The 57180-nt window shown below is 68.5% G+C and carries 50 protein-coding genes, 1 tRNA gene and 1 other RNA gene (1 of these 52 only partly in view); 21 read left to right on the top strand and 31 right to left on the bottom strand.

The genetic code is table 11. The features are described 5' to 3' along the window. The 10 genes from murF to sppA form a co-directional block, all read right to left on the bottom strand. Window positions 1-294 carry the 5' end (the start) of a UDP-N-acetylmuramoyl-tripeptide--D-alanyl-D-alanine ligase gene (gene murF / locus ACK4SE_RS01015; protein ID WP_409687436.1) on the bottom strand. It extends 1140 nt beyond the left edge of the window, so only the first 294 of its 1434 coding nucleotides appear in the window; its start codon is at window positions 292-294; its stop codon lies beyond the left edge, outside the window. Further along, entirely contained in the window at window positions 294-1745 is a 1452-nt protein-coding gene (locus ACK4SE_RS01010; protein ID WP_409687433.1) for a UDP-N-acetylmuramoyl-L-alanyl-D-glutamate--2,6-diaminopimelate ligase, read from the bottom strand. Before ACK4SE_RS01010 ends, murF begins: the two co-directional genes overlap by 1 nt. Beyond that, window positions 1742-3478, bottom strand: a complete 1737-nt coding sequence (locus ACK4SE_RS01005) for a peptidoglycan D,D-transpeptidase FtsI family protein (protein ID WP_409687431.1) — start codon at window positions 3476-3478, stop codon at window positions 1742-1744. Before ACK4SE_RS01005 ends, ACK4SE_RS01010 begins: the two co-directional genes overlap by 4 nt. After that, the gene (locus tag ACK4SE_RS01000; protein WP_409687428.1) at window positions 3475-3843 is read right to left on the bottom strand and encodes a cell division protein; all 369 of its coding nucleotides are present in this window, start codon (window positions 3841-3843) and stop codon (window positions 3475-3477) included. Before ACK4SE_RS01000 ends, ACK4SE_RS01005 begins: the two co-directional genes overlap by 4 nt. Further along, window positions 3840-4796 (bottom strand): 16S rRNA (cytosine(1402)-N(4))-methyltransferase RsmH, encoded by a 957-nt coding sequence (gene rsmH, locus ACK4SE_RS00995; RefSeq protein WP_409687870.1) that lies wholly within the window; start codon window positions 4794-4796, stop codon window positions 3840-3842. The genes ACK4SE_RS01000 and rsmH overlap by 4 nt, the downstream gene beginning before the upstream one ends. Further along, window positions 4793-5269, bottom strand: coding sequence for a division/cell wall cluster transcriptional repressor MraZ (locus ACK4SE_RS00990; protein ID WP_409687425.1), 477 nt, complete (start codon window positions 5267-5269; stop codon window positions 4793-4795). The genes rsmH and ACK4SE_RS00990 overlap by 4 nt, the downstream gene beginning before the upstream one ends. Before the next feature lie 267 nt (window positions 5270-5536). Further along, an RNA gene (rnpB, locus tag ACK4SE_RS00985) (RNase P RNA component class A) lies at window positions 5537-5921 on the bottom strand. Window positions 5922-5968: 47 nt separating this feature from the next. After that, window positions 5969-6733 (bottom strand): N-acetylmuramoyl-L-alanine amidase, encoded by a 765-nt coding sequence (locus tag ACK4SE_RS00980; RefSeq protein ID WP_409687422.1) that lies wholly within the window; start codon window positions 6731-6733, stop codon window positions 5969-5971. A gap of 42 nt (window positions 6734-6775) precedes the next feature. Then, window positions 6776-7108 (bottom strand): hypothetical protein, encoded by a 333-nt coding sequence (locus tag ACK4SE_RS00975; protein ID WP_409687419.1) that lies wholly within the window; start codon window positions 7106-7108, stop codon window positions 6776-6778. A 126-nt stretch (window positions 7109-7234) separates the two neighbouring features. Beyond that, the gene (sppA, locus tag ACK4SE_RS00970) at window positions 7235-9010 is read right to left on the bottom strand and encodes a signal peptide peptidase SppA (RefSeq protein WP_409687416.1); all 1776 of its coding nucleotides are present in this window, start codon (window positions 9008-9010) and stop codon (window positions 7235-7237) included. A 207-nt stretch (window positions 9011-9217) separates the two neighbouring features. Between sppA and panD the strand changes: the two genes are divergently transcribed. Continuing rightward, a complete protein-coding gene (gene panD, locus ACK4SE_RS00965; protein ID WP_196838295.1) occupies window positions 9218-9574 on the top strand; it encodes an aspartate 1-decarboxylase in 357 nt (118 codons plus the stop codon). Window positions 9575-9796: 222 nt separating this feature from the next. Here panD and ACK4SE_RS00960 read toward each other — a convergent pair whose 3' ends face one another. After that, entirely contained in the window at window positions 9797-10591 is a 795-nt protein-coding gene (locus tag ACK4SE_RS00960) for an SIMPL domain-containing protein (RefSeq protein ID WP_409687413.1), read from the bottom strand. A 195-nt stretch (window positions 10592-10786) separates the two neighbouring features. On the opposite strand from ACK4SE_RS00960, the gene ACK4SE_RS00955 reads away from it, so the two are divergent. Beyond that, window positions 10787-10859 (top strand) — tRNA-Ile (locus tag ACK4SE_RS00955). Between the two features lie 255 nt (window positions 10860-11114). Here ACK4SE_RS00955 and ACK4SE_RS00950 read toward each other — a convergent pair. From ACK4SE_RS00950 to ACK4SE_RS00935, 4 genes are all read right to left on the bottom strand, one after another. Beyond that, complete coding sequence (locus ACK4SE_RS00950; protein ID WP_409687410.1) at window positions 11115-11822, bottom strand: hypothetical protein; 708 nt, start codon at window positions 11820-11822, stop codon at window positions 11115-11117. A gap of 35 nt (window positions 11823-11857) precedes the next feature. Continuing rightward, complete coding sequence (locus ACK4SE_RS00945) at window positions 11858-12211, bottom strand: BA14K family protein (RefSeq protein ID WP_409687407.1); 354 nt, start codon at window positions 12209-12211, stop codon at window positions 11858-11860. Window positions 12212-12313: 102 nt separating this feature from the next. After that, complete coding sequence (locus ACK4SE_RS00940; protein ID WP_409687404.1) at window positions 12314-13660, bottom strand: ATP-binding protein; 1347 nt, start codon at window positions 13658-13660, stop codon at window positions 12314-12316. 47 nt (window positions 13661-13707) lie between these two features. Continuing rightward, window positions 13708-14421 (bottom strand): response regulator transcription factor, encoded by a 714-nt coding sequence (locus ACK4SE_RS00935; RefSeq protein ID WP_409687402.1) that lies wholly within the window; start codon window positions 14419-14421, stop codon window positions 13708-13710. A 253-nt stretch (window positions 14422-14674) separates the two neighbouring features. Here ACK4SE_RS00935 and ACK4SE_RS00930 point away from each other — a divergent pair, with 253 nt between their 5' ends. The 7 genes from ACK4SE_RS00930 (at window position 14675) to arsH (ending at window position 21978) form a co-directional block, all read left to right on the top strand. Then, window positions 14675-15925, top strand: a complete 1251-nt coding sequence (locus ACK4SE_RS00930; protein ID WP_409687399.1) for an efflux RND transporter periplasmic adaptor subunit — start codon at window positions 14675-14677, stop codon at window positions 15923-15925. A 10-nt stretch (window positions 15926-15935) separates the two neighbouring features. Then, window positions 15936-17885 carry a MacB family efflux pump subunit gene (locus ACK4SE_RS00925; protein WP_409687396.1) on the top strand — a complete coding sequence of 650 codons (1950 nt, stop codon included), beginning with the start codon at window positions 15936-15938 and terminating at the stop codon, window positions 17883-17885. 2 nt (window positions 17886-17887) lie between these two features. Then, entirely contained in the window at window positions 17888-19240 is a 1353-nt protein-coding gene (locus tag ACK4SE_RS00920) for an efflux transporter outer membrane subunit (protein ID WP_409687393.1), read from the top strand. Window positions 19241-19317: 77 nt separating this feature from the next. After that, on the top strand, window positions 19318-19656 hold the full coding sequence (locus tag ACK4SE_RS00915) for an ArsR/SmtB family transcription factor (RefSeq protein WP_409687390.1): 339 nt from the start codon (window positions 19318-19320) through the stop codon (window positions 19654-19656). 71 nt (window positions 19657-19727) lie between these two features. Beyond that, on the top strand, window positions 19728-20150 hold the full coding sequence (gene arsC / locus ACK4SE_RS00910) for an arsenate reductase (glutaredoxin) (protein ID WP_409687387.1): 423 nt from the start codon (window positions 19728-19730) through the stop codon (window positions 20148-20150). After that, window positions 20150-21238: an ACR3 family arsenite efflux transporter gene (gene arsB, locus ACK4SE_RS00905; protein WP_409687384.1), complete on the top strand. Its 1089-nt coding sequence runs from the start codon at window positions 20150-20152 to the stop codon at window positions 21236-21238. The genes arsC and arsB overlap by 1 nt, the downstream gene beginning before the upstream one ends. Then, the gene (gene arsH / locus ACK4SE_RS00900) at window positions 21238-21978 is read left to right on the top strand and encodes an arsenical resistance protein ArsH (protein ID WP_409687381.1); all 741 of its coding nucleotides are present in this window, start codon (window positions 21238-21240) and stop codon (window positions 21976-21978) included. Before arsB ends, arsH begins: the two co-directional genes overlap by 1 nt. Window positions 21979-21981: 3 nt before the next feature. Here the strand turns inward: arsH and ACK4SE_RS00895 are convergent, their stop codons facing one another. Next, entirely contained in the window at window positions 21982-23484 is a 1503-nt protein-coding gene (locus tag ACK4SE_RS00895) for a hypothetical protein (protein ID WP_409687378.1), read from the bottom strand. Between the two features lie 11 nt (window positions 23485-23495). Continuing rightward, window positions 23496-24992, bottom strand: coding sequence for a tetratricopeptide repeat protein (locus ACK4SE_RS00890; RefSeq protein WP_409687375.1), 1497 nt, complete (start codon window positions 24990-24992; stop codon window positions 23496-23498). A gap of 253 nt (window positions 24993-25245) precedes the next feature. Here ACK4SE_RS00890 and ACK4SE_RS00885 point away from each other — a divergent pair, with 253 nt between their 5' ends. Continuing rightward, window positions 25246-25737 carry a GAF domain-containing protein gene (locus tag ACK4SE_RS00885; RefSeq protein WP_409687372.1) on the top strand — a complete coding sequence of 164 codons (492 nt, stop codon included), beginning with the start codon at window positions 25246-25248 and terminating at the stop codon, window positions 25735-25737. Here ACK4SE_RS00885 and ACK4SE_RS00880 read toward each other — a convergent pair. The 3 genes from ACK4SE_RS00880 to ACK4SE_RS00870 form a co-directional block, all read right to left on the bottom strand. Further along, window positions 25734-26015, bottom strand: coding sequence for a SemiSWEET family sugar transporter (locus tag ACK4SE_RS00880; RefSeq protein WP_409687369.1), 282 nt, complete (start codon window positions 26013-26015; stop codon window positions 25734-25736). The genes ACK4SE_RS00885 and ACK4SE_RS00880 overlap by 4 nt on opposite strands. After that, the gene (locus tag ACK4SE_RS00875; RefSeq protein ID WP_409687366.1) at window positions 26012-26413 is read right to left on the bottom strand and encodes a low affinity iron permease family protein; all 402 of its coding nucleotides are present in this window, start codon (window positions 26411-26413) and stop codon (window positions 26012-26014) included. Before ACK4SE_RS00875 ends, ACK4SE_RS00880 begins: the two co-directional genes overlap by 4 nt. A 151-nt stretch (window positions 26414-26564) precedes the next feature. After that, window positions 26565-28826 (bottom strand): S9 family peptidase, encoded by a 2262-nt coding sequence (locus tag ACK4SE_RS00870; RefSeq protein WP_409687364.1) that lies wholly within the window; start codon window positions 28824-28826, stop codon window positions 26565-26567. 163 nt (window positions 28827-28989) lie between these two features. Between ACK4SE_RS00870 and ACK4SE_RS00865 the strand changes: the two genes are divergently transcribed. Both ACK4SE_RS00865 and ACK4SE_RS00860 read left to right on the top strand, forming a co-directional pair. After that, window positions 28990-29805: a ferredoxin--NADP reductase gene (locus tag ACK4SE_RS00865; RefSeq protein ID WP_409687361.1), complete on the top strand. Its 816-nt coding sequence runs from the start codon at window positions 28990-28992 to the stop codon at window positions 29803-29805. 42 nt (window positions 29806-29847) lie between these two features. Beyond that, window positions 29848-30174 (top strand): chorismate mutase, encoded by a 327-nt coding sequence (locus ACK4SE_RS00860; RefSeq protein WP_409687359.1) that lies wholly within the window; start codon window positions 29848-29850, stop codon window positions 30172-30174. On the opposite strand, the gene ACK4SE_RS00855 is transcribed toward ACK4SE_RS00860, so the two are convergent. Genes ACK4SE_RS00855 through ACK4SE_RS00840 form a run of 4 tightly spaced genes read right to left on the bottom strand, consistent with a single transcriptional unit; the run spans window position 30171 to window position 34469 of the window. Beyond that, complete coding sequence (locus ACK4SE_RS00855) at window positions 30171-31775, bottom strand: cisplatin damage response ATP-dependent DNA ligase (RefSeq protein WP_409687355.1); 1605 nt, start codon at window positions 31773-31775, stop codon at window positions 30171-30173. The two genes, ACK4SE_RS00860 and ACK4SE_RS00855, sit on opposite strands and share 4 nt — an antisense overlap. Next, complete coding sequence (locus ACK4SE_RS00850) at window positions 31775-32833, bottom strand: ligase-associated DNA damage response exonuclease (protein ID WP_409687352.1); 1059 nt, start codon at window positions 32831-32833, stop codon at window positions 31775-31777. The genes ACK4SE_RS00855 and ACK4SE_RS00850 overlap by 1 nt, the downstream gene beginning before the upstream one ends. A gap of 40 nt (window positions 32834-32873) precedes the next feature. Beyond that, the gene (locus tag ACK4SE_RS00845; RefSeq protein ID WP_409687349.1) at window positions 32874-33821 is read right to left on the bottom strand and encodes an aspartyl protease family protein; all 948 of its coding nucleotides are present in this window, start codon (window positions 33819-33821) and stop codon (window positions 32874-32876) included. A 60-nt stretch (window positions 33822-33881) separates the two neighbouring features. Beyond that, complete coding sequence (locus tag ACK4SE_RS00840) at window positions 33882-34469, bottom strand: GGDEF domain-containing protein (RefSeq protein ID WP_409687346.1); 588 nt, start codon at window positions 34467-34469, stop codon at window positions 33882-33884. Window positions 34470-34589: 120 nt separating this feature from the next. Between ACK4SE_RS00840 and purE the strand changes: the two genes are divergently transcribed. Further along, window positions 34590-35081, top strand: coding sequence for a 5-(carboxyamino)imidazole ribonucleotide mutase (purE, locus tag ACK4SE_RS00835; RefSeq protein WP_409687344.1), 492 nt, complete (start codon window positions 34590-34592; stop codon window positions 35079-35081). Further along, window positions 35081-36160, top strand: coding sequence for a 5-(carboxyamino)imidazole ribonucleotide synthase (locus ACK4SE_RS00830; protein ID WP_409687341.1), 1080 nt, complete (start codon window positions 35081-35083; stop codon window positions 36158-36160). Before purE ends, ACK4SE_RS00830 begins: the two co-directional genes overlap by 1 nt. 411 nt (window positions 36161-36571) lie before the next feature. Here the strand turns inward: ACK4SE_RS00830 and ACK4SE_RS00825 are convergent, their stop codons facing one another. Further along, window positions 36572-37210 (bottom strand): COQ9 family protein, encoded by a 639-nt coding sequence (locus ACK4SE_RS00825; RefSeq protein ID WP_409687338.1) that lies wholly within the window; start codon window positions 37208-37210, stop codon window positions 36572-36574. Window positions 37211-37412: 202 nt separating this feature from the next. Between ACK4SE_RS00825 and rpsU the strand changes: the two genes are divergently transcribed. Then, window positions 37413-37643, top strand: coding sequence for a 30S ribosomal protein S21 (gene rpsU, locus ACK4SE_RS00820; RefSeq protein ID WP_148291571.1), 231 nt, complete (start codon window positions 37413-37415; stop codon window positions 37641-37643). A 66-nt stretch (window positions 37644-37709) separates the two neighbouring features. On the opposite strand, the gene ACK4SE_RS00815 is transcribed toward rpsU, so the two are convergent. Continuing rightward, window positions 37710-38294, bottom strand: a complete 585-nt coding sequence (locus ACK4SE_RS00815; RefSeq protein ID WP_409687335.1) for a TetR family transcriptional regulator — start codon at window positions 38292-38294, stop codon at window positions 37710-37712. Between the two features lie 150 nt (window positions 38295-38444). Here ACK4SE_RS00815 and ACK4SE_RS00810 point away from each other — a divergent pair, with 150 nt between their 5' ends. From ACK4SE_RS00810 to ACK4SE_RS00800, 3 genes are read left to right on the top strand one after another with little or no spacing between them, the layout of a single operon-like run. Continuing rightward, window positions 38445-39629, top strand: coding sequence for an efflux RND transporter periplasmic adaptor subunit (locus tag ACK4SE_RS00810; protein WP_409687332.1), 1185 nt, complete (start codon window positions 38445-38447; stop codon window positions 39627-39629). 19 nt (window positions 39630-39648) lie between these two features. Beyond that, complete coding sequence (locus tag ACK4SE_RS00805; protein ID WP_409687329.1) at window positions 39649-42915, top strand: efflux RND transporter permease subunit; 3267 nt, start codon at window positions 39649-39651, stop codon at window positions 42913-42915. Then, window positions 42915-44354 carry an efflux transporter outer membrane subunit gene (locus tag ACK4SE_RS00800; RefSeq protein WP_409687326.1) on the top strand — a complete coding sequence of 480 codons (1440 nt, stop codon included), beginning with the start codon at window positions 42915-42917 and terminating at the stop codon, window positions 44352-44354. The genes ACK4SE_RS00805 and ACK4SE_RS00800 overlap by 1 nt, the downstream gene beginning before the upstream one ends. A 3-nt stretch (window positions 44355-44357) precedes the next feature. On the opposite strand, the gene ACK4SE_RS00795 is transcribed toward ACK4SE_RS00800, so the two are convergent. From ACK4SE_RS00795 to ACK4SE_RS00785, 3 genes are all read right to left on the bottom strand, one after another. Further along, on the bottom strand, window positions 44358-44753 hold the full coding sequence (locus tag ACK4SE_RS00795; protein WP_409687323.1) for a MerC domain-containing protein: 396 nt from the start codon (window positions 44751-44753) through the stop codon (window positions 44358-44360). A 121-nt stretch (window positions 44754-44874) separates the two neighbouring features. Further along, the gene (locus ACK4SE_RS00790; protein WP_409687320.1) at window positions 44875-45549 is read right to left on the bottom strand and encodes a TorF family putative porin; all 675 of its coding nucleotides are present in this window, start codon (window positions 45547-45549) and stop codon (window positions 44875-44877) included. 131 nt (window positions 45550-45680) lie between these two features. Next, window positions 45681-47126, bottom strand: coding sequence for an ammonium transporter (locus tag ACK4SE_RS00785; protein ID WP_409687318.1), 1446 nt, complete (start codon window positions 47124-47126; stop codon window positions 45681-45683). 249 nt (window positions 47127-47375) lie between these two features. Here ACK4SE_RS00785 and ACK4SE_RS00780 point away from each other — a divergent pair, with 249 nt between their 5' ends. The 3 genes from ACK4SE_RS00780 (at window position 47376) to ACK4SE_RS00770 (ending at window position 53910) form a co-directional block, all read left to right on the top strand. Then, on the top strand, window positions 47376-48809 hold the full coding sequence (locus tag ACK4SE_RS00780; protein WP_409687316.1) for an NAD(P)-dependent oxidoreductase: 1434 nt from the start codon (window positions 47376-47378) through the stop codon (window positions 48807-48809). Then, window positions 48806-53293: a glutamate synthase large subunit gene (gltB, locus tag ACK4SE_RS00775; RefSeq protein WP_409687313.1), complete on the top strand. Its 4488-nt coding sequence runs from the start codon at window positions 48806-48808 to the stop codon at window positions 53291-53293. Before ACK4SE_RS00780 ends, gltB begins: the two co-directional genes overlap by 4 nt. A 203-nt stretch (window positions 53294-53496) precedes the next feature. Next, window positions 53497-53910 (top strand): CBS domain-containing protein, encoded by a 414-nt coding sequence (locus ACK4SE_RS00770; protein WP_409687310.1) that lies wholly within the window; start codon window positions 53497-53499, stop codon window positions 53908-53910. 6 nt (window positions 53911-53916) lie between these two features. Here the strand turns inward: ACK4SE_RS00770 and ACK4SE_RS00765 are convergent, their stop codons facing one another. Together ACK4SE_RS00765 and ACK4SE_RS00760 are read right to left on the bottom strand one after the other, a co-directional pair. After that, a complete protein-coding gene (locus tag ACK4SE_RS00765; protein ID WP_409687308.1) occupies window positions 53917-54903 on the bottom strand; it encodes a DUF6607 family protein in 987 nt (328 codons plus the stop codon). A gap of 36 nt (window positions 54904-54939) precedes the next feature. Continuing rightward, a complete protein-coding gene (locus ACK4SE_RS00760; RefSeq protein WP_409687305.1) occupies window positions 54940-57165 on the bottom strand; it encodes a TonB-dependent hemoglobin/transferrin/lactoferrin family receptor in 2226 nt (741 codons plus the stop codon). Window positions 57166-57180: the final 15 nt, after the last annotated feature.

Genomic DNA, 57180 nt, shown 5'->3' with positions numbered 1-57180 from the left:
GGCGGCGCCCAGGGCCTCCAGCGCCTTCAGCGTATCGGGGACCACGATGCAGGCCCCGCCGTCGATCGGCCGCTCGACCAGGGCGCCCGCGGCGCCGGCGGCGAAAGCCGCGGCGACGAATTCATGGCCGTCCCGCGCGCCCTTCAGCGCCACGAAAAGGTCGCCGGGCTCCACTTCCTTGCTGTTGAAGGTGATGCCCCGGGCCTGAAATCCGGCGCCTTGCATGCGGCCGGCCGTGGCGACGGCGATGTCGGCAGCCGTCCAGAGGGGGTCTTTCCCCGACGATTGGGGCATCACGCGTCTTCCTTCAGGGCCTCGGCGATTTCCTGGGCGTCGTCGAAGGGATGGGTGATTCCACCGACGATCTGACCCTGTTCATGCCCTTTTCCGGCGACCACGACCACATCCCCGTCGCGCATGATGGACAGGGCGTGGCGGATGGCTTCGCGGCGGTCGCCAATCTCCAGGGCGTCGGGCGCGGTGATCTTCGCGTCAGCGCGGATGGCGGCGGGGTCTTCGGAGCGCGGGTTGTCGTCGGTCAGGATGGCCACATCCGCCAGCTTCTGGGCGACGGCGCCCATCAGAGGCCTTTTGGCCCGGTCGCGGTCGCCGCCGCAGCCGAACACCACGATGAGACGGCCCTTCGCGTGGGGGCGCAGGGACGTCAGCACGGTCTCCAGCCCGTCAGGCGTATGGGCATAGTCCACATAGGCGTCGCCGCCGTCGGGGCCGGTGGCCACATGCTGCATGCGACCCTCGGCGCCCTGCAGATGCTCCAGCGCCGCCAGCACGCGATCGGGGGCCTCGCCTGCGGCGATGCACAGGCCCGCCGCCACCAGGGCATTGGAGGCCTGAAAGGCGCCGACCAGCGGCAGCATGACCTCGAAGACGTCGCCCCGCGCGTCGATAGTCAGGCGCTGGCCCTCACTGCTCGCCTCCCGGGCGATCAGGCCCAGGTCGCGGCCGCGCTGGCCCACGCCCATGATCGACAGGCCCGCCATCAGGCCGTGGGAGGCGAACCCGGAGTAGGCGGGCGAGTCCGCGTTCAACACCGCTGTGCGGCCACGCGGCAGCAACGTGTCGAACAGGCGCAGCTTGGCGGCGCGATAGGTCGCCATGTCGCCGTGATAGTCCAGATGGTCCTGGGTCAGGTTGGTGAAGGCTGCCGCCTTCAACGACACGCCGTCCAGACGGCGCTGTTCCAGCCCATGGGAGGACGCCTCGAGCGCCACGTGGGTGACGCCGCGCCCGGCCAGTTTCGAAAGAATCCGGGCCGAGTCCGCCGCGTCCGGGCTGGTCAGGCTGGCGCGGGTCAGGGCGTGGTCACCGTGCCAGACGCCGAGGGTGCCTACGCTGGCGCCCTCAATGCCCAGCAGGGTCCAGATCTGTCGGCAGAAGGCGGCCACCGAAGTCTTGCCGTTGGTGCCGGTGACGGCCACGCAGGTCTTCGGCTGCGCGCCGAAGAAGCCCCGCGCCGCCAGGGCGTAGGATCGCCGCACGTCGCCGCACGGCACCAGCACCGGGGCGGCTTCGCCGGGCGTGTCGCTGGGCGCCAGCACGGCGGCCGCCCCGGCCGACAGGGCCTGGGGGATGTACGCGCGGCCGTCGGCCACGGCGCCGGGGATGGCCGCGAACAGGGTTCCGGGCGCGACCTTGCGGCTGTCGGCCGTCACGCCGGTGATGACCGGGTCATGACCAACGTCGCGGCGCAGCAACTCGGAGAGGCGCACACCCGGAAGGCTCACTGGGCGGCCCCCGGGCGGACTTCGGGCCGGGGAATGGATTCGCCGGTGGCGGTGCGCCAGCGGTCAGCGGCGCGGCCCACGCCCACGAAGCCGCCGATGCGATCGATAATGCGTCCGGCCACCGGGGCGGCTACGAAACCGCCGGTGCGCGGGTAGCCCTGGGGCTCGTCCATCAGGATGAAGACCATGTAGCGCGGCGCATCCAGCGGCCCGTCGGTGGGGAAGACGGCGGCGAAGGTGCCGATGGCGACGGTGGGGTCATAGCGCCCGTTGACTACCTTGTTGGCAGAGCCCGTCTTTCCGCCCACGCGCAGGCCGGGCGCGTCGGCGCGTGATCCCGAGCCGCGCACGACGTTTCTCCGCATCAGGTCCAGCATGGCCAGCGACGTGTCCTCGGACACCACGCGCCGGATCCCCGGATGCGGGCCGTCGGCCGGACGCAGGGTCAGGGGCACATAACGCCCGCCGTTGAGCAGGGAGCCCATGGCTGCGGCCGCCTGGGCCGGGGTGACCATGATGCCGTAGCCGAACGAGAGGGACGCCAGAGTCGTGTCGGACCAATTCACAGGGCGGCGCGGCGCGGCGGACTCGTGCAGCTCGATGGGCGCGGCGTCCAGAAGCCCCATGTCCTGGAAGTAGCGCCGCATGGTGTCGCCGCCCATCTCGATGGCCAGGCGCGAGGTGCCGATGTTGGACGAGTGCAGGAACACCTCCTCCAGCGTCATCACACGGTTCTGGGCGTGGAAGTCGCGGATGGTGCGGTTGCCGATGCGCAGCGGGTCCGAGGCGTCGAAGGTCGTGGTCATGTCCGCTTGCCCCGTGTCGAGGCCGGCGGCGACGGTGAAGGCCTTGAACACCGACCCCATCTCGTAGTGGCCGGAGACCACGCGGTTCATCTCGCCGGGCTGGGGCTGGCCCCGGCGGTTCGGGTCGTATTCCGGCCAGCTGGCCATGCCCAGGACTTCGCCGGTCTGGATATTGGTGACGATGCCCACCGCACCACGCGCGCCGATCTCGGCCGCGGCGGCGTAGAGCTCGTTCTCCAGCGCGGCCTGAACGCGCAGGTCGATGGACAGGGGCACCGTCGCGCCGGTGCGTCCCGCCTCGCGGATTTCACGGTCGAACGCCAGTTCCGCGCCGGTCACGCCGCGCTCGCTGGCGAAGCCGATCACATGGGCTGTGGAAGCGCCTAGAGGATAGGCCCGGCCGTTCTCGGCCTCGAAATAGATCCCGCCCAGGGCCAGGTCATGGAGCGCAGCCCGCTCGGGCGGGGTCAGGCCGTTCATGACGACCACGCGGCGGTCGCCGTAGAGGGCGTCGCGAAGCCTTTGCCGCGGCAGGCGCGGCAGGGCGGCAGCCATGGCGGTCAGGGTCCCCTGCCGGTCCCACACCTCGGCGGGCTCCACATAGAGGCCGTAGTGGCGGATGTTACTGGCCAGAAGGGCGCCGTTGCGGTCGGTCAGGTCTCCGCGCGCCAGCACCGGCCCGGCGCGCCAGCCGCCGACATTGGGCGCCCCGGACAGCAGGGCAGCATGGCCGGCGCCGCCGACCAGGGCGGTAAACAGGACGCCGAACGCCACCAGCAGGAGGGCGATGCGAACCCGGGTGTCCTCTTCGGGCCGCTGATCGGCCTTGGCCCGCTCGAAGGCGTGCTCGATCCACCAGATCAGGGTGGTCAACCAACGCCAGGACGGCGCGGCGGACGCGATGGGACGAGGCTCAACCGAACTCATTGCGCCGTCTCCGGCGCGGGCTGGGGCGTGGACTCTGGCGTCTGCTCGTCACCGACCAAGGCGTCCAGACCGTCCAGGTCGGCGCGCTGCTCGACCGACACGGGTTCAAGCCCGGCGTGGCGCGACAGGGCTTCCAGCCGGCCGGGCTCCTCCAGTCGCGCGGTCTCGGCCATCAACAGGCGCACGCGCTGGCGCTCGTTGCCGATGGCCTGGTGCAGGCCGTCGATCTCGGCGCTCTGGCGGGCGGCCTGGGCCTTGGCGAAATAGACCGAGACGATGATCACGGCGAGGATGGCCAGGCCGATGATCTCGACCACGCGGAAGCCGCGAACCTTCCAGTCGAACAGGGACAGGGCGGTGTTCATGCCGCCATCCTCCCCCACGCCGGGGCGTCGGTGCGGATCGCGGCGCGCAGGCGGGCGGACCGGGCGCGGGGATTGGCGGCGCGCTCGGCGTCGCCGGCCTCGTGTGCGCCCTTGAACATCAGGCTGAAGCTGGGGGCGCGGGTCTCGAGCTGAATCGGCGCATGGCGCGAGCCGCCCGGGGTGTTGCCGGTGCGCTCGGTCAGGAACGCCTTGACGATGCGGTCCTCCAGCGAATGGAAAGTGACCACCGCCAGCCGGCCGCCGGGGGCCAGGGCCGCCTCGGCCGCCTCCAGACCGGCGGTCAGCTCACCCAGCTCGTCGTTCACGGCGATGCGCAGGGCCTGGAAGGTGCGGGTGGCGGGATGGATGGGCGCCCCGCGACGGCCGCCCAGGGCCTTTTCCACCACTTCGGCGAGATCGAGCGTGCGGGTGAAGGGGCGCTCGACGCGGCGGCGCAGGATGGCCGTGGCCACGCGGCCGGACTGACGCTCCTCGCCATAGAGCTTCAGAATGTGAGCCAGCGGGCCGTGGTCCCAGCTGTTGACGATGTCAGCGGCGCTCTGGCCGTCGGCGGACATGCGCATGTCCAGCGGACCGTCGCGCATAAAGGAGAAGCCGCGCTCGGCCTGATCCAGCTGCATGGACGAGACGCCGATGTCGAAGACGGCGCCGTCGAGACGGTCATGGCCGGTATCGGCGAAGGCGGTGGACAGGCCCGAGAAGGGCGTCTGCTTCAGCTCGAACTGGCCGGGGAAGTCGGCGGCGACCGCCTCGGCGTGGGGCTGCACGGTCGGATCGCGGTCCAGCCCGACGACTGTGGCGCCGCGCGCGAGGATGGCGCGGGTGTAGCCCCCGGCGCCGAAGGTGGCGTCGATCATGACGTCGCCCGGCTTCGGGTCCAGCGCCTCGATCACCTCATCCAGCAGCACGGGGGCGTGGGGAGACGTCATCAGCCGCCCTCCCCGCGCGCGGCCAGGCTGGCGCGGCGGCGCGCCTCGCCCATCTCGCGCATGGCCTGCTGGGCCAGCTTGCGCTGTTCGGCCTCATGCTCGCGCCAGCGGGGCCGGTCCCAGATCTGGAAGCGGTCGCCCAGGCCGACCATGACAACGTCGGCGGACAGACCGCCGCGCTCGACCAGGGCCTCGGTCAGGGTGATGCGCCCGGCGGTGTCATAGGAGAGCTGCTTCAGCCCGCCGTAGAACTGGCTTTCCATGGCGGCGCGGAAGGGGTCGCCGAACGGGATGCTGTCGATGAAGGCGCGATAGGCGGCCACGAAGCCTTCGCCGCCCGCTTCCAGACAGTCGGCCTCAATTGAGGGAAAGCAGTACAGGCCGGTGGCGGCGCCGTTCTCGGCGGTGCGGAATTCCTGCGGCGCCTGCAGGCGACGCTTTGCGTCCAGTTGCTTCTCGTAGGTTGAGAGAAACACCCTTGCCCGCCTCGGACCCGTCGATCCGTCCCGACACCCGTCGCCGCATGCGGATCGGCACAGCGCCGACCCTCCCCGAGTTCATTATTGGGGTATCATGGGATCAGTTGGGAGACAATGGGATTAGTTGACACTTCTTAACCAAGACAGCCCGTTTTGGGCGCTCAGTTCTGTTAACTTCCAGAACATTCGCGGAACAGACAAGTATTCACAGCCTGTGGATGACTGTGTCCGCCACATAGGCGCCGCACCGGTTAACGGGGTGAAAATGCCAGACGGCCTGTAAGCCGGGTTCTGTTCCGGCCCAAAACCGAAGTTCAGGACCGGCGACGATCATTCCTCTGGACCGGCCATTGCTGACCGGTTCTCGCGACCTACCCGGACGTCCCAGGCGGTGAGCCCTGCGGCCGAAGCCGCGCGACGTCCCTATTCGGTCTTGCTCCAGGCGGGGCTTGCCATGCCGTCTGCGTTGCCGAAGACGCGGTGGGCTCTTACCCCACCCTTTCACCCTTACCCTCAGAAGAAGGCGGTTTGCTTTCTGTGGCGCTATCCCTCGGGTCGCCCCGGGCGGAAGTTATCCGCCGCCTTTTCACCGTGGAGCCCGGACTTTCCTCGATGGTCCGAAAACCACCGCGACCGCCCGGCCGTCTGGCGGGGCGACAGATGGGCCCATCAGGCGGCGGCGTCAATCGTGCAGGCCTAAAGCACGCCCGTGACGCTCTCGACCTGGGCCAGTTGCAGAAGGCCCATCAGGCGGGCGCGGGTCTCGCCGTCGGCGATGCCGTCCACTTTTTCCGGTCGCCAGTGACGCTGGAAGGCGGCGACCACGATACGGGTGTCCTCATCATAGACCCCGGACGGGGCGGGCTCGTAACCGAACCGATGCAGTCCGGCCTGAAGCACATGGACGCCCAGCCCCTCGTCGCCGGGCCCCAGCGGGGGGCCAAGGGCGGCGATACGCTCGGCGGCGGGCTCGAACCACAGGCCGTGCCCGCCTTCGGCCAGTCGCTTCCACGGAAACAGCTCGCCGGGATCCGTTTTGCGGTGCGGTGCCACGTCGGAATGGCCCAGAATGCGGTCGTCGGAAATGGTCCAGCGCGAGCGGATATCGGCGACCAGCGCCAGAACCGTCTGGACTTGAACCTCGGGAAAGGCGCGATAGCCCCACTCGTGGCCGGGATTGACGATCTCGACGCCGATAGAGGCGGCGTTGATGTCCGTGTCGCCCTTCCACCAGGACACGCCCGCGTGCCAGCAGCGGCGTTCCTCGGGGGCCAGGCGAAACACCCGTCCGTCCTCCTCCACCACATAGTGGGCCGAAACCCGCGCCTCCGGATCACGCAGACGGTCCAGCGCCTCCGCGCCGGTCTGCATGCCGGTGTAGTGCAGAAGGATCATGTCCGGCGGCCCGCGCCGGGCGTCGGTGTTGGGGGTCGGGGCGTCGATGAAGTCGAGGGCGGTCATTCGGCCATATTCGACCGGACCGCGCCTTATGGGAAGCTCAGCCTAGCGCCCCTGACGTTCCCAGCCATGGGCCACCCAGGTGTCGCCCACCTTCTCGGCCTCGATCACGCCGTCAGGTCCGGCGGCGGCGGTGCGGGCGCGGGCAGAGCGACGGGCGCGCAGGGCGAAGCCGGTCAGGAACATCACGATCCCGGCCACCAAGGCGATCACCGCCACGGCGGCCGCGGTGAAGATGGCCAGCAGGGCGCCGATGGTCACGGCGATCCCGGCGGCGATCATGCCGCCCAGCCACAGGACCGAGCCCATCAGCCCCGAACCGCGCGCGGGACGCGTGGCGAAGCCGATGCGGGTGAAGCGGGTCTGGAACTGGGTCATGAGCTACCTTGGCGACGCCGTCATGAATGATCACTGAAGAGGCGGTGATCCTGCTCAACGCATGACCGGCAATGTCGGTCCGCGAGGGGACGCCGTCAATGCGACATCCCCTCACAGGTGAGTGTGTCAGCGCAAGGGCTGGTCGGCCATGACGACTGCGCCCTGGGACCGCATGCGCTCGGCGCGAGCCCGGGCCATGACGGCCTGCACGTCGGGATCGGTCATGACGCCGTTCAGACGGATCAGGGTCTCTGCAGCCTCGCCCGAGGCGCCGAACGCCTGGCCCAGCGCTTCCCAGGTGGACAGGGGGCGCGGATAGCGGCGGAAACGCACCGCTTCAGTCTCGGGTATTTCCGCCAGGACCTTGGCCCGTTGAATGGCTTCATGCATTCCGCCGACCTCGTCCACCAGACCCAGCTCAAGCGCCTGGGCGCCGGTCCAGACGCGGCCGCGGGCGATCTCGCGCACGCGGGCCGCAGGCAGGTCGCGGCCGGTGGAGACGCGGGTCACGAAGTCCTCGTAGACCTGATCCATCCAGCCCGAGAAGGAGGCCCGCTCCCCCGCGTTGAACGGCCGCTCGGGGGTGAAGGCGTCGGCATACTCGCCGCCGACGGTCAGGCCGCTGATGTCCACGCCGAACCGGCCCAGGGCCTCGTCCAGCACGAACTTGCCGCCGAACACGCCGATGGAGCCGGTCAGGGTCGAGGGCTGGGCCACGATGGCCGAGGCCTCGGATGAAATCCAGTACCCGCCCGAGGCTGCATAGGCGCCCATGGACACCACCACCGGCTTGCCTGCCGCCTTGGCGGCGCGCACCGCGTCGAGGATCTGTTCTGAGCCTTCCGGCGAACCGCCTGGCGACGAGACGCGGAAGACGATGGCCCGCACGGAATCATTCTCGATGGCGTCATAGATGGCGGCGGCGATGTCATCGGAGCTCATCATCGAGCCGGCGCCGAACGGGTCGGCCGAGCTGCGCCCGGTCAGGATCGCGCCCTCGCCGCCGACGATGGCGATGGCATTACGGCCCGAGCCGGTGCGCTCGCCCACGGCGGCGGAATAGTCGGAGAAGCGGATGATCCGGCCGTTGTCGCCGGCGAGGCGACGGGCCTCGGCCTCGGCTTCACGCACGCCGCCGGTGTTGTCGATGAGGCCGAGCGCCTCCGCCTCGGCCGGCGTATGGGGGCCCGCTTCGAAGGCCGTGCGCAGGGCGTCCGCCTCCATGCTGCGGTCCGCTGCGGCGTTAGCCAAGGCGTTCACATAGATGGACGTCATCCAGCCTTCGGCCGCCTCGCGGTGCGCCTCGGTGAAACCGCTCTGGGTGAAAGTGTTGACCGCGTTCTTATACTCGTAGCGCTGCTCGAAATCGGCGGTGATCCCGTAGCGCTCGAAGGCGCGACCGAAGAAGATTTCCTCGCTGGCCAGACCCGTGGCCTGGAAGCTGGCGTTCTCCTGCATCCAGAACTCGCTGGCGGAGGCGCCGAGCATGTAGGTGGAGACCACCGCGCCCAGCGGCATCAGCCCCTGGGAGTGGGCGATCACCGGCTTGCCCGAGGCGCGGAAGCGGCGGATGGCCTGGCGCAGCTCGTCGGCCGAGGCCGGGGTCATGCCGCTTTCCGGCAGGCGCACCAGCACCACCTTGATGCGGTCGTCCTCCTGGGCCTGGGCCAGCACGTCCACGACCCGCATCACCGACAGGCCGGCCCCGCCGAAGCCGGCGAAGGGATTGGTGGGGGCCTGGTCGGTCAGGCCGCCGCGAAGGTCAAGCTCCAGCACCGACTGGGCATAGACCGCGGGCTTGGACGACCCGGCGGCGGAAGCGATCAGCAGAAGCGGAATTCCAATGAAAAACAACAAAAGACCGACGAAGACGCCGGCGATGGTGAGTGCGAACTGCTTCATCGGTTTCCTGAACAATCGTCGTTCGGCCACACGGGACCATCAGCGACCATAGAGGGCGGGGCGTCACCGTCAAATGAACGTCCCGTAACGCATGAACTTCATGCTGCACCGCCGCAGTCCTGATTGAAGACGGGCGACGAAACCCCTATATGCCGCCCATCAACGGGGACGTGCCCCCGCTCACGAGATTGGAGACCGGAGCTCCCCATGCTGGTCACCCTGATGAAATCCAAGCTGCACCGCGCGACGGTGACCCAGGCGGACCTCGACTACGAGGGCTCCATCGCCATCGATCGCGACCTGCTGGACGCGGCCGACATCTATCCGCACGAGCAGGTGGATGTGCTGAACATCACCACCGGCGCGCGCTTCACCACCTACGCCATCGAGGCGCCGCGCGGATCCCGCGTCATCGGCGTCAACGGCGCGGCGGCGCGTCTGGTGCAGAAGAAGGACAAGGTGATCATCGTCACCTATGGTCAGCTGCCCGCCGAACAGGCGCGCAATTACACGCCCAATGTGGTGCTGCTGGACGACGGCAACCACATCAAGGACGCGGCTTGATTGGTCTTTAAAGTGCGCTAACGCTCGCGTCGCGGACGCTCGCTGCTTGAGCGCAGACTTGATCGTGCGCTAACGCTCGCGTCGCGGACGCTCGCTGCTTGAGCGCAGACTTGATCGTGCGCTAACGCTCGCGTCGCGGACGCTCGCTGCTTGAGCGCATACCTGAATTGATAAGGCCCGCCGAACGGAACGGCGGGCCTTTTTGCTGTCTGGCGCGGGACCTCAGCGGATGATGTCGTAGACCCCGTTGATGTTGACCCGGACGGTCAGTTCGCCGGGCGCCACGCTGGTGCTTTCGACGCTGTCCATGGCCATGGCGCCGCGCGCGAACATCTGCGGTTGGGGCGGGGCATAGCCGCCGCCTTCCGACAGGTTGCGGATGCCCGCGAGCCGAACGCCCAGGGCGTTGGCGTACAGATTGGCCTTGGCCTGCAGCGCCTGGACGGCGGCCATGCGGGCCTGGTCCTCTGCCTGCTGCGGGTTGATCAGGCCGAAGCTGATGCCGTCGATCTGGTTGACCCCCGCATTCACCACGGCGTCGGCCGTCGAGCCCACACGCTCCAGATCACGAATCTCCACCGTCACCCGGTTGATGGCCTGATAGCCGCGCAGGCGGGGCGGCTCGTTCTGCACATAATCATACTGGGGCGACAGGTTCAGGCCCGAGGTCTGGATGTAGCGCTCCTCGATCCCGGCGGCGCGCAGGGCTCGCATCACCTCGTTCATCCGGGTGCGGTTCTGGGCCATGGCCTGGGCGGCGGTGACCGCCTCGGTCTGGACGCCGAAATTGATCATCGCCATGTCCGGCGCGGCGCGAACCTCGCCATGGGCCGAAAGATTGAGGGTCGGGGTCTCGGGCTGGACCAGGATCATCTGGTTTGCGGGAGCGGCCTGCTGGGCCAGAGCGGGGGCAGCGGTCATGACCGCGCCTGCGGCAAGCACTGCGGCGCCGAGCATCAGGGGCAGGTTCGGGCGGGGGCGGGCCACGGCGACGGCGCGGGGGTGAAAGCGGGTCATTATGTCTCCTTCGGAGCGTCCTGTTGTGCGTCCGGCCGGAGCGTGCGCCCCAGCCGTGGCCGAACCTTGGCCTTTTGCATCTGAATGAACGCCTGGCGCCGGGGTGCAGGTTCCATTCATGGACTCACGGGTCGCGGTAATGTTGCAGGCTTTCCCATGACCGCCCGGCCTGCTAGCCAGACGCTCCGCCACGGCGGGCGCGTAGCTCAATGGTTAGAGCCGACCGCTCATAACGGTCTGGTTGGGGGTTCGAGTCCCTCCGCGCCTACCGACGGCTGTGTCGAGACCACTTAGAACTGCCTCAAAACCACTTAAGAGCGGATCAGGGGGCCGGTTCACTTGATGGGCCCGCCCCTCAGCCTCAGCGGACGGGGTCGCCTGTCATTCAGGGTCGCGCAAGGATGGAGCCGGGGCGGCAGACGATCAGATCGGGCTCATTCGCGTGTCGTGAAGGCTGACGCCGTAACAGGCCTGGAATGGTGCGTTTGTGCACAGGCTTCATGAGCGTGGGGTCCGCCGGCGGTTACTCTCGCCGACGCCCCGGCCCCGACTGCGCCCTGGTCCTGGGAAGAGTTTCAAATGTCAGCACGCCGTCATGGTCGGCGTCCAGGGCGGAGAACCAGCGTCGCGTCGCGGCAACCCATTCGTCCGGGGTGATCCTCTGGTCCATGTTGGCATCCGCGGATCTGATCGGCTGGGGACGACCGAAGAAGTCGGCGTCGGCGACAGGGCCGTAGCCGCCGCCCGGCCCGCGAGGACCACCCTGACCGCCTGGGGCCCCACGGGGAGGAGCGCCTCCCGGAGGACGCTGCCCCCCGCCGCCGGGAGGCTGCAACTGCATCGGCGGCCCGCCGTCGCCGGCGTTCGGGCGTCCTTGTCCGGGCGGTCTGGGACCCCGCTGGCCCATCATCCGGCTTCTGATCCCGGCCAGCTGGATTTCGTAGGCGCCGATTTCCGAAGCGCCGATCACGCCGTCGCCATCCAGGTCCAGCTCGCGGAAATAGCGCATTCCATCCGCCGAGAATTCCTCGAACGACAGCGCGCCGTCGCCATCAGCGTCGGCCTGGAGAAACCACTGGGCGGAAGGATACGGCGCGGCCGGTTCGCCATGGAATGGCTGGCCGAACGGACTGATGAACAACTGCGGCGTCGGCGGCCGATCCGGCGGCCCGGGTCGGGAGGCGCAGGCTGCCGTCAGGGCGCAGAGGGCGATTACGACACTGTTGCGCATGCGAGACCTTTCCTGGTGGAAGAACTGACGGGAGATCAGAGTGTGCAGCGCGCCCGCTGACCGACGCGCGGGATGTATGTGTCGGTGCGGGGGTCGTAGGTGCGGTAGCGTTGCTGGCATGCCCGCACATGGCGGTTCCAGTCCGATGTGCGGGTGAAATGCGCCGGAGGGGCGGGCGGGCGCTGCCCCCAATCGGACTGCCACCGGCCGTGTCGGGAATCCTCGTTCCGGTCGTTCTGGTTGCGCCGATCATCTGGCCGGTCGTTGCGATCGCTCGCGACGGATGGGCGATCCTGCCGGGTTTGGGGTTGCCCGACCTGGTCGGCGGCGAGGCCGCTGGTTGCTGTCATGGCAACCAGAGCGGCGATCGATATTGAAATGAGCTTCACTGCGACTTACTCCTCGAAAACGAGGTCTCAGCCTATTCCCGATGCCGGTCTTTCGATAAGCGGATATTGAATTCTACTTGTGTCGGCGCGTGTCTACGCGTTTCAGGTGTGGCGATACTGTGTCCGCCAACCGGGTACATGGACTCTCGCGCTCAATCCTTTGGCGCGGCGAATGAGTTCAAGGCGCCCATTGCTTTCGGCGGCCAATCTTGCGGCGATCGGCAGCCCCAGGCCGGTGCCGCCTGTGTCTCGTGAACGGGAAGCATCCAGACGCACGAAGGGCTGCATCACCCGCTCAAGGTCATGGAAGGCGATGCCCGGGCCATCGTCATCCACGTGTATGCTGACCTGGGTTCCTATCCGATGCGCCGATATCATGGCGCCGCCGCCATGGATGACGGCGTTGTCGATGAGGTTGGCCAGGCAGCGGCGCAAGGCCGCCGGACGCACGTGAACATCACAGCCGCAGCCTTCATTGAAGACCACGGGTCGACCGGCGTCCGCCTCGTCGTCGGCAAGGGCGGCCAGCATGGTGTCGAGCGCCAGGAATTCGAAGGGCTCGTCCGAGGGCTGGTTGCGGGCGAGTTCCAATCCTTCGCGGATGAGGTCCTGCGTGGTGGCGAGATCGCCCAGCAGCCGGCCCTTCAACTCCTCATCGGAGACCTTCTCCACCCGAAGCCGGAGGCGGGTCAGCGGCGTCTGCAGATCGTGGGTGACGGCGGCGAGGATCTGGGAACGCTCCTTCAGCGCCTCGTTGAGGCGAGCCTGCAGGCTGTTCAACGCTGAAGCCGCCTTGGTCACCTCGTTCGGACCGCTCACACGCGTCGGTGCGGCCTCAAGGTCGTCACGCAGAGCTTCGGCCGCCCGCGCCAGCCTTTCCAGAGGTCGTGACGCCAGACGCGCCACAAAAAAGGACAACACGGCCGTGGTGGTCAGCAGCCCTAGCAGGAAGAACGGATCAAACACCCGTGCGCGCGCGGCTGAGGGCGGCGTCCCGACCGTGAAGGCGAGCTGCGCGGTGTCCGGCGACTGCAGTTGAAAAGCCCAGCACTCCGGTCTGGAAAAGCCAAGGGCCTGGGCGCGGTTGGCCACATCGCGCTTGTGCGCCGGGTTCGGCGCGAACGGCGGCGGGCCAGGCGCGCAGGTGGCGATCGACCCGCGAAATGCGCGGACGGACCACCCTTCGGGCAGTCGCGCGCGGATGATGCGCTCCAGAGCCACATCCCGTTGAAGGTTTTCCACATCGGTAGCCGGGGCGCTCAGGCCCAGGGCGCCATTCAGACGCTGATCAATCGTTCCGCGCCCTTCAGAAAGCATGGCGGCGCTCGTGAAGGACTCGACCCTGTCCGCCACCCGTTCCAGATGGAAGGCGGACAGTTGTCTGCCATAGGCCATGTCTGCGAGGGCAAGCGAGATGAGGCCGGCTGCTGACGTGCCCAGGAACAGCACGGCAAACAGCCTTCCCGCCATGGAATTCGCGAAGCGTCTCAGAAGCATCATTCCAGGATGACCTCGGCGGCAAGGACATAGCCTTCATTGCGCACGGTGCGGATCAGCATCGCCCCCTCGGACCCGAACTTCTGACGCAGCCGGCTGATCTGGATGTCCACGGCCCGATCAAGCGAATCCACCGCCCTCAGACCGCCCAGGGAAATCAGCTGCTCGCGGCTCAGGACCCGGTTCGGGAACTCCACCAGCTTGAGCAGAAGCCGGTACTCCGCACCCGACAGCACCACCAGGCGATTTTGCGGGTCTCTCAGCACGCGTTTGCCGAGGTCGAATTCCCAGTCGTTGATGCGGGCGACCTTGGCTTCCAACGGCGTGAGATTTCTCGGCACCGCATGTGTCCGTCTCAGGACGCTGCGCATCCGCGCGACCAGTTCTCTCGGCTCGAACGGCTTGATCAGGTAGTCGTCCGCGCCCATCTCCAGACCCAGGATCCGGTCGATGGTCTCAATGCGGGCCGTGAGCATGATGATCGGCACGTCTGACGAGGTCCTGATCTCACGACAGAGCTGCAGGCCGTCCTCGCGCGGCAGGTTAAGGTCCAGCAGGATGAGCTGCGGGGGGCGCGCGGCCATGCGCGCCCTCATCTGCTGACCGTCGGCAGCTGTCTCCACGTCGAAGCCCGCCCCCGCAAGATGCTCGGCCAGCATCATGCGGATGTCGCGGTCGTCGTCGACCAGGAGAATTTGCGGCGGGCCGTCCATGGGAGACTCTCTTCGACTCGATTGCTGGCGTTCGCACCCTGAATTGCGTGTCACAAGGTATCAGAGCCGCCGCTGACACAATGGGAAACAAGGCGGCCGTGCGCCGACACGCTGTGAGATGCGGCCGCCCCGCTTGCGCCCCAGATGACCCGTCTCGTGACATCGAGCGGGACGGACCGCTTCGCACCTTGGTCCCGGCGGGATCAGGTTCACCTCGCCAGCTCCGTACGGCCGCACCGAAAGAAGCCCATCCATGCCCTTCGCCCTCCCCGCTTCCCTGAAACAGACGTGGCTCGCCGGCCGCACCGGACGGGTCGTCCTTGCTGTGGTGGGACTCATCGTTGTCGGGACCCTGGCGTGGTGGCTGTTCCTCCGCCCGGAGCCGGCGCCGGACGTGATGCTCGCCACGGCGCGGCTGGGCGACATTGAGGAGGTGGTCCTGGCGACCGGCAAGCTTGAGCCGCTGGAGCTGATCAGCGTCGGCGCCCAGGTTTCCGGGCGCGTGGAGCGTCTGGCCGTCGAGGTAGGCGACGTGGTCCGGCCCGGGCAGATCATCGCCGAAATAGATTCACAGACCCAGCAGAACACTCTGCGTGACCGTCAGGCGGCGCTGGCCAACGTCCGCGCCTCGCGGGCCTCGCGGGCCGCAACCCTGGCCCAGGCCGAGCGCGATCTGGCCCGCCAGCAGCAAATGCTGGAGGCCGACGCCACACCCCGCGCGCAATACGATTCCGCCCTCGGCACGGTCGAAGCCGCCCGCGCCGAGGTGCAGGCCCTGGACGCCCAGATCGAGCAGGCCCAGGCGGCGGTGGACTCCGCGCGTGTGGAGTTGGGCTACACCCGCATCACCGCGCCGATCGGCGGCACCATCGTCTCCGTCGTCACCGACGAAGGTCAGACCGTCAACGCCATGCAGACGGCGCCAACCATCGTCATGATCGCCCAGCTGGACACCATGACCGTGAGGACCGAGATCTCCGAGGCTGACGTCATCCGAGTTGACGCCGGCATGTCGGCCTACTTCACCATCCTGGGCGATTCCAGGCGCCGCTTCGAAGGCGTTCTGCGACAGGTGGAGCCTGCGCCGGAGTCGATCGCCAACGACACAGCGACGTCGACCACAAGCGAAGCCATCTACTACATGGGCCTGATCGACGTCGACAACGCCGACGGGGTCCTGCGTCCGTCGATGACGGCGCAAGTCTCCATCGTGATGGATCGGGCCCAGGGCGCCGTGCTCATCCCGATCACCGCGCTTGGCCAGGAGATTTCGGCCGGGGTCCACATCGTTCGGGTCAGGGAGGGCGATGGCCGCATCCGGGATCGTCAGGTCCAGACCGGCATCAACGACGGCTCCAACGTCCAGGTATTGAGCGGACTGTCCCAGGGTGAGCAGGTCGTGGTGGGGGAAGGCGGCGGGGATATCCCTTCGGGCATGCCGCAGCCGCCGGGCGGCCTGGCCGCAGGCATGGGCGGCCCGCCGGGCGGCGGCGGCCCGCGCTGAGGACCCCGTCATGACCGAACCTCTCATCATCCTCGAAGATGTCCGCCGTGAATTCCTGGCAGGCGAGGAAACCGTCGTCGCGCTCAGGGACGTAAGCCTGACCATCGAGGCCGGCGAAATGATCGCCATCGTCGGCGCCTCGGGATCAGGCAAATCGACCCTGATGAACATTCTGGGGTGCCTGGACCGGCCCAGCCGGGGGGCCTATCGCGTCGGCGGCCGCGAGACCTCGCGGCTCGATCCGGACGAGCTGGCCGAGCTCCGGCGCGAGCATTTCGGATTCATCTTCCAGCGGTATCATCTGTTGGGTGACCTGAGCGCACAGGGCAACGTCGAGGTGCCGGCCGTATACGCCGGGCGCCCGCGCAGTGAGCGCCGCGAGCGGGCCGCCGCCTTGCTCGAGCGCCTCGGTCTCGGCGACCGGCGCGACCATACGCCGGGCAAGCTCTCGGGCGGCCAGCAGCAGCGCGTCTCCATTGCGCGCGCGCTGATGAATGGGGGCGAGATCATACTGGCCGACGAGCCGACCGGCGCCCTTGACACACACAGCGGCGCGGAGGTCATGCAGATCCTGCGCGAGTTGCACGCCGACGGCCACACGATCATCCTCGTGACCCACGACGCCAGGGTCGCCGAACACGCCGACCGCATCATCGAGATCAGCGACGGCGTCATTGTCTCGGACAGCCGAACCGCGGAAGGCGTCGTGAATCCGGCGGGACTGAAAGCGACAACCACGAACGGCTCGAGCTGGGCGGGAGCCCTGGATCGCTTCTCCGAAGCCTTCCACATGGCGGTCCTGTCCATGAGCGCCCACCGCATGCGCACGCTCCTCACCATGCTGGGCATCATCATCGGGATCGCTTCCGTGGTGGCCATGTCGGCGCTGGGCGCGGGATCGCAGCAACAGGTTCTTGAGCAGATCAGCTCGCTCGGCACCAACACCATAGAGGTGCGCGCCGGAGCCGGCTTCGGCGATCGCGATGCGGCCCGGGTCGAGACCCTGGTTCCGGCGGATGCCGACGCCCTGGCGGGCCAGCCCTACGTGGACAGCGTCACGCCGATCGTGACGACCTCGGCGATCCTGAGGCGTGGCGCGGTGGAGGTGAATGCAACAGTCAACGGAGTCGGCGACGGCTACTTCCAGGTTCGTGGCCTCGCCATTGACCGCGGCTCGGCGTTCACCGCCGGCGAGGTCTCGGAACTCAGCCAGAACGTGGTGATCGATCCCGGTACGGCGACGGACCTGTTCACAGACGGCTCCGATCCGTTGGGCCAGGTCATCCTCATCGGCGCCATGCCGGCCCGGGTTATCGGCGTATCGGCCGAATCCACCAGCTTTGGCCCCGGCGGGGACAGTCTCAATGTCTATGCCCCCTACACCACCATCCTCGGACGGATGCTGGGCCGGGCGCACGTGGACAGCATCACCGTGAGGATCAGCGACGATACGCCCACGGATACGGCCCAGAACGCGGTGTCCCGTCTGATGGAATTGCGCCACCGCACGCGGGACTTCTTTCTCGTCAACACAGACACCATCCGCCAGACGATCGAGGGCACCAGCCAGACCATGACCCTGCTCATTTCAGCCATCGCCATCATCTCGCTGGTGGTGGGCGGCATCGGAGTCATGAACATCATGCTGGTGTCCGTGACCGAGCGCACCCGTGAGATCGGGGTGCGTATGGCGGTGGGCGCGCGGCGCAGCGACATCCTGACCCAGTTCCTCATCGAAGCCGTCCTTGTCTGTCTCATCGGCGGGGTTCTGGGCGTGCTGGCCGCCCTGGGTGTCGGGGTTCTGTTCGACTGGTTCAGCACCGATTTCAGGATGATTTTCTCCGTGTGGTCCATGGTCGCGGCGTTCGCCTGCTCAAGCCTCATCGGCGTGGTTTTCGGCTTTCTGCCAGCGCGCAACGCCGCACGTTTAAACCCCATCGACGCTCTGGCGAGGGAATGACAATGCGAAGCTCGATCACTCTTGCCGCCATCGCCGCCCTGCTGTCAGGCTGCGCGGCGATCCATACTCCCTATGAGTCGCCGGCCGCCCCGGTCCAGCCCGCCTGGACCTATGGAGAGACGAATCCCGGCGCCGAGACCTCCGTGGAGTGGTGGCGTGAGTTCGGCGAGCCCGGGCTCAATGCCATTGTCCGGGACGTTCTCGTTCTCAATAACGATCTCGCCGCCGCGTCGCTTCGGGTCCGGCAGGCTCGTCTGCAGGCGGGGCTCGCCCGGAGCGACCAGTGGCCGCAACCCGGAGCCCAGATCTCGGCCAGCGCCAGTCGAGATCTGGATGGCGGCTCCGTCACGGAGAGCTATTCCACGGGAGTCAGTCTATCCTACGAGGTCGACCTGTGGGGACGCCTCGCGGCGCTCGCGAACGCAGCGGACTGGCAAGCCGTGGCCTCCGAGGAAGACTATCTGGCGACCCGCCTGGCGCTGATCGGGACGACGACCGAACTCTATCTCCAGCTCGCCTACCTCAACGAACGTCTGGACTATGCGCGGGACAGCCTGGACTACGCCCTGCAGGTCCAGGATCTGGTCGGCGCGCGCTACGCCGCCGGGGCCGAGTCGCAGCTGGCGGTCCAGGAAGCGCGTCAGACCGTCCTGTCCCAGCAAGCGGCGTTGTCCCAGGCCAGCCAGCAGCGCGTTGAAACCCTGACCGCCCTCGGCGTGCTGCTGGGCGCCGGCGACGGCGCAGAGATGTGGAATGAACCCGGTGATCTCCATGTCTTCGCGCTGCCGGACGTCAGGGCCGGGATTCCGGCCCACGTTCTGGCCCGCCGACCCGATCTCCGCGCAGCGGAAACCCGGCTGCGCGCCAGTCTGGCCGAAACGGACGCCGTTCGCGCCGGCTTCTATCCGTCGATCAACCTGACCGGCTCCCTCGGCGGCGCCAGCACAACACTGAGCCAGTTGTTATCCAATCCCGCCGGAACGGTGGCTGCGTCTCTGTCGCTGCCTTTCCTTGACGTCATGGAGATGCGCCTGACCAACGCCCGCATGCAGGCCGCTTACGAGGAAGCAGGGGCCCAGTTTCGTCAGACTCTCGCCACTGCCTTGGCCGAAGTCGAGAACGCACTCTCCGCCCGCGCCCAGCTGGCCGTTCAGGGCGAGCGTCTTGACGGCGCGCTGGACGCCGCCCGCCGCGCCGAACAGATCAACGAGGTGCGCTACCGGGCGGGTGAGACGGCCCTGCGCGACCTGCTGGATAGCCAGGAGCGCCGCCGGTCGTCTGAAATCGCCCTGATGGACAACCGGCTCGAGCGCCTCCGCAACGCCGTGACCCTCTACCAGGCCTTGGGGGCATAGGGGGGCGTCCGCTCCGCCGGAGAACGTGGCCCCGACAGGGGCCTTGCGAGTCGTATTGATTCCACTATTCTGGAAACATGGAATCTGAAGACGCCCTCGCCGCCCTGGCCGCTCTGGGCCAGCCCACGCGGCTGGAGGCGTTTCGCCTGCTGGTGCACCACGAGCCCGAGGGGCTGGCGGCGGGCGATCTGGCCGAGGCGCTCGCGGTGCCCGCCAACACCCTGTCGGCCCACCTGAACGTGCTGTCCCACGCCGGTCTGGTGCGGGGCGAGCGGCGCGGGCGCTCCGTAATCTATCGGGCGACCTTTGAGCGCGTGACCGGGCTGGTGCTCTATCTGCTCAAGGACTGCTGTGGCGGACGCGCCGATCTTTGCCGGCCGCTCGTGGCCGAACTGAATCCCTGTCTAGGAGCCTGATCGGTTGAGGGGGAAGCGCCTCGCGATTCCACCGATGCCGGAAATCAGCCTCCCAAAATAACGGACTGATCATGGACATTGTCATCTATCACAACCCAGCCTGCGGGACCTCGCGCAACACCCTGGACCTGATCCGGCATCTGGGGATCGAGCCCCATGTGGTGGAGTATCTGAAGACCCCGCCCGCCCGCGCCATGGTCGCCGACATGGTCGCCCGCATGGGCGTGCCACTGCGCGACGTGCTGCGCCAGAAGGGCACGCCTTGGGCCGAGCTGGGGCTGGACGACGAGACCCTCAGCGACGACCAGTTACTGGACGCCGTGGAGGCGCACCCCGTCCTGCTGAACCGCCCCATCGTGGTCACACCCGCGGGGGTGAAGCTGTGCCGCCCGTCCGAGGCGGTGCTGGATCTGTTGCCCGGCGTGGCCCTGAAGCCCTTCGTCAAGGAAGACGGCGAGGTGATCATCGACGACGCAGGAAACCGGGTGCGCTGATGGTGGACACCGTCGTTCAGGACAAGGGCCCGCCACGCCGCCTGTCGTTCCTCGACCGCTGGCTGACCCTGTGGATCTTCGCCGCGATGCTGGCGGGCGTGGCGCTGGGATCGCTGATCCCCGGCCTGCCCGTCTGGCTGGAAAGCCTGTCGGTGGGCACCACCAACATCCCCATCGCCATCGGCCTGATCCTGATGATGTACCCGCCGCTGGCGCGGGTGAAATACGAGGCCCTGCCCCGCGTGTTCGCCGACAAGCGGGTGCTGGCCCTGTCCCTCTTCCAGAACTGGGTGCTGGGGCCGGTGCTGATGTTCGCCCTGGCGGTGATCTTCCTGCGCGACTATCCGGAGTACATGACCGGGGTCATCCTGATCGGCCTGGCCCGGTGCATCGCCATGGTGCTGGTCTGGAACCAGCTGGCGCGCGGCGACAACCAGTATGTGGCCGGGCTGGTGGCGTTCAACTCGGTGTTCCAGATCCTGTTCTTCAGTGTCTACGCCTGGCTGTTCCTGACCGTCCTGCCGCCCGTTTTCGGGATTGAGGGCAGCGTCATCGACATCAGCATCTGGACCATCGCCGGGGCCGTGCTGATCTATCTGGGCGTGCCCTTCCTCGGCGGATACCTGACCCGGCGCGTGCTGGTCGCCCGCAAGGGCCAGGACTGGTACGAGACCCGCTTCATCCCGCGCATCGGGCCGATCACCCTGATCGCCCTGCTGTTCACCATCCTGGCCATGTTCAGCCTGAAGGGCTCCGACGTGGCGGCCCTGCCGCTCGACGCCCTGCGCATCGCCGTGCCGCTAACCATCTATTTTCTGGTCATGTTCGTGGCCAGCTTCCTGATGGGCAAGCTGATCGAGGCGGACTATCCGCGCACCACCGCCCTGGCCTTCACCGCCGCCTCGAACAATTTCGAGCTCGCCATCGCCGTGGCCATCGCCGCCTTCGGCCTGGCCAGCCCGGTCGCCTTCGCCGCCGTGATCGGCCCGCTGGTGGAGGTGCCGGTGCTGATCCTGCTGGTCTCGGTCGCCCTGTGGATGGGCCGCCGCTGGTTCCCCGACACGGCCCCGCCGAAGGAGGCGCGCTGATGGAACGCCTGCGCCCCCTGCCCGACCCGGACCACCTGCCCGCGCTCGACCCGGACTACCTGCACACGCGGCCGGCGCTGGATCTGGGGCCGATGGATCATCCGCCGCGCATCCTGCTGCTGTACGGCTCCCTGCGCGAGCGGTCCTATTCGCGGCTGGCGGCGGAGGAGGCCGCGCGGCTGTTGCAACTGATGGGCTGCGAGACCCGCATCTTCGACCCGTCCGACCTGCCCCTGACCGACCAGATCGCCGACGACGACCACCCGGCGGTGCACGAACTGCGCGAACACGCCCTGTGGTCCGAGGGCATGGTCTGGTCCAGCCCCGAGCGGCACGGCCAGATGTCAGGCCTGATGAAGCTGCAGATCGACCATATCCCGCTGAGCATGGGCGGGGTGCGCCCCACGCAAGGGCGGACTCTGGCGGTCATGCAGGTGTCAGGCGGCTCCCAGTCCTTCAATGCGGTCAACACCATGCGGCTGCTGGGCCGGTGGATGCGCATGATCACCATCCCCAACCAGTCCAGCGTGGCCAAGGCCTGGCAGGAGTTCGACGAGGCGGGGCGCATGAAGCCCTCGGCCTATTACGACCGCATCGTGGACGTGATGGAGGAGCTGGTCCGCTTCACCGTCCTGACCCGGCCCCACGCGCAGGGGCTGGTGGACCGCTATTCCGAGCGCAAGGCGGCAGGGACGCGGGTGGACGACGCTGCGGGGCTGGCCGGGCGCGCGCTCGCCTGACGTCTACCAGATGCCGCGGCGGCCGCCCCGGTTCCAGCGGCTGTCTCCGACATAGCGGTCGTCGTAGGTGTAGCGGCCGTTCTGGTCGTACCAGCCGTAGCCCTGATTGTAGCGATCCCAGCCGTCCAGACCGTAGGCGTAGTCCTGATAGGGATCGCCGTACCAGCCGTCGTCCTGGGACCACCAGTCGCGGGGATAGGGGTCGTACTGGCACTGCCAGGACTGGCCCCGGGCCGGGGCGAAGGCGTAGCGGTCGCGGTAGCGGGGCTGGAACTGGGGACGACAGATGTCGTGGCGCGACCAGACCCGGTTGCCGTTCTCCTCGACCGACGCCCGGTCCTCGGCGAAGACCAGTTGGCGCACGCCCGCAAAGACATTGTCGGTAATGACCGCGCGGCCTGAGGCGGCGGCGACGCCGAGGGTGTCAGCGCGCACCCGGCTGTTGGTGAGCACGAGCTCGCCATTATAGAGGACCACGCCCTTGTCGGCGCGGCAGATGCGGCTATCGCGCACCTCCACCGAGACGCCCTCGATGGCCACGCCCTCCACATAGCCGCAGATGCGCGAGCCCTCGACGATGACCCGGCCGTAGTCGCGGCCCGAACGGACCATCAGGCCGATGGAGCGGGGGCCGAAATTGTTCGGCGCCTCGGTGCCCTTCATGGACACGCGGGTCAGCCGGGCGGTCTGGCCGGGGCCGGGGATCAGCTCCATGCCCGCCTGGGCGTGGGTGATGTCCACCTCATAGACCGTGACCCCCGCGCCGTCGGCGACGATGGCCGGGGCGATGGTGTGGGCCTCGATGACGCTGTTGCGGATGTCCAGCGCCCCGCCGTCCGCATAGATGGCCGGCTCGTCGCCGCCGTGGCGGAAGCCGGTGCGGTCGAAGATCATCTGGGCGCCGTAACCCACCACACAGGCCGCCTCCCCGGCGTTGCGGGATTCAAACACGATGTCGCGCACCTCGACCCGCACCCCTTGCGCCACCGTCATGCAGGGCAGGCCGTCCGGTGCCTGGATGGTGGCCGACGGCGACCGGTCCCAGTCGCGGCGGTCGAAGCCGGCGTCGCCCATGATGGTCATGGGCTTGTCGATGTTCATCCAGCCCACGCAGGCGCCTGCGCGACCGCGGATGATCAGGGTCCCGCCCGGCGCCACGCGGGCCACCGCATTCTCCAGCGCGCCCGAGCCGGGATTGCCGCCGCAGTCGATCAGCACCACCTGCTCGCTGGCCACAGGCGGGGGCGGATAGCCAAGGCCGCGTCCATAGCCGTGATCCCAGCGACGGCGGTGATCGCCATAGCTCCAGCGGCGCTGTGGCCGGGCCCGGGTGCGGGTGGGCGGGTCCAGCAGGATGCCGAAATTGGGCCGGGTTTGGCTTTCCACCTTGGCGGCGGTCTGGGCGCTGGCCGGGCCGTCCGCCAGACCCGCCAGACCGATCAGGGCCATGCCCGAAACAGCGGCGGCGAGGGTGACGCGGGCGGGGGTGAAGATGGGCTTTTTCATTTCCAGCGCCTCTATCGGCTTTGCGCGCGCGAGACCTGGGCCAGGACGGCCTGCAGGCGGGACGCCGACGGGGTGAAGCCCGACAGCGCGGATTCGATGCGGTAGACCACGGCCTCGGCCTTGTCCTGATCGGCCACCCCTGCCACGCCGAGGGCGAAGTAGCTGGACATGGCGAACTTGGCCTCGGGCGAGCCCTGACGATCGGCCTGCTGGAACCAGTGGAACGAGCGGGCGTAATCGGCCGGCACCCCGACCCCCTCCGCATACATCACCGCCAGCACCAGCTGGGCCTCGGACGAGCCGTTGACCGCCGCCAGCTGGATGGCGCGCAGCCGCTCCTGATAGGACAGCCGCCCCTCCATGGGATGGCCCAGCATGGCCTCCAGCGTCTCCACCTGACGCTTCGACAGGGCGTTGGGCGCCGAGGCGACCGTGTCGGTCACCCCCAGATAGCGCAGGGCCCGGCCCACATGGACGAAGGGCAGCTCGGTGATCCGCGTCAGGGCATAGTCATAGGCGTCCCCGCGCGACCGGCTTTCATCCGAATGGGGCACGCCCGAGCGGGGGGCCTCGTTGGGATAGAACTCGTATGGCGGCACCCACTGGCGGGCCTTGGCCTCCACGAAGGCGCCGTAGCGCGACCGGGCCGGCGTCGAGGCCTCGAAGTCGCGCAGCAGCACATAGGCGCCCACGTCGCCGGTCTGCACCGCCAGATAGTTGTAGAGATAGGCGTCCACGTCATTACGGGGAAACAGGTTCACCGCAGCGTTGCGACCGGTGCGCCCCACCCGCCGGGGCTCGCCGGGCCGCACGCCGTGCCCCCACGCCTCGCGCGCCTGATGGTTGTCGATGGGCTCCCCGAAGGGACCGTACAGCTCGTCATGCAGACGGGCCAGGGTGCGGTATCCGTCCGCGTCCTGGGTCGACAGCACATAGATGACCCGGTCGCGCACCTCTTCCTGCTCTTCGCGGGTCATGCGCGACAGCTGGGCGTCCAGACGCTGGTAGGCCACCCGGCGCTCAAAGGCGCGGCAGTCGTCGTAGCCGGACAGGGGCCGCCATGCGCCGAGGCCCGCGCGGCGCGCGCTGTTGATCGGAGCAAAGCCCTCGGTATTGGCCAAAGACATGGCGTACCAGACCGAGCTTTCGATGGGATCCTCCAGATTGCGATCGGTGGCCCGCACGGCGGCGTACCGCCCCCCCAGTTCCAGCTGGGCGAAGAAGTCCCCCCGGAACGCCAGACGACGCAGGCGGCGAATACCGGCCTCCTGATCGTTGAACTCGGAGCCCGTCACGGAACCAGGGCGTGGGCAGGCCGCCGAGGCCGGATCGCCGCGGGACCAGAACCTGAGCCCCCGGTCGCCAAATCCGGAGAGCATGAGGGCGGCGAGGATGGCTAGAACCACCGCGACCGCCGCCGCGATAAGCGGCAACGGCCCGCCGCCGACGGAGCGGTTGAACCGATCAAATCCTCGCCGTCTGGACTCAGGGTGGTCGTGATCGTCCATAACGCCCCGCTGACTTCAGGACCCAGACGGCCCGCGCATAACCCTGTTCGACCGGGACGATCCGGTCACGTTAACCATCTGTCAAGGTTAACGAGAAGTTAACGCTACGCGAGGTCAAGCGTTGCCGCATGATGGCGAAATTATGCGTTCCTGAGGCGAATCAGTGGCTTGGCTGTTCGCGTGAAAGACGAGGAGCCAGGGGCTGTCACAAAGGTTTCTGTGGACCTATATCCCGGGCGCAACAGGAGAGCCCATGGCCTACGCCGCCCGAGACGATCGCCCCGCCGACAAGGCCGCCCGCTATGCCGAGGTGGAGGCCGAAATCCTGGCCGTTCTGGACGGCGAGCCCGACCGCGTGGCCCGCATGGCCACCGTGTCGTCGATGCTGGCGGACGCGTTTCCGACCTTCTTCTGGACGGGCTTCTACGTCGTGGATCCGGCGCGCGGCGACGAACTGGTGGTCGGCCCCTATCAGGGCACGTTGGGGTGTCTGCGCATCGCCTTCGGGCGTGGCGTGTGCGGGGCCGCGGCCGCCGAGCGCCGCACCCAGATCGTCGAGGACGTGCACGCCTTCCCCGGCCACATCGCCTGCGATCCGCGCTCGGCCAGCGAGATCGTGATTCCGGTTCTGGATGCGTCCGGCGCCCTGATCGCCGTGCTTGACGTGGACGCGACCGAAAAGGCCGCCTTTGACGCCGTGGACGCCGAATGTCTGGAACGGCTCATGGCCGGCGTCTTCAGCTAGTCTTCCGGATCCCCATCCCGGAACCGCCATTTGCAGACCAGCGCCGTGATCGCCAGCGTCAGGGATACGCTGTTCGCCGCGACCAGCGGCCAGGCGCCCAGCATGACGCCGTAGATGGTCCAGAGCAGAAAGGCGCATACCGTCAGCGCATACATGCGCAGGGACACCGAAGAGGCGTCGCGCTCACGGATGATCTTGATGATCTGCGGCACGAAGCTGGTGATGGTGCACAGGGCCGCGCCCGTGCCGAGCACATTGATCCAGAGCGCGGCGCTCATTTCGCGGTCCCCTGCAGGGATTGGCGATGGCGGCGGGCCTTGTGGACCTCCATGGCCCGCTGCTCGACCTCGCGCAAAATCTCCCCGAGCTCGGCGTCCGTCAGATGCTCGATACCGATGAAACGGTTGCTTGCATCCTTGCTGGCGTAGACCAGCTCATCCAGCTTGGCCTGCATCGCCGCTGCGTCGCGGTTCTGGGTATTCTGGATCAGGAACACCATCAGGAAGGTGACGATGGTGGTGCCGGTATTGATGACCAGCTGCCATGTCTGGCTGAAGCCGAAGATCGGACCCGTCACCGCCCAGACCAGCACCACAAACAGGCAAAGAGCGAAGGTCAGCGGTCGTCCCGCGATGCGCGCCGTAGCGCTGGCGAACCGGATGAACAGTTTTTCCACGAGCGCCTAACGGCCACGCTGACCGCCGGTTCCTGCGGCAAGGCTGCGGGCCACAGCAGAGGTGCGGTCTCTTCGTCATCGTTGACACGGGTCAGGAAAGCCGGCGCCTGGAAAACCAGGCTTTGCTGCTCTCAGGCTTTGTGCCTGCGCATCACTCCCTCCGCTCCCCGATCGTGCGGTCCATGAAGTCCAGATAGGTGCGCCACTGGTGCAGTTGGCGCGGGTTGCCGCGGATGCCGTGGCGCTGGCCGGGATAGAGCATGGTCTCGAAGGGGACGCTCTGTTCCTGCAGCGCGTTCAGCACACGGGTGGTGTTCTCGAAGATGACGTTGTCATCGGCCATGCCGTGCAGCAGCAACAGCCGTCCGGTCAGCCGGTCCAGCTGATCCACCACGTCCGAGGCGGCGTAGCCTTCCGAGTTGTCCTGCGGCGTGGACATGAAGCGCTCGGTGTAATGGGTGTCGTACAGGCTCCAGTCCGTCACGGGCGCCCCCGAAATGGCCGAGGCCAGACCCATCTCCGGCTCGGTCAGCATGTGCAGGGTCATGAACCCGCCGTAGCTCCAGCCCACCGCCGAGATGCGGTCTGTGTCCACATATGGCAGGCTGCGCAGATACTCGGCGCCCAGAACCTGATCCTCGACCTCCACCGTGCCCATGCGCAGATAGAGCGCGCGCTTGAAGGCGGCGGACCGGTAGCCCTCGCCCCGATTGTCCATGCGGAAGACCACATAGCCCGCCTCGTTCAGCAGCCGCGTGGTCAGGGGCTGCCAGCCCCGCCGCACGCCGCCGCCCGACGGCCCGCCGTAGACCTGGATCACCGCCGGATAGCGCCGTGACGGATCGAAGTCCGGCGGCGTGGTCATCTGCCAGACCAGCGAATGCCCGTCCGGCGTCTCCAGCGCGCCATACTCCGGGGTGCGGTGGCGCGCCAGATAGGGGTGATAGGGATGATCCTCGCCCAGCCGGTTCTCCTCGATCCAGCGGACGAAGGTCCCGTCGGCGCTGTAGAGGCCGCTCTGCGACGGCGTCGCCGGATCGGAATAGTTCCCTAAGAAGGCCGTGGCCGGCCCGTTCATGCTCACGCTCCACCAGCCCCCGTCGGAGGTGACGGGCGTCAGCGCCCCGCCGTCCAGGGTGGTGCGCCACAGGCGCTGCTCGATGGGCAGTTCGCGCGCAACGCCGTCCTCGATCTGAAAGGACGCCGTGAAGAAGACCTCGCCCGTCTCCCCGTTGATCCCGTCCAGGGACTTCACGGCCCATTCGCCCTCGGTGATCTGGCGCACCAGCGTCCCGTCGGCCTCGTAAAGATACAGATGGCGCCAGCCGTCCTCCTCGCTGGACCAGACGAAACGGCCGTCCTCCAGCGCGCGGAAGTCGTGGGTCAGGCCGACCCAGGCGTCGTCGGTCTGGGTGACGATGACGCGGCTCTCGCCCGTGGCGGGATCGACGGCCAGCAGGTCAAGGGTCTGCTGGTCCCGCGACTGGCGCTGGACATACAGCGCACTGCCGTCGGCCGACCAGTTCACACGGGCCAGATAGATGTCGTCGTTCTCGCCCAGATCCACCTCGATCCGCTCGCCCGAGGCCACGTCGTGGATGAACAGGTCGACGATGGCGTTGGGCCGCCCGGCGCGGGGGTAGCGTTGCTGGATCGTCGTGGCGCCGCCGCCCTGAATGTCCAGACGCGGGATCACGTCGACGGTGCTCTCGTCCACGCGGGTCAGGGCGATGCGGGCCTCGTCGGGGCTCCACCAGTAGCCGGTGTCCCGGTCCATCTCTTCCTGGGCGATGAACTCGGCCGTGGCCCAGGTGATCAGGCCGTCGCCGTCGGTGGTGACCGCCCGCTCGTCGCCGCCGGCCAGCGGCTGGATGTACAGGTTCTGGTCGCGCACCCATGAGGCCCAAGTGCCCTGCGGCGATACCTTGGCGTCGATCTCATCGCCCTCGGTCTCGGTCAGACGGCGGACCTCGCCGTTGCGGTCGGCCAGGAAGATGTCGCCTTCCAGCGGGGCCAGGATGTAGCGGCCCTGCTCGTCCCAGGAATACTCCACCACCCCGCGCTGGCTGATGCGCATGCGTTCGCGCCGGGCGATCTCGGCCTCGGACAGCTCTCCGGCGTCCGGAACCAGCGCCCGGGCGTCGATCAGCTTGTAGGGCTCGCCCTCACCGGTGGGCGCGGCCCACAGGTCCAGGGTGTTCACGTCGTCCTCGCGCGAGCGCAGGAAGGCCACCAGCTCCCCGTCCGGCGACAGGCTGACCCCCCGGGCGACCGGGCCGTTCAGGCTGGGGTCGGCGAAGACACGCTCGGGGGTCAGAACAGGGGCGGCCGAGTCGATGGCCGAAACCTCTTGAGTCTGGGCGAAGGCGGGCGGGGCGATAAGCAGGCTCGAGGCCAGAAGCAGGGTGCGCATGGCCGCCAAGCTAGCGGCTCAGCGCCCCGTGACAACACTTTCCCGGGCGATGGGGAATAAGAATGGGTATCCGTCCCCCGCAGAAAATGTCGCGCCCGCCAAGCTTTCGCATCCGCCACGAAGGGCTTAAGTCCAACTCTCCCGCAACCGCGCAAAGCCTTCGATGACCGACACCCTCGCCGTCGCCGCGAAACCCGCAAAGCCCAGCCCGTACCACAAGACCGAGGTGCTGTGGGTCAGGCACTGGACCGACCAGCTGTTCAGCTTCGGCCTGTCGCGCGCCGAGGATTTCCGCTTCCGCTCGGGCGAGTTCGTGATGATCGGCCTGCCCACCGAGGCGGGCAAGCCGCTGGTGCGCGCCTATTCGGTGGCCAGCCCCTTCTGGGCCGAGGAGCTGGAGTTCTTCTCCATCAAGGTGGCCGACGGCCCCCTCACCTCACGGCTGCAGAAGATCCAGCCCGGCGACACGGTTCTGGTGGGCAAGAAGCCCACAGGCACCCTGGTGCTGGACGCCCTTACCGGGGGCGAGCGGCTGCACCTGATCGGCACGGGCACGGGTCTCGCGCCCTGGCTGTCGGTGGCGCGCGAGCCCGAAACCTATTCCCGCTTCGGCCGGGTGATCGTGACCCACACGGTGCGCAAGGCCGAGGATCTGGCCTATCGCGAATTCTTCGAGGGCGGCATCCACGAGGATCCGCTGATCGGCGATGAGGCGAAGGCCCAGCTTACCTATTATCCCACCGTGACGCGCGAGCCGTTCCACAATGCGGGCCGGATCACCGACCGCATCCGCTCGGGCGACTATTTCCGCGACCTGGGTCTCGAAGAGGGCTTCGATCCGGCGAAGGACCGCGTGATGCTGTGCGGCTCCATGGCCATGATCAAGGAGACGGCCGAGTTGCTGGAAGGCTACGGCATGCGGGAAGGCTCCAACGCCGAGCCCGGCGATTTCGTGCTGGAACGGGCCTTCGTGGGCTGACCGGGCTTGGCGGGCGCCGCGCCCTCCCCTAAAGCCGGGGCCATGACCGCGCCCATCGCCATCGACCCTCGCACCCGGCCCGAAGACTGCACCGATATGAGGCAGGTGCGCGAGGGCGTCGACGCCCTCGACCGCGCGCTGGTGACCCTGCTGGCCGAGCGGCAGCGCTACATGGAGGCCGCCGCGCGCATCAAGCCCAGCCGCGACGTGGTCCACGACGACTGGCGCATCGAGGACGTGGTGGCGAAGGTGCTGGCCGCGTCGGAAGCGGCCGGCCTGTCCCCCGCCATCGCCGAGCCCGTCTGGCGCAAGCTGATCACCCAGTGCATCGCCCACGAGTTCGGCGTCTGGGACCGCACCCGCGCCTAGTCCAGCATCCGCTCCAGCGTCGCCAGTTCATCCGCCTCCTTCGACGGCTTGTCCCAGCGGATGCGGCTGATGCGGGGAAAGCGCATGGCGACGCCGGACTTGTGGCGTTTGGACCGCTGCAGCCCCTCGAACGCCACCTCCAGCACCAGGCCGAACTCGCGGTCCGCCCGCACGGCGCGCACGGGGCCGAAGCGGTCGGTGGTGTGGTCGCGCACGAACTTGTCCAGCAGCTTCAGCTCCTCGTCGGTGAAGCCGAAATAGGCCTTGCCCACCGGGGTCAGCACGTGGGCGCCGTCCGCGTCTTCGGTCCAGACGCCGAAGGTGTAGTCGGAATAGAAGCTGGACCGCTTGCCGTGGCCGCGCTGGCCGTACATCAGCACCGCGTCGATCAGGTGCGGATCGCGCTTCCACTTGAACCACGGCCCCCTGGGGCGCCCGGCCTCATAGACGCTGTCCATACGTTTCAGCATCAGGCCTTCGGCGATAGCGGGGTCGCCCGGCGGCGGCGCGAGGCGCAGGGCGGCGAGGTCGTCCCATGTCCCGAACGGCTGAATGGGCGACAGGTCGATGCGGTCCGACGCCGCCGCCGTTACGAACGCCTCCAGCCGCGCCCGCCGCTCGGCGAACGGCAGGCCGCGCAGATCCTCGCCGTGCGCCGCCAGCAGGTCGTAAGCCCGCACCCCCGCCGGATTGGCGGCCACCAGCTTCGCATCCACCGTCTTCCGGTTCAGCCGTTGCTGCAGTTCACCGAACGAGGCGACCTGCCCGTCGCGCATGACCAGCAGCTCTCCATCGATCACGCCCTCATAGGTCAGGGCCTCCAGCACATCGGGAAAGGCGCCGGAGATGTCCTCGCCCGTGCGGCTGTAGAGCCGCTTCACCCCGCCCTCGGACACCGCCTGCACGCGGATGCCGTCCCATTTCCACTCGGCGGCGTAGGCGGCGGGGTCCAGTTTCGGCAGGTCGGTCGCCTCGTCCAGCGGCTGGGCCAGCATGACAGGACGGAAGCGGCCGTGGGCGTCGGCGGAGGGCCGCTCGGCCTTGCCCTCCAGCCAGGCGAACAGGTCGCCGTAGGGCGGTTCCTGGGCGTGCCAGACCTCCTGGATGTCGGCCACCGCGACCCCGCCGAAGTCCGCCGCCGCCTGCCAGGCCAGCCGCGCCGAGACGCCCACCCGCAGCCCGCCGGTCAGCAGCTTCAGCAGGGCCCAGCGCCCGTCGGCGTCCAGCGCATCCAGCCACCCCTCCAGCAGCGCCTGCACCTCGCCCCGCTTCGCATGGGTCAGGGCGTCGATGACCTCCGACAGCCCCGGCTCGCGGTTGGCGCCGTGCTTCGCCGGCCAGATCAGGGCGACGGTCTCGGCCAGATCGCCCACATAGTCGTAGGACAGGCGGAACAGCTCGGGATCGACCCGGCCCTCCACCGCCTGGCGGATCATGGCGGGCTTGGCGGCCTTGAACGACAGGGCCCCGGTCAGCGCCGCCAGGGCCCAGCCCCGGTCCGGGTCCGGCGCGTCCACCAGATGGTCGCGCATCAGGGTCAGCTTGGCATTGCGCGACGCCGTCATGGACAGCCGGTCCAGCAGGGTGGCGAAGGCGCGCATCAGGCCTCGCCCTCCCCGCCCGGCTCTGAGCCGCCCATTTCCTCGTCGTCCTCGTCCTCATAGCCCACCAGATGCAGGGCCCGGGCGTTCAGGCCGTTCAACGCGGCCCAGCGGCACAGGGCGTCGTCCCGCCCGTGGGTGATCCAGACCTGATCGGGCCTCAGTTCGGTCAGGGTGTCGGTCAACTCGTCCCAGTCGGCGTGGTCCGACAGGATCAGCGGCAGCTCCACCCCCCGCTGCCGGGCGCGGGCCCGCACCCGCATCCAGCCGGAGGCGAAGGCCGTGACCGGATCAGGAAAGCGCCGGCTCCACCGATCCGCGATGGCCGAGGGCGGGGCCAACACGATCTTGCCCGCGAAGTCCGCCTTCGATCCCGTCGCGGGCGCCAGCGGCCCCAGATCCACCCCGTAATGCTCGTACAGCCGGTTCAGCCGCTCCAGCGCCCCGTGGACATGGATCGTCTCGTCATAGCCGGCCTCGCGCAGAAGGCGGATGACGCGCTGGGCCTTGCCCAGGGCGTAGGCCCCGACCAGATGGGCCCGGTCGGGAAACTGGGTCACGGACTTGAGCAGATGGCCGATCTCGCCCGCGTCGGGCGGATGGCGGAACACGGGCAGACCGAAGGTGGCCTCGGTGATGAACACATCGCAGGGCACCGGCTCGAACAGGGCGCAGGTGGGATCGCGCCGCCGCTTGTAGTCGCCGGACGCCACCACGGTCAGGCCCCGATGGCTCAGCACCGCCTGGGCCGAGCCCAGCACGTGGCCTGCGGGGGCGAACCCGACCGAGACGCCGTTGACCTCGGTGCTCTCGCCATAGGCCAGACCCTGGGTCCGACCCGCGAAATCCTTGCCGTAGCGCTCGCCCATGATGGCCAGGGTCTCGGGCGTCGCCAGCACCGACCCGTGCCCGGCCCGCGCATGGTCCGCGTGGCCATGGGTGATGACGGCCCGGTCCACGGGCCCCGGCGGGTCGATGTAGAAGTCGCCCGGCTCGCACCACAGGCCTCTCGGCGTGGGACGCAGCAGGGCTTCGGGCTTCAGGGCTGACGGCGGCATGGCGTGATCATAAGGCGCCTTTCGCCAAGCCGTTCCCGGATCAGTGGACCAGCATCCGCCCGGCGCCGATGTCCAGGATCAGCCGGTCGTCGCGGAACAGGCCCATGCCCGCCAGCACCGCCGGCACGCCCGGCAGGGCGCTGCGGGGATAGGCATGAACCTCGACGTCTTCATAAAGGCGCTCACCCAGGGTCAGGGTGCGGGCCGTCACCACCTGGCCCGCCAGCACGCCGCCCAGAACGATGCTGGAGGCGTCGCGGGTCTCGCGCCCATCCAGCAGCCCGGCGGCGGCGGCGGCTTCCATGTTCAGACTCAGGGCGGGCGAGGCGCCGGTGTCCACCACCGCGTCCAGCACAGCGCCCTCCAGCGAGACCTGGGTCATCAGGGACCGGCCCTCGCGCGTGGCGGGCAGGACCTGGGCCCCCGCCGGCGCCACGGCGGCCTCGTCGCGTCCGAAACGCAGGCGGCGGCGCGGGAAATCAATGTCCAGCGCCATGCGGCTCAGCACGTCATAGCCGAGGATCAGTCGGGTGTTCAGGCCGCTGGACGCCAGCGGGCCCAGATCCAGAACTCCCGCCGTCAGACCGCTCAGGGTCATCCAACCCAGCCGCACGTCGGCGCTGACCGCATGGCCCAGTTGCGCCCCGCCGCCCAGGCCATAGGCGATCTGGGGCGGGCTGAGGCGGCGACGCAGGTCCAGTTCCTCCGCAAGGCTGGCGTCCACCACCGAACGCTGGGCGCCGCTGTCGATCAGGGCGTCCACCGCCGTCCCGTTGATCATGGCGCGGGTCGAGACGAACAGGCGGTGCTCGGTGGCGAAAGCCAGCCAGCCGCTGGTCCCGTCCTCGGCGAAGGTCGCGCTCGGTCCCGGCCAGAACAGATTATCCCGCGCCCACCACGCCGCAGCGCCCCCCAGGCCTAGCATGCCGAGGCTGGTCAGAACGGAACGGCGCGATCGGCCGCGCGGGCGGGAGTGGGAATCGGTCACGGTCAGCCAACGTAGCGGTTATCAGGGCGTTCCGCCCTGCGGCGCGGCGTCCGGGGCGAGTCAGCGGCTCTTTTTCTTCACCCACATGGCGGCGTCGGCTTCGGCCAGCCAGGTTTCGGCGTCGGGCTGGCCCGCATAGGCGCGCACGCCGAACGATCCTCCGAGAGGCACCCGCTCGCCGTCCCACTCGAAGCCGTCGGCGTTGAGGGCCTCCAGCAGGCGGCGGGCCTTTTCGCGGCCTTCGTCGGCCCCGGCGTTCAGCAGCAGCAGGGCGAACTCGTCGCCCCCCAGACGGCCAACGGCGTCACTTTCCCGCAAGTTGGCCAGCATCAGCTCGGCCACGCGCTTCAGCGCGGCGTCCCCGGCGGGATGGCCCAGCGTATCATTGACGCCCTTGAACCCGTCCAGATCCAGATACAGCAGCACGGCGGGCACATCGTGGCGGCGGCAATAGGCCAGCGTCCGGTGCAGCGCCTCCATGAACCCGCGCCGGTTCAGGGCCGGCGTCAGCACATCGTGGTCCGCCGCTGCCTCGGCCGCCTCGGCGCGGGCGCGCAGGGCCTCGACCTCCGCGCGCAGACGCCGGAGCTCGCCTTCCAGGTCGATCGCGAGCGCGCCGCTCACCGGACCCTGACCACCGTCGGACACTCCCGAACTCCCCGCCGGGGGCGCGACTCACCCCCGTTTACGGGTGTGATGCTAACGCACCCGGTTGCTCGCGCAACGCCGGTCCTATAAGCCCGCTGTTTCCTTGACGCCGGAGGGTTCATGGACCGCTCTACGCCCCTGGTCGCCATCGTGATGGGCAGCCGTTCGGACTGGCCCACCATGAAGTGCGCCGCCGACGCGCTGGACGCGCTGGATGTGGCCTGGGAGGCGCGCGTCGTCTCGGCCCACCGCACCCCCGACCGGCTGGTCGCCTTCTCGCGCGGCGCCAGGGGCGAGGGCTTCAAGGTCATCATCGCGGGCGCGGGCGGCGCGGCCCACCTGCCGGGCATGGTCGCCTCCATGACCGAGCTGCCGGTGCTGGGCGTGCCGGTGAAGTCCAAGGCGCTGAAGGGCCTAGATTCCCTATTGTCCATAGTCCAGATGCCCGGCGGCGTGCCGGTGGGAACCCTCGCCATCGGCGAGGCGGGGGCCACCAATGCGGGGCTTCTGGCGGCCCAGATTCTGGCGCTGTCGGACGAGGCCCTGGCCGGACGTCTGGCCAGGTGGCGCGCGGACCTGACCGCCTCGGTCGCGGAGACCGTCGAGGACTGATGGCGCAGTTCCCCCTCGCTCCCGGCTCCAGCATCGGCATTCTCGGCGGCGGCCAGTTGGGCCGGATGCTGTCGCAGGCGGCCTCGCGGCTGGGCTTCGACGTGGTGATCCTCGACCCCCAGGCCGAAAGCCCGGCGGGTCGGGTGTCGCGCCAGCAGATCACCGCCCCCTTCGACGATCCCGATGCGCTGGAGGCGCTGGGCCGGGCGTCGGACGTGGTGACCTTCGAGTTCGAGAACGTGCCCTCGGCGGCGGTGGACCTGCTGGCCGTCAACGGCGCGGCGGTGGCGCCCGGCCCCACGGCGCTGGCAGTGGCGCAGGACCGCTCGGCGGAAAAGACCTTCCTGAACGCCGTGGGCGCCGCGACAGTGGACTTCGCCTCCATCGATTCCGCCGCCGACATCACCGCCGCCCTGCCCCGCGTCGGCCTGCCCGCCCTGCTCAAGACCCGGCGCGAGGGCTATGACGGCAAGGGCCAGGCCTGGGTCCGCTCGGCCGACGAGGCCGAAGCCGCCTTCGAGGCCATCGGGCGGGCGCCCGCGATTCTCGAGGCGAAGGCCGACTTCGTGCGCGAGCTTTCGATCATCGCCGCGCGCGGGCTGGAGGGCGAGATCGCCGTCTATCCGCTGGGCGAAAACCGCCACGCCGACGGCATCCTGCGCACCACCCTCGCCCCCGCCGAGGTGCGCCCCGACACCGCCGCCCGCGCCCGCGAGATCGCCGAGGCCATTCTGGACGGCCTGGCCTATGTGGGCGTCATCGGGGTGGAGCTGTTCGAGCTGGCGGACGGGACCCTGCTGGTCAACGAGATCGCCCCGCGGGTGCACAACACCGGCCACTGGACCCAGGACGGCTGCCTCTGCGACCAGTTCGAACAGCACATCCGCGCCATCGCCGGCTGGCCGCTGGGCTCCACCGACGCGGTGGCCCGGGTGGAGATGACCAATCTGCTGGGCGAGGACGTCCTCGACTGGCCCGCCCTGTCCGCCGACCCCGCCGCGCGGCTGCACCTGTACGGCAAGGGCGAGGCGCGTCCGGGCCGGAAGATGGGGCATGTGAACCGGGTGCGGGGGCTGTAGGTCTCCCTGCCGACGCGCGGTAACCGAGCCGTTAGATGCCAAATATGCTGACCGAGGCTGAATCAGCACGCTCCTCCAGCCAGGCGGCTAAGGCATCGAGCAAATCCAGCTTCCCCGTGAAATCGCCCGCAGTCCTAAATTCAGCAGCCTCAGCTCGCAGCCGATAAGCGAGGTCTCTCAACGCTGCCATTTCGAGTTCATAGACGCCGTAGCGATGGCTGGGGGTCCAGGATGGCGCGACAATTCGAAGATGTTGTGGCTCGACAAGATCGAAGGCTTCTTCGCTGAGAGCGACACCAGCCCCTATCTCACCTTTAATTTCCCGCTCAAAGAACTAAACCGTCTCACCACCAACGAGCCCCGTGGTGCTCTCAAGTCCGTAAGCTGACGACATAGTTCTGGCGTAGCTCCCTACCCTCGATACCGCATCCGCCCCAGCCACTCCGTGGCCTTGCGCAGGGGGGCGTCGAAGTCCTTGCCGGCTTTCCACTTCTCGAAGGTCATGACGTTGTCGATGCGGCGCTGGACGAAGGCCTCGGCAGCCTCGCGGCCATCGAACCAGCGCAGGGTCAGGGCGGGGATCAGGATGCCCGACAGGATCATGCGTTTGGAATAGTGATTCTCGTCCGTGGCCGTGTCGCCGGCCCAGCGCCAGATGCGGTCGGCGCTCTCCCACGCCAGCTCCAGGCCCAGATCGGCATTGGCAGGCAGGGCGAGGAAGCCGGCGCACCGTTTCGTGGCCTCCAGATCCGCCGCCCCGGCCTCCATGCGGGCCGAGACCCCGGCGAAGATTCGCTCGCGGATCTTCAGGCCCTCGGAAGACAGACCGTCCAGCGCGCGGCCGTCATGGCGGCGCGACAGCAGGGCGGCCAGATCGCGCGGCCCGTTGGGCAGCAGCAGCTCCTCGTCCCCGCGCGACAGGCCGTTAGCCTCGCAGGCCGCGCGCACCAGGCGGCGGTTCCAGCCCAACGCCCGGGCGCGCTCCACGGCGGCGTCCAGCACCGCCTGCTCCATGCGGTCAGCCCAGTCGGGTTTCGTGCTCGTGTTCATGCGTTCAGAATACGCCCGGGCCGCGCGCGTGGCGAGCCTGCATCACAATCTGCGTCCTTTGGACCGGAAACCTAGACAGGCTCGAACCGTTCGTGTATCCGCACGCCTTCCTTGCGGGAGCCCGTCTTCCGCGAGAAATTGTTTTTTGTTCGCCCGTCTCCCTTGGATAAGGACGCGGCGGGCGGCCAAAGGAGAGAGACCCCTGGTTCAGATTTTCGTTCGCGACAACAATGTCGATCAGGCGCTCAAGGCCCTGAAGAAGAAGATGCAGCGCGAAGGCAGCTTCCGTGAGATGAAGCGCCACGTGCATTACGAAAAGCCGTCGGAAAAGCGCGCCCGTCAAAAGGCCGAGGCTGTTCGCCGCGCCCGCAAGCTTGCCCGCAAGCGCGCCCAGCGCGAGGGTCTGCTGCCCGCGCCGCCGCCGCGCCGCTAAAGCAGAACGTCTGCTGAAACGATCAGGCCGTCCCGGTTCGCCGGGGCGGCTTTTTCGCGTCGGGCTTCAGCAATCGCCATCGATGCAGTTCTGGAACACCACGGCCAGACGCTCGCACAGCTTGGCGGTGTCCTCTTCCGACAGGCCGTAGCCGCCGGCCATGTCGCGGCTCAGGGCCATACCCATCAGAACCCCCAGCACCATGCGCGAGCGGACCTCCACGTCCTCGCCGCCCAGCCATTTGATGAAGGGGGCGTAGAATCGCTCGTACGTGGACCGGCGGATGATCTCCGCCGCCTTGGCCGACCCCATGGAGCGCAGCATGATCAGCAGCCCGTCCAGCTTGCAGTCGTCCATCTCGGACGGATCATAGACCAGCTCGTAGGCCAGCTCGCGGCCGAAGTCGGCGCGGTCACCCTCGAACCAGTCCTTGGCGCTGCCGCATGAGCCGAGCACCTCTGCGAACAGGTCTTCCTTCGAACCGAAGTACCTGGACACCAGGGCCGCATCGACCCCGGCCTCCCTGCCGATGTCGCGCATCCCCACCTCCTCATAGCCCTGATGGGTGAACAGCTCGCGCGCGGAGTCCAGAATGCGCGCTCGCGTGTTCGCGGCGTTTCGGGGTCTTGCGGAACAGTCGGTCAGAACCAATCTCCGGTCAGCGAAAAAACAAGCGTCGCTGTTTTTCAAGTCAACGAGTGTTGACAAACATAGAGCATCGCGAGCAATAAGTCATCAGACGTTGACTCGCGGCGATCTCCCCATCGCATACGTGGTCCGTCCCGACAGGAGAAGACCCCCATGCGACCGTACCGCGTGATCGCCGCGAGCGCTTTTGCGTTGCTCGTCCTTTCCGGCTGTGGAGACCCCGCCGAGGGTCAGGCCCCGCCGGCCGCCGCCACCGTTTCCGTGGCCACCCCCCTTGCTCGACAGGTCACCGACTGGGACGAGTTCGTGGGCCGCTTCGAGGCGGTTCAGACGGTGGACGTGCGCGCCCGGGTGGGCGGCTACATTCAGGCGGTTCACTTCCGCGACGGCCAGATGGTCCAGCGCGGCCAACTTCTGTTCACCCTTGACCCTCGCCCGGCCCAGGCCGCCCTGGCCGCCGCGCGCGCCTCGGTCGCCCAGGCCGAGGCCCAGGCCGGTCTGGCCCGCGCCGAGTTCGCCCGCGCCGAAGGGCTGCTGGAGGCCCAGGCGGTGTCCCAGGCCGAGTTCGACAGCGCCCGCGCCGCCGTCAGTCAGGCGCAAGCCGCCCTCGCCAGCGCCCAGGCCAATGTGCGCGCCCGCCAGCTGGATCTGGAGTTCACGCGCGTCACCGCGCCGTCGTCCGGCCGCGTGTCGGACCGCCGGGTGGACGTGGGCAATCTGGTGGCCGGGGGATCGTCGGCCGCCGACGTCCTGACGACCATCGTGTCGGGCGGACCGATCCACTTCACCTTCGAGGGCTCCGAAGCCCTGCTGCTGAAGTACCAGCGCGACGCCCGCTCCGGCGGCGGCGCCCCGGTGCGTATCCGGCTGCAGGACGAGGGCGACTATCGCTGGTCCGGTACGGTGGACTTCACCGACAACGCCATCGACGCCTCGTCCGGCACCATCCGCTTGCGTGCGGTGGTCAACAACGCCGACGGCTTCCTGACGCCCGGCATGTTCGGCCACGCCCGCGTCGCCGGCTCGGAGGCCTATCAGGCCCTGCTGGTGCCCGAGACCGCCATCGTCACCGACGGCCCGCGCCGCCTTGTCTATGTGGTCGGCGCCGACGGCGTCGTAGCTGGCAAGCCCGTTCAGCTGGGTCCGACGGTGGACGGCCTGCGGGTCGTGCGCGCCGGTCTGGCGCCCGACGACAGGGTCATCGTCAACGGCCTGCAACGGGCCCAGCCCGGTCAGCCGGTGACGCCGCAGAACACCGAAATCACCATCGAGCCGCGTGAAGAGTCGCAGCCGGTGACCACCGCCCAGGCGGCGTCCACCGCGACCATCGCCGACTGATCGGGACAGGCTCCACGCCATGAATTTCTCACGCTTCTTCATCGACCGACCGATCTTCGCGATCGTGATCTCGGTCGTCATCACCCTGATCGGCGCCTTCGCCTATCCGCTGCTGCCCCTGTCGCAGTATCCGGAGATCGCGCCGCCCACCATCTCGATCCAGGCAGCCTATCCCGGCGCCTCGGCCGAGACCCTGGCCGAAACCGTCGCCGCGCCGATCGAGCAGGAGGTGAACGGCGTCGAGAACATGCTCTACATGTCCTCCTCTTCCACCTCCGACGGGGTGGTGGCGGTGACCGTCACCTTCCAGCCGGGCACCGATCTGGATGCGGCCCAGGTGCTGGTCCAGAACCGGGTCGCCCTGGCCGAGCCGCGCCTGCCCGAACAGGTGCGCCAGGTTGGCGTCACGGTGAACAAGCAGGCCACCGACTTCCTGATGCTGGTTGCCCTGACCTCGCCGGACGAGAGTCTCGACGTCGACTACATGGGCAACTACGCCAACTCGACGCTGCGTGACCGCATTCTGCGCATCGAGGGGGTAGGCCAGGTCCAGATCTTCGGCGGCGGCAACTATTCCATGCGGATCTGGATCGATCCCGCCAAGGCGGCCGCGCGCAATCTGACGGCGCCGGAGATCATCAACGCCCTGCGCGGCCAGAACACCCAGGCCGCCGCCGGCGCCATCGGCCAGCCGCCCTATACGGACAACGCTTCGGCCTTCCAGCTGCCTGTGCAGGTGGAAAGCCGGCTGTCGGATCCCGCGCAGTTCGCCAATGTGGTCATCAAGACCGACGCCGAGGGCCGCGTCACCCGCGTGAGCGATGTGGCGCGGGTCGAGCTGGGGTCGCAGGACTACGGCATCCGCGGTTATTTCTCGGGCGAACGCGGCGTGGCCATGGCCATCATCCAGCAGCCCGGCGCCAACGCCCTGAACACCGCCCACGCGGTGCTGACCGAGATCGACGCCCTGTCCGGCGACTTCCCGCCCGGCATGACCTATTCCATCCCCTACAACCCGACCGAATACGTCGAGTATTCGGTGGAGGCGGTTCAGCACACCCTGATCGAGGCCATCTTCCTGGTCATGATCGTGGTGCTGGTGTTCCTGCAGACCTGGCGCGCGGCGATCATCCCAATTCTCGCCATCCCCGTGGCCCTGGTCGGCACCTTCGCCATCCAGTTGGCGCTGGGCTTCTCGATCAACTCCCTGTCCCTGTTCGCCCTGGTGCTGGCGGTGGGCATCGTGGTGGATGACGCCATCATCGTGGTCGAGAACGTGGAGCGCTACATCCGCGAGGGCCTGACCCCCCGTGAAGCCGCCTACAAATCCATGCGTGAGGTCTCGGGCGCCCTGATCGCCATCAGCCTGGTGCTGGTCGCGGTGTTCGTGCCGACGGCTTTCGTGTCGGGCATTCCGGGCATCTTCTATCGCCAGTTCGCCGTCACCATCGCCGGCGCCACCATGATCTCACTGCTGGTGTCGCTGACCCTGTCCCCGGCCCTGGCCGCCCTGCTGCTGAAACCGCACAAGCCGCACGACGCCGACGCCCGCAAGCGCGGCCCCATCGGGACCGGCTTCCACTACCTCGGCATGGCGGGGGCCAAATTCAATCAGGGCTTCGACTGGCTGGCAGACCGCTACGGCCGCCTGACCGCCCGGCTGGTTCGCACCGTCTCCATCGTCCTGATCATCTATGTGGGGCTCCTGGCCCTGACCGGATGGCGTCTGATGGACACGCCCACCGGCTTCATCCCCGAGCAGGATCAGGGCTTCCTGATCGGCGTGGTGCAGCTGCCGCCCGGCGCCTCTCTGGACCGCACCGAAGCCGCCATGACCCGCGCCGTGGAGATCGTCCGCGCGACCGAGGGCGTCGTCGATGTGGCCGCCTTCGCCGGTCTGGACGGCACCAGCTTCTCGGCGGGTTCGAACTCCGCGACCATGTTCATCCGTCTGGCTGATCACGGCGAGCGTTCGGCGCCCGAACTGACGGCCTCGGCCCTGGCGGGACAGCTTTCCATGGCCGCCGGCGCCATCGAGGAAGCGCAGATCTTCATGATCGCCCCCCCTGCGGTGCAGGGTCTGGGCAACGGCAACGGCTTCGTCATGATGGTCCAGGACCGATCCGGCGCCGGCTATGAGGCGCTGCAAGGCGCCACCTACGCCATGATGGGCGCCGCCGCCCAGGTTCCGGACGAGGTGCAGCAGGTCTTCAGCCTGTACAACACCGGCACTCCGCGCATTCAGGCCGACGTCGACCGCGACCGGGCGTTGATGATGGGCGTCCAGCCCGCCGATGTGTACGACACCCTCGGCATCTATCTGGGCTCGTCCTACATCAACGACTTCAACTATCTCGGCCGCACGTTCCGGGTCACCGCGCAGGCCGAGCCCGCCTATCGCGACGACATTTCGGACATCGCCAACCTGCAGACGCGCTCCTCCTCCGGCGCCATGGTTCCGATCGGTTCGGTGGCGACCCTGAGAGACGACTCCGGCCCGGCCCGGGTGGTCCGCTACAACATGTTCCCGGCCTCCGAGCTTCAGGGCCAGGCCGCCCCGGGGGTGTCGTCCGGACAGGCGCTGGCCACGATGGAGGCCATGGCCGCCCAGGCCTTGCCGGCAGGGTTCAGCTATGAATGGACCGGCCTTGCCTATCAGGAGCAGCAGTCGGGCTCGTCCTCGACCATGATCTTCATGATGGCGGTGGTGTTTGTGTTCCTGGTGCTGGCCGCCCAGTACGAGGCCTTCACCCTGCCGCTGGCGGTCATTTTGATCGTGCCCATGTGCATTCTGGCGGCCCTGATCGGGGTCAATCTGAACGGCATGGACAACAACATCCTGACCCAGGTGGGTCTGGTGGTGCTGATCGCGCTCGCGGCCAAGAACGCCATCCTGATCGTGGAGTTCGCCAAACAGGCCGAGGAGGACGACGGGCTCAACCGCTGGGACGCCGCGGTTCGCGCCGCGCGCATCCGCCTGCGGCCGATCCTGATGACGTCCTTCGCCTTCATCTTCGGCGTGCTGCCCCTGGCCATCGCCACCGGACCCGGCGCGGAGATGCGTCAGGCCCTGGGCGTGGCGGTGGTGTTCGGCATGATCGGGGTGACCCTGTTCGGCCTGATCTTCACGCCTGTGTTCTACGTCATCTCCCGCTGGGTCTCGGGCAAGCTGCCCCGCGCCCCCGAGAAGGAGCGCGACCTGCCCACCACCTACGGCGCGCCGCCCCACGACCCCTATGATCCTGACGCGCCGGCGCCCGCCGCCGGCCGGACCGGAGACCATTGATGACCCCTCGCCTGTCCACTTCCGCCCGTTTCCTCTCCGCCGCCTGCGCAATGGCTCTCCTGTCGGCGTGCGCGGTGGGGCCGAGGGCGCCCGAGGCTACCCTCCCCCCCCCGGCCTCGGGCGCCTTCATCGGCCAGGGGCTGACCGCGCAGGTCAGCCCCGCCGAGGCCCGCAGCGACTGGTGGCGTCTGTACAATGATCCCGCGCTGGACAGTCTGGTCGCCCAGGCCCTGGCCGAGAACAACGAACTCGAGGTGGCCCTCGCCAACCTGCGTCTGGTGCGCGCATCGCTGAGCGAGGCCCGGTCCGCCCGTCTGCCGTCCACCACCGTGGGTGCGTCGGGCCAGTACGGCCGCCAGTCCGCCTACGCCGTCAATCCCGGGGCGACCGAGCCCCTGGACGAGGGCGAGACCTATGACGTGGGTCTGGACGTCGCCTATGAGATCGACCTGTTCGGTCGAGTGTCATCGACCATCCGGGCCGCCCGCGCCGACGCCGACGCGGCCCAGGCCGCGCTGGAGGTGGTGCAGGTCACCGTGGCCGCCGAAACGGCGCGCGCCTATGCTGACTCCTGTTCCGCCAACGCCCAGATCGCGGTGGCCGAACGGACCATTGGTCTGCAGCAGGAAACCGCTGACCTGACCCGGCGCCTGCTGGATCTGGGCCGGGGCACTGGTCTGGACACCGCCCGGGCGGATTCCGCCCTGCAGTCCACGCGCGCCACCCTGCCGCCCCTGCGGGCCCAGCGCGACGCCGCGCTGTTCCGCCTGTCGACCCTGACCGGCGTCACGCCGGCCGAAGCCAGCCAAGCTGCGCGCGACTGCGTCCGGCCGCCCCAGCTGACCCAGCCGATCCCCATCGGCGACGGCGCGGCCCTGCTGGCGCGGCGTCCCGACGTGCGCCGGGCGGAACGCGAGCTGGCCAGCGCCGCTGCTCGGGTGAACGTGGCCGTGGCCTCGCTCTATCCCACCATCCAGCTGGGCGGCTCCCTCGGCGCCACGGCGCTGGACGCCGCGGATCTGGGCGACGACACGGCGTTCCGGTTCAATGTGGGCCCGTTGATCAGCTGGTCCTTCCCCAACATCGCCGCCACCCGGGCGCGCATCACCCAGGCCGAGGCCGGGACGGACATCGCCCTGGCCAATTTCGACCAGACGGTGCTGGTGGCGCTGCAGGAGACGGAGACGGCCCTGTCGGCCTACGCCAATGAACTGGACCGCCGGGCGGCCCTGACAACGGCGCGGGATCGGGCAGCGGACGCCGAGCGGCTGTCGCGTTTGCGCTTCGACGCGGGCGCCGACAGCTTCCTGACCCTTCTGGACGCCCAGCGCACCCTCGCCCAGGCCGACGCCGCGCTGGCCGCGTCTGATGCGCAGGTTAGCACCAACCAGATCGCCCTGTTCAAGGCGCTGGCCGGCGGATGGGCTGTCGCTGGGTAATGCTCAGCAGCGGTGACGGCGTCGCCGCAGATTGATCCCGTGGGCGGCGCTCAGCAGAAGGGCGCCGGCCACGGTGATCGGCGTCTCCATCGCATGGTTCGGCCACTCGGCCGCGCCCAGCACCAGCGCCGTCAACCCCAGCCCGGCTAGCGACAGGGGCAAGACCCGCAAGGCTCCCCGCGGCGGCCATGCCAGGGTCCAGATCGAAAGCGGCGCAGCCACCGCCACAAAGAGCCAGTGAACCCAGGCCGCTTCCGAGGCCAGACCCAGCATCGGCAGGAACGCCGCCGCCAGCGGCAGGGCGAGGCAATGCGCCAGGCAGGCGATCGACAGACCGATGGCGGCAACATCGCCCCAGGATCGGGCGACGGCGCGAGGTGCGACGGCGGTGATGTTCATGCGGGACCCTTCAATGACCCCGCTCATATGTTATTCTATAACATTCACGCAAGATGCCGGCATGAAAAAGCGCCGCCCGGCGAACCAGGCGGCGCTTTGATCGTGACGAACCTCTGTCGCGTCAGAAGCCGGCGGTCAGGCTGACCACCACGCGGCTGTCGAAGATGTCGCCCCAGTCATGCTCGTTGGTGTCGTGGTAGCGCAGGTCCAGGCCGAACACGTCGTTGAAGGCGTAACCCACGCCCAGATTCCAGCCCAGATAGTCGGCGCCGGAGTCGACCCACTGCTGCCCCACCGCGCCCGATACGCTCCACTGCGGGGCGGGCTCGAAGGCGAAGTTGGCCTCCAGATAGGTGGCGTCGTCCTCGGCGCCGAAGAAGTCGGGCGAATAGGCCAGCTTCAGACCGTAGGTCGCCGGGCCGATGGCGCGTGACACCGCTGCAGACGCTTCGGTGAAGTCGTAGTCCGAGCCGTCCGGATCGCCCACATACATGTAGTGAGTGATCCCGAAGTCCCAGTCAAATCCGCCAGCCGAAGGTGCGACACCCAGATAGAAGTCCCACTCGGCGTCGGTGTCGTCGCCGAAATCAACCGTCGAGGCCCACGTGCCCGCGTAAAAGATGCCGGATTCGAAATCCACGCCGCCCTGGATGGCGGGTTCTTCATCCGACTGGCTCACGCCGCGCCAGACATAGTCCGAGGTGGCGGTGACGTTGAAGCTGAATTCCTGGGCCGAGGCTGCACCGGCCAGGGCCAGCACAGCGGCGGAGCAGACAGATGCGATCACTGTTTTCATCGGTTATCCCCTCTTGAGTTCTTTGGTTGAAAGCACTGAGCCTTCGGATCACCCCCGGGGCGGTGGGAGAGCGGGACCCCCTCGATCCCGCTCTCCCGTCCCCCTCCGCCCCGCGGGTGGAGACGATGAAGCTAGTGCTCCAGCGCCTCGCCGTGGATCACGGTGTCCAGACCGGTCTCCTCCTCCTCGGGCCGCACACGCAAACCCGTGGTGAACTTGCAGATCAGCAGGATGAGGAAGGTGCCCACCGCGCTCCACGCGATGGTCCAGGCCAGCCCCAGAGCCTGGGTCGGGACATTGGCCCCTTCCGACACGCTGTTGATGGCGGTCGTGGCGAACACGCCGGTCAGAAGCGCACCGAGCAGACCGCCCGCGCCGTGGATGCCGAACACGTCGAGGCTGTCGTCGTAGCGCAGCAGCTTCTTGATCCAGACCGAGGCCGCGTAGCAGACCGGACCGGCGATCAGGCCGATGATGACCGCGCCCTTGGGATCGACGAAGCCCGCCGCCGGAGTGATGGCGACCAGACCGGCCACCAGACCCGACAGCACGCCGATCAGCGAGGGTTTGCGCTTCTCGATGACCTCGATCAGCTTCCAGCTCAGGGATGCGGCCATGGCGGCCAGCAAGGTGTTCAGCAGCGCGACGCCGGCGATGGCGTCTGCGGCCCAGGCCGAGCCGGCGTTGAAGCCGAACCAGCCCACCAGCAGCAGGCTGGCGCCGATCAGGGTCAGGACGGGGTTGTGAGCCACAATCGGACCCGTGCCGTAGCCCTTCCTCGGGCCAAGGAAGATGGCGCAGACAAGACCCGCCACGCCGGAGTTCACGTGAACCACGGCGCCGCCCGCGAAGTCGAGCACGCCCATGCCGCCCAGGAAGCCGCCGCCCCACACCCAGTGACAGATGGGCGAATAGACGAAGAGGGTCCACAGGGCCGTGAACAGCAGCAGGGCCGAGTACTTCATGCGCTCGGCGAAGGCGCCGGTGACCAGGGCCGGCGTGATGATGGCGAAGGTCAGCTGGAAAGCGATCCAGAGATACTCTGGAAGGCCCGGCGCTGCGGCGTAGGCCGTCTCCATGCCGACGCCGTTCAGGAACATGGCCTGCAAGCCCCCGACTACGGCGTTAACCTGTTCGCCGCTGAAGCCGGCGATGGGCTGACCCACGCCGAAGGCCAGGCTGTAACCTGCGACGAACCAGCACAGGGTGACGACGGCCGCCACGCCCACGGACTGGGTGATGGTGGCGATCACGTTCTTGCGCCGCACCATGCCGCCGTAGAACAGCGCCAGACCGGGCAGGGTCATCAGTAGCACCAGGGCCGTCGAGGTCAGGATCCAGCTGGTGGCCGAACCGTCGATCTCGGCAACCGCCTGGTGATCGAGCAGTGCAGGCGCCGGCGCGGCCTCCTCGGCGGCTGCGGCTTCTTCCGTGGTCACGGTGCTGGCGGCCCCCGCCCCGCTGTCCGCAGCGGCCTGAAGCCCCTCAGGCGCGGCCTCGGCCGCAGGCGCTGCCAGCGTCGCCGGATCAGCCGTCGCAGGGGTGGCGAATGCGCCCCCTGCGTAGAACAATGCCATGGTTAGGATGCATAGCCCGACAAAGCCGGGCAGTCGGTTCCAGATCTTGGTCACTGGTATTCCCCCTGGTTGGTTATCCCGCAGGTGCGAACTGTTTAACGCATTTGCGAAATGCGCAAGAGGCTTTGCCGTGGTCGGAGCACAATTGTTGCCGGATTCACACGGCCGGGCCTTGCGCGCGACTAATTTATTGCGCCAAAGACCACCTGCTCATAGAGTTTTCGCCCGCACTTGCGAGAGGGATTAGATTTGGCTGACGCGAACCAGAAGTTCGTGACCGTTCCGCACGCGGGTCCTGCGAAGACCGCGGCGTCTGAACGCGTGCGCGATTTCGACGAGATCTACGCCTCGTTCCGGGTCGCTGAAGGCACGAGCCAGTCCAGCCGCTGCGCCCAGTGCGGCGTGCCCTTCTGCCAGTCCGGTTGCCCGCTCCAGAACAACATCCCTGACTGGCTGCGGCTGGCCTCCGAGGGACGCGTCGAGGAAGCCTGGCGGCTGTCCGAGGCCACCAGCGCCATGCCCGAAATCTGCGGGCGCATCTGTCCGCAGGACCGCCTGTGCGAAGGGGCCTGCACCCTGGAGCAGTCCGGCTGGGAAACAGTCACCATCGGCTCGGTCGAGAAGTGGCTGGGCGACCAGGCCTTCGACAACGGCTGGGTCTCGCCCCTGCGCCCCCTGACGGAGCGGGGCCGCTCTATCGGGATCATCGGCGCCGGGCCGGCCGGTCTCGCCGCCGCCGACCGGCTGCGCGGGGCGGGCTACGCCGTCACCATCTATGACCGCCATGACCGCGCGGGCGGCCTGCTGACCTATGGCATCCCCGGCTTCAAGCTGGAGAAGTCCGTGGTCGCCCGCCGCGTGGACCGCCTGATCGAGGGCGGGGTGGAATTCCGCCTGAACACCGACATCGGCAAGGACATCTCCTTCGACGACCTGCGCAGCGCCCACGACGCGGTGCTGGTGGCCACAGGCGTCTATCAGGCCCGGCGGCTGTCGGCGCCCGGCTGCGGCTCCAATGGCGTGGTCGCCGCGCTGGACTATCTGATCGCGTCCAACCGCAAGGGCTTCGGCGACGCCGTGGCCGCCTACGACGACGGCCCCCTGAATGCCGAGGGCAAGCGGGTGGTGGTCATCGGCGGCGGCGACACCGCCATGGACTGCGTGCGCACCGCCGTGCGCCAGAGCGCCACTTCGGTCACCTGCATCTATCGCCGCGACCGGGACAACATGCCCGGCAGCGCCCGCGAGACCACCAACGCCGAGGAGGAAGGCGTGCGCTTCGAATGGCTGGCGGCGCCCAAGGCGGTGCTGGGCGGCTCCGACGGCGTGACCGGCCTGCGCGCGGCGCGCATGGCCCTGTCGGCGCCGACGCTGGACGGGCGCTGGACGGTCGAGGAAGTGCCCGGCGGCGAGTTCGACCTGCCCGCCGACCTGATCATCGAGGCCCTGGGCTTTGAACCCGAGAACCTTCCTGTCATCTTCGACGCCGACGATCTGGCGGTGAGCGACTGGAAGACCCTGCGCGTCGCCGCCCATGGCTTCGCCACCAGCCTGCCCGGCGTGTTCGCGGCGGGCGACATCGTGCGCGGCGCCTCTCTCGTGGTCTGGGCCGTGCGTCAGGGACAGGACGCCGCCGCCGAGATCGACCAGTGGTTGCGTAATCAGGACTCCGTTGCGGCATGACGTTCGACCCAAAGCACTACATGGCCCAACGCGACGCCCTGGCGGCGGCCCACGCCTATGAGCCCACGTCCGAGCGTGACGCCTGCGGCGTCGGCCTCGTCGCCGCCCTCGATGGCCAGCCGCGCCGTGAGGTGGTGGAACTGGCGCTCAAGGCCCTGAAGGCCATCTTCCACCGGGGCGCCGTGGACGCCGACGGCAAGTCTGGCGACGGCGCCGGCATCCTGATCGGCATGCCGCGCGCCTTCTTCGAGGCCCAGGTGCGCGACACCGGCCACACCCCCCGCCCTGGCCCCATCGCCGTGGGCCAGGTGTTCTTGCCGCGCACCGATCTGGGGGCCCAGGAGCGCGCCCGCACCCTGGTGGAGAGCGAGGTGCTGAAGGCCGGGTTCTATCTGTACGGCTGGCGGCAGGTGCCCCACCGCATCGAGGTGCTTGGCGAGCGCGCCGCCGCCACCCGCCCCGAGATCGAACAGATCATGCTGGCCCCGCCCGAGGGGCTGGAGGGCGAGGCGCTGGAGCGGGCCCTGTTCCTGCTGCGCCGCCGCATCGAGAAGCGGGCCCAGGCCAAGGGGCTGGCCGAGTTCTATGTCTGCTCCCTGTCGGCCCGCTCGGTGATCTACAAGGGCATGATGCTGGCCGAGGCGCTGGACGAGTTCTATCCGGACCTGACCGATGCGCGCATGGAAGCGCCGGTGGCCCTGTTCCACCAGCGCTACTCCACCAACACCTTCCCGGAATGGCGGCTGGCCCAGCCGTTCCGCATGCTGGCCCACAACGGCGAGATCAACACCCTGCGCGGCAACGCCAACTGGATGCGCAGCCACGAGATCCGCATGACCGCCGACGCCTTCGGCGCCGACGACGCCACGGTCAAGCCGGTGATCCAGCCCTCGGGGTCGGACTCCGCCGCCCTGGACAATGTGTTCGAGGTGCTGGTCCATGCCGGGCGCCCCGCGCCCATGGTCAAGGCCCTGCTGATCCCCGAGGCGCGCCTGCCCGGCCTGATGAAGCCCGAGCACGAGGCGCTCTACGCCTACTGCAACGCGGTGATGGAGCCGTGGGACGGCCCCGCCGCCATCTGCGCCACCGACGGCCGCTGGGTCGTGGCGGGCAAGGACCGCAACGGCCTGCGCCCCCTGCGCGCCGCCATCACCACCGACGGCCTGCTGATCTGCGGCTCCGAGGCGGGCATGACCGGCGTGGCCGAGGAGCGCATCGCGGAGCGCCGCCACATCGGCCCCGGCCGCATGATCTGCGTCGATCTGGAGGCGGGCCGCTTCTATGACGAGGCCGAGACCATCGACCGACTGGCCGAGGATCACCCCTACGCCGAGTGGCTCGACAACATGGTCGAGCTGGAGCCCATGATCGGCCCCGGCGACGAGCCGCGCCGTCTGGACGGCGAGGCCCTGGTCCGCGCCCAGGCCGCTGTCGGCTGGACCGACGAGGACATCGAGAGCCTGCTCGACCCCATGGCCGCCGACGGCAAGGAAGCGGTGGGCTCCATGGGCGACGACACCCCGCCCGCGGTGCTGTCCCATCAGGACCGGCCCTTCAGCCACTATTTCCGCCAGCAGTTCGCCCAGGTCACCAACCCGCCCATCGACTCCCTGCGCGAGGCGGGGGCCATGAGCCTGAAGACCCGGTTCAAGAACCTCGGCAACATCCTGGCCCAGGACGAGACCCAGACGCGGGTGTTCGTGCTGGAGTCCCCGGTCCTGACCACCGGCATGTATGAGCGTATGCTGCTGGCCGTGGGCGCGGGCGCCACCAGCCACATCGACTGCACCTTCCCGGCGCCGGCCGACGGCGCAAAGCCGGGCGAGGCCCTGCGTCAGGCGCTGGACCGCATTCGCGACGAGGCGGTCCAGGCGGCCGCCGAAGGGGCGGCGCTGATCGTGCTGACCGACGAGCACATGGGTCCCGGTCGCCCGCTGGCGCCCATGATCCTCGCGGCCGCGGCGGTGCACGCCCGGCTGGTGGACGAAGGCCTGCGCTCGTTCGTCTCCATTGTGGTGCGCACGTCCGAGGCCATCGACGCCCACGCCTTCGCCGTGCTGGTCGGGGTCGGGGCCACGGCGGTCAACGCCTGGCTGGCGCAGGAGACCTTCCAGGACCGCATGGACGCGGGCCGCTATCCCGGCCTGACGCTGCGCGACGCGTGCCTGAACTACAAGAAGGCGGTCGAGGCGGGTCTGATGAAGATCCTGGCCAAGAAGGGCATCTCGGTCATCTCCGCCTATCGCGGCGGCTATGAGTTCGAGGCGCTGGGCCTGTCGCGGGCGCTGGTCAACGAGTTCTTCCCCGGCATGGTCTCGCGCATCTCCGGCGTCGGCCTGGCGGGCATCGAGGCGCAGATGGTGCGCAAGGCGAAGCGCGGCTTCGAGGCTGCCCGCCCGGCCCGCCGCATCGGCGGATCGCACCGCATCCGCGCGGGCGAGGAGACCCACGGCTGGGACGCCGAGATGATCCACCGCCTGCAGGACGCCACCACGCGCGGCGACTACAAGCGGTTCAAGGCCTACTCCCGGCGCGCCCGTGAACTGCCCTCCATCGCGCTCAGGGATCTGCTGGACTTCCGCGAGGCGGCCCGGCCCGCGCCGCTGGACGAGGTCGAGAGCGTCAACGAAATCCGCAAGCGCTTCGTCACCCCCGGCATGAGCCTGGGCGCCCTGTCGCCCGAGGCCCACGAGACCCTCAACATCGCCATGAACCGCATCGGCTCGCGCTCGGTCTCGGGCGAGGGCGGCGAGGATCCGGAGCGCTATCAGCCGCGCAACAACGGCGACAATCCGAACTCGGCTATCAAGCAGGTGGCCTCGGGCCGTTTCGGCGTCACCGCCGAATATCTCAACCAGTGCCGCGAGATCGAGATCAAGGTGGCCCAGGGCGCCAAGCCCGGCGAGGGCGGCCAGTTGCCCGGCTTCAAGGTCACCGAGTTCATCGCCCGCATGCGCCATTCGACGCCGGGCGTGGGCCTGATCAGCCCGCCGCCGCACCACGACATCTATTCCATCGAGGATCTGGCCCAACTCATCTACGACCTGAAGCAGATCAACCCGGACGCCCGGGTGACGGTGAAGCTGGTCTCCTCCGCCGGCATCGGCGCGGTGGCGGCGGGCGTGGCCAAGGCGAAGGCCGACATCATCCTGATCTCGGGCCACAATGGCGGCACCGGCGCGTCGGCCATGGGCTCCATCAAGCACGCGGGCATGCCGTGGGAGATGGGTCTGGCCGAGGCCCATCAGGTGCTGGGCCTCAACGGCCTGCGCGACCACGTGCGCCTGCGCACCGACGGCGGCATCCGCACGGGTCGGGACGTGGTCATCGCCGCCCTGCTGGGGGCCGAGGAGTTCGGCATCGGCACCGCCAGCTTGATCGCCGTGGGCTGTCTGATGGTGCGCCAGTGCCATTCCAATACCTGCCCCGTCGGCGTCTGCGTTCAGGACGAGCGCCTGCGCGCCATGTTCACCGGCACGGCGGACAAGGTGGTCAATCTGTTCAGCTTCATCGCCGAGGAGACGCGCGAGGTGCTGTCGTCGCTGGGTCTGCGCTCGCTGGACGAGGCCGTGGGCCGCACCGACCTTCTGCGTCAGGTCTCGCGCGGCGGCGCCGAGCTGGATGACCTGGACCTCAACCCCCTGCTGGTGCGCGTGGACGGCGGCCTGCAGGTGCGGCGCGGGCCCGAGGCCCGACGCAACGCCGTGCCCGACACCCTGGACGCCCAGGTGGTGCGCGACGCTGCCCCCTTCCTGGAGCGGCGCGAGAAGATGCAACTGACCTATTCGGTCCGCAACGTTCAGCGCGCCATCGGCACCCGCACCTCCAGCCACATCGTGCGCAAATACGGCTCGGACCTGCCCGACGGGCACCTGACCCTGAAGCTGCGCGGCTCTGCCGGTCAGTCGCTGGCCGCCTGGGGCATGAAGGGCCTCAAGATCGAGCTGGACGGCGAGGCCAATGACTATGTGGGCAAGGGCCTGTCCGGGGCCGAGATCGTGGTGCGCCCGACCCGGTGGATGGAGCGTCAGGCCATCGTCGGCAACACCTGCCTGTACGGCGCCACCTCCGGCGCGCTGTACGCCGCGGGCATGGCGGGCGAGCGCTTTGCTGTCCGGAACTCCGGGGCCACGGCGGTGATCGAGGGCTGCGGCGCCCACGGCTGCGAATACATGACCGGCGGCGCCGTGGTGATCCTGGGCCAGGTCGGCTGGAACTTCGCCGCCGGCATGTCCGGCGGGCGCGTCCATGTGCTGGACGAGGACGGCGACCTGGCCGCACACGTCAACGCGGAGTCCGTGGTGCTCGGGCCCGTGGTCGGCGCCTCGGCGGACGCGTTGCGAGGTCTGGTGGAGCGCCATGCGCTCGAGACAGGCTCGCCCAAGGCGCGCCGCCTGCTGGAGAACTGGGCCACCGCGCTCAAGCAGTTCGTGGAGATCCTGCCGGTCGAAACGGCGGCCAGGGCGTCCCTCAAGCGGGCCTGATCAACTGTAATTCCCGCTCATCCCGGCGAAAGCCGGGACCCAGTCCTTTGGGTGTTGCAGCGGGTCGGATCATCCACGGCTCGCTGTCTTGAAACGCTGCCGTCAAGCTGGACAGAACTGGGTCCCGGCTTTCGCCGGGATGAGCGGAGGAACCGCCGTCGCACGCATGGGTTCTTTCCCCATCAGCTTAACGGAGAGACGCCATGAAAGTCCGCGACATCATGAGCCGCGACGTGCAGGTCGCCCGTCCCGGCGACTCCATCCAGAACGTGGCCGGCCGCATGGCGGCGGGCGACTTCGGATTCATGCCGGTCGCCGAGGGCGACCAGCTTGTGGGCACGATCACCGACCGCGATCTGGTGGTTCGGGCCCTGGCCAGCGGCGCCGGCGGCGAGACCCCGGTGGGCGAGGTCATGACCAGCAAGGTGGAATCACGCCGCGACGACGAGGACCTGAAGGACGTGCTGAAATGCATGTCCGACAAGCAGATTCGCCGCCTGCCGATCCTCGACAAGGACAACCGGCTGGTGGGCGTCGTCTCCCTCGGCGACCTGTCCACCCGCGTGAAGGAGAAGTACGCGGGAGAAGCGCTGGAAGAGATCTCCCGCTCCAGCTGACGCCGTTCAGAGCGCCGCGCCGGTCGCCTCGGCGATGGTGCGGCGGGCTTCGGTGATAGCGGCTTCGGTGGTGATCTCCCCGTCCTCGATCTGGTTCGCCAGGCCCATGAGGGTCGGCCCGGTCACCGCGCCGTTGTCGGGCTCCTCCTCCACCGTGACGCCGTTTCCGGCGACGATGGCGGCGTCCCAGAAGCCGCGCACGGCGGCCCAGTAGTCCGACGTCGCCGCCCAGTAGGCGTCGCCGGCCGACGGATCGAACCCGTCCCAGCGCCGATAGGTGTTGACCACGTCCTCCTGTACATAGGCTGTCAGCCCGGCAGCGTCGTCCTGGGCCTGGCCCAGCTTGACGTTGTCCTGCAGGTGCGCCCAGCCGAAGGGCGTCAGGACGTGGCGGTTGGTCCCTACATAGCGGTCATAGACCGGGTCGCGCACCGCATCCCGGCGGGCCAGCGGGCGGGTGGTCTCGTCGGACGTCCACTGGGTCATGCCGTTGTCGTGGGACCAGCGGCCCACGCCGCCGTATCGGGGCGAGTCGTCCGTCTGCCACACGGTCTGGGACCACGCCCCGCGCCGCGCGGCCGCGTCCACCGGGCTCACGGTCCAGCGGTCCGGCCCGGCGTAGGTCAGCACCGTCTCCGGCTGATAGACCCAGTCCTGACGCCAGTGCTTGATGACGAAGGTCTCCCCCTCGTGATCCATCACCAGAATATGCTGCAGGCTGATGCGGTCGCCGTCGTCATAGACGACCCGGACGATCTCGTTGCCGCCCGACAGCTTCGGCTCCAGCGGCTCATAGCCGTCCTGGAACGGCGCTGTCTCCCGCATGTCGAAGCGGACGCGGAAGTCCCCGGCCTGGGACAGGATGGCCTGCCGGTCCTGCTCGAACCGGGACTGTTCGGTCTGGGCTCGGGCCGGCTGGGCTACAACCGGCTGAGCCATGACGGCCAGGGGGGCGGCCAGAATGGCGGCGACGGCGATGGCGGTGGAACGCATGGTGGTGCTCCTTTGTTCGGATGATCGCGCTGAGGGTCAGTAACGCAGAGCCAGGGACACGGAGACGTTCCGCCCCGGCTGGGTGTAGGCGTCCAGCACCGCCGAGGTGGAGGACAGGCCCGCGATGTCGCTCCACCAGCTGTAGGTCTCGTCGAACACGTTGAACACGCCCGCACGCAGGGTGACGTTGTCGTTGACGGTCCAGTACGCGGTCAGGTCCAGCAGGGTGAAGGCGTCGCCAGTGAAGCAGGCATCGTAGCAGCCCAGACCATCGGTCTCGTGCGCCTCCTTCTCCGCCGACCAGGTGACAATGGCCTGCCCGCCCCAGCGGCCCGCCGGTTCGGCATAGCCCAGCCCGGCCACCAGCTTGATCGGGTCGATGCTGGGCAGAGAAGCGCGCGCGCCATTCTCCACCTGTTCCCCGTCCGCGTAGGAGAAGGCGGCGGTGGCGTTGAAGCCGTTGTCCCAGGCGATGTCGCCCCGGGCCTCGAAGCCGTGCACCGTCACGCTGCCCAGGTTCACGTACTGATACACGGCCGGGTTCGCCGTGGTCCCGGCTCCGCTCACCACGATCTGGCTGATGAAGTCGTCATAGTCCGAGCGGAACGCCGCCAGCGACAGACGTGCATCCCCGCCCGCCACCTGCACATTGCGGAAACGAATCCCGCCCTCGACACTGGTGCTGGTCTCCGGCCCCAGGTCCGGATTGGGCACAGAGACATAGCCGAACAGCGGGTTGGAGAAGGCGTTGTTCACCTGCATCGGCGACGGCGCCTTGAAGCCCTCGGCCACATTGGCGAACAGGCCGAAGGTTTCAGTCGGCCAGTAGACCACGCCCAGCTTGGGCGAGACGTGGCTGTCGCTCTGCCCCTCCACGGTCCCGCCGGTGTACAGCGCGTCGGTCTCGGGCGTCAGTTCGTACCAGTCGTACCGCACCGCGGGCGTTACGCTCAGACGACCGTCCAGCAGCACCATCTCGTCCTGGATGAACAGGCCCGCCAGGCTGTAGTCGGTGATTGGGAACGGCCGGTTGGGGAAAGTCTCGCCAGCGCCGGGAACCGTGCCCCAGCGGATGGCCTGCTGGGTGGTCTCGGACCAGTCGCCGCCGAAGGTGACGCGGTGCTGCACCGCTTCACCCCGCCCGAACACGCGATGGCCCTCGGCGTTCAGGCCGTAGACCCGGGTGTCGAAGGTCACGTCCCGGGTCCGGTCCGCCGCCGGGTCCCGGTCCTCATAGGTGAACTGGCGCGTCGTGGCGTCCTGCCAGTATACGGCCATGGAGCCGCGATCGAGGCCGAAGGTGTCGGTGAAGCGGTGGTCCAGGCTGACCCGGTCGCGCTCTTGCTCATCGTGGCCCAGCACCTGCAGCGTCGCATTGGGCTGGAACGGGAGAACCGCTGGCCCCCGGCTGGACAGCGCATCGCCCGACAGATCGGAGTTATAGTGGTCGTAGGTCAGGCGCAGGCGATGGTTCGGCGCGACCTGCCACACCACCTTGCCCAGCACCGCGTTGGACGACAGGTCCATGGGATTGGGCGCGGTGCGCGCCGTGGTCTCGCTGAAGTCCTCGCCCTGATTCCCGGTCTCGCTGGCGTCGCGGCGGGTGTAGGCCAGCAGACCCGACAGGGCCCCGCTCGACCCGGCGATGGCCAGGCCCTCGGTCCAGCTCTCATCCGCCGACGCATAGCCGACCCGCGCCCGGGCGGTGAACGCCTCGCCCCGCAGCATGTCCTCGGGGTCTTTGGTGGTGAAGCTGACCGCCCCGGCGATGCCGTCGGAACCGTACAGCGCCGAGGCCGGCCCCCGCAGGATCTCCACCCGTTGCATCAGGTCCAGATCATTGTAGCCGCCCCGCCCCACGTTCTGCGCTCCGAACGAGAAACCGTCGGGCATACGGATGCCGTCGGTCACGATCAGTACCCGGTCCCCCCCCATGCCCCGGATGGTGAAGCCCGAGTTGCCGTCCCGGCCGGCGCCCGAAAGGGCGGCATTGAACCGCTGCGGGCTGGTGGGCACGCTGACGCCCGGCTCGAACCGCACCAGATCCTTGATGTCGGTGTAGAGGTTCTCCTCGATCGCCTCGGCGCTGATGACGCTGACGGTGACCGGAATCTCGTCGGTCCGTTGCTCGTTCCGGGTGCCGATGACCGTAACCGGCGCGACCTGCGGCGCCTCGGTCGCCCCCTCCAGATCGGTCCCGGCCCAGACGGCGCCCGCCGTCAGGCTGAGGATGGCTGAGGTGGAAAGCAGAAACGTGCGCATGAAATGGCCCCGGTT

Origin of the sequence: Brevundimonas sp. (assembly GCF_046293315.1) — a bacterium.
Lineage (GTDB): Bacteria > Pseudomonadota > Alphaproteobacteria > Caulobacterales > Caulobacteraceae > Brevundimonas.
The sequence above is the reverse complement of the archived record's forward strand: the minus strand, read 5'-3'. Positions and strand labels throughout refer to the sequence as shown.

Coding starts and splice junctions, on each gene's coding strand:
- ACK4SE_RS01005 (WP_409687431.1), bottom strand. CDS start 3,478: ATGAGTTCGGTTGAGCCTCGTCCCATCGCGTCCGCCGCGCCGTCCTGG.
- ACK4SE_RS01000 (WP_409687428.1), bottom strand. CDS start 3,843: ATGAACACCGCCCTGTCCCTGTTCGACTGGAAGGTTCGCGGCTTCCGC.
- ACK4SE_RS00980 (WP_409687422.1), bottom strand. CDS start 6,733: ATGACCGCCCTCGACTTCATCGACGCCCCGACCCCCAACACCGACGCC.
- ACK4SE_RS00975 (WP_409687419.1), bottom strand. CDS start 7,108: ATGACCCAGTTCCAGACCCGCTTCACCCGCATCGGCTTCGCCACGCGT.
- sppA (WP_409687416.1), bottom strand. CDS start 9,010: ATGAAGCAGTTCGCACTCACCATCGCCGGCGTCTTCGTCGGTCTTTTG.
- panD (WP_196838295.1), top strand. CDS start 9,218: ATGCTGGTCACCCTGATGAAATCCAAGCTGCACCGCGCGACGGTGACC.
- ACK4SE_RS00960 (WP_409687413.1), bottom strand. CDS start 10,591: ATGACCCGCTTTCACCCCCGCGCCGTCGCCGTGGCCCGCCCCCGCCCG.
- ACK4SE_RS00950 (WP_409687410.1), bottom strand. CDS start 11,822: ATGCGCAACAGTGTCGTAATCGCCCTCTGCGCCCTGACGGCAGCCTGC.
- ACK4SE_RS00935 (WP_409687402.1), bottom strand. CDS start 14,421: ATGGACGGCCCGCCGCAAATTCTCCTGGTCGACGACGACCGCGACATC.
- ACK4SE_RS00930 (WP_409687399.1), top strand. CDS start 14,675: ATGCCCTTCGCCCTCCCCGCTTCCCTGAAACAGACGTGGCTCGCCGGC.
- ACK4SE_RS00925 (WP_409687396.1), top strand. CDS start 15,936: ATGACCGAACCTCTCATCATCCTCGAAGATGTCCGCCGTGAATTCCTG.
- ACK4SE_RS00920 (WP_409687393.1), top strand. CDS start 17,888: ATGCGAAGCTCGATCACTCTTGCCGCCATCGCCGCCCTGCTGTCAGGC.
- ACK4SE_RS00915 (WP_409687390.1), top strand. CDS start 19,318: ATGGAATCTGAAGACGCCCTCGCCGCCCTGGCCGCTCTGGGCCAGCCC.
- arsC (WP_409687387.1), top strand. CDS start 19,728: ATGGACATTGTCATCTATCACAACCCAGCCTGCGGGACCTCGCGCAAC.
- arsB (WP_409687384.1), top strand. CDS start 20,150: ATGGTGGACACCGTCGTTCAGGACAAGGGCCCGCCACGCCGCCTGTCG.
- arsH (WP_409687381.1), top strand. CDS start 21,238: ATGGAACGCCTGCGCCCCCTGCCCGACCCGGACCACCTGCCCGCGCTC.
- ACK4SE_RS00895 (WP_409687378.1), bottom strand. CDS start 23,484: ATGAAAAAGCCCATCTTCACCCCCGCCCGCGTCACCCTCGCCGCCGCT.
- ACK4SE_RS00890 (WP_409687375.1), bottom strand. CDS start 24,992: ATGGACGATCACGACCACCCTGAGTCCAGACGGCGAGGATTTGATCGG.
- ACK4SE_RS00885 (WP_409687372.1), top strand. CDS start 25,246: ATGGCCTACGCCGCCCGAGACGATCGCCCCGCCGACAAGGCCGCCCGC.
- ACK4SE_RS00880 (WP_409687369.1), bottom strand. CDS start 26,015: ATGAGCGCCGCGCTCTGGATCAATGTGCTCGGCACGGGCGCGGCCCTG.
- ACK4SE_RS00870 (WP_409687364.1), bottom strand. CDS start 28,826: ATGCGCACCCTGCTTCTGGCCTCGAGCCTGCTTATCGCCCCGCCCGCC.
- ACK4SE_RS00865 (WP_409687361.1), top strand. CDS start 28,990: ATGACCGACACCCTCGCCGTCGCCGCGAAACCCGCAAAGCCCAGCCCG.
- ACK4SE_RS00860 (WP_409687359.1), top strand. CDS start 29,848: ATGACCGCGCCCATCGCCATCGACCCTCGCACCCGGCCCGAAGACTGC.
- ACK4SE_RS00855 (WP_409687355.1), bottom strand. CDS start 31,775: ATGCGCGCCTTCGCCACCCTGCTGGACCGGCTGTCCATGACGGCGTCG.
- ACK4SE_RS00850 (WP_409687352.1), bottom strand. CDS start 32,833: ATGCCGCCGTCAGCCCTGAAGCCCGAAGCCCTGCTGCGTCCCACGCCG.
- purE (WP_409687344.1), top strand. CDS start 34,590: ATGGACCGCTCTACGCCCCTGGTCGCCATCGTGATGGGCAGCCGTTCG.
- ACK4SE_RS00830 (WP_409687341.1), top strand. CDS start 35,081: ATGGCGCAGTTCCCCCTCGCTCCCGGCTCCAGCATCGGCATTCTCGGC.
- ACK4SE_RS00825 (WP_409687338.1), bottom strand. CDS start 37,210: ATGAACACGAGCACGAAACCCGACTGGGCTGACCGCATGGAGCAGGCG.
- ACK4SE_RS00810 (WP_409687332.1), top strand. CDS start 38,445: ATGCGACCGTACCGCGTGATCGCCGCGAGCGCTTTTGCGTTGCTCGTC.
- ACK4SE_RS00805 (WP_409687329.1), top strand. CDS start 39,649: ATGAATTTCTCACGCTTCTTCATCGACCGACCGATCTTCGCGATCGTG.
- ACK4SE_RS00800 (WP_409687326.1), top strand. CDS start 42,915: ATGACCCCTCGCCTGTCCACTTCCGCCCGTTTCCTCTCCGCCGCCTGC.
- ACK4SE_RS00795 (WP_409687323.1), bottom strand. CDS start 44,753: ATGAACATCACCGCCGTCGCACCTCGCGCCGTCGCCCGATCCTGGGGC.
- ACK4SE_RS00790 (WP_409687320.1), bottom strand. CDS start 45,549: ATGAAAACAGTGATCGCATCTGTCTGCTCCGCCGCTGTGCTGGCCCTG.
- ACK4SE_RS00785 (WP_409687318.1), bottom strand. CDS start 47,126: ATGGCATTGTTCTACGCAGGGGGCGCATTCGCCACCCCTGCGACGGCT.
- gltB (WP_409687313.1), top strand. CDS start 48,806: ATGACGTTCGACCCAAAGCACTACATGGCCCAACGCGACGCCCTGGCG.
- ACK4SE_RS00770 (WP_409687310.1), top strand. CDS start 53,497: ATGAAAGTCCGCGACATCATGAGCCGCGACGTGCAGGTCGCCCGTCCC.
- ACK4SE_RS00765 (WP_409687308.1), bottom strand. CDS start 54,903: ATGCGTTCCACCGCCATCGCCGTCGCCGCCATTCTGGCCGCCCCCCTG.
- ACK4SE_RS00760 (WP_409687305.1), bottom strand. CDS start 57,165: ATGCGCACGTTTCTGCTTTCCACCTCAGCCATCCTCAGCCTGACGGCG.